59 protein-coding genes, 1 tRNA gene and 1 pseudogene (2 of these 61 running past the window's edge) are annotated in these 53,891 nt (G+C 63.6%); 35 read left to right on the forward strand and 26 right to left on the reverse strand.

Annotated elements, in window-relative coordinates; all coding sequences use genetic code 11:
• From greA to YUU_RS0127160, 3 genes are all read right to left on the reverse strand, one after another.
• Positions 1–211 carry the 5' portion of a transcription elongation factor GreA gene (greA, locus tag YUU_RS0127150; RefSeq protein WP_027525218.1) on the reverse strand. It extends 263 nt beyond the left edge of the window, so only the first 211 of its 474 coding nucleotides appear in the window; its start codon is at positions 209–211; its stop codon lies off the left edge, out of view.
• A gap of 208 nt (positions 212–419) precedes the next feature.
• Positions 420–3,884 (reverse strand): carbamoyl-phosphate synthase large subunit, encoded by a 3,465-nt coding sequence (carB, locus tag YUU_RS0127155; RefSeq protein ID WP_027525219.1) that lies wholly within the window; start codon positions 3,882–3,884, stop codon positions 420–422.
• Between the two features lie 251 nt (positions 3,885–4,135).
• A complete protein-coding gene (locus tag YUU_RS0127160) occupies positions 4,136–5,305 on the reverse strand; it encodes an MFS transporter (RefSeq protein ID WP_027525220.1) in 1,170 nt (389 codons plus the stop codon).
• A 114-nt stretch (positions 5,306–5,419) separates the two neighbouring features.
• Here YUU_RS0127160 and YUU_RS0127165 point away from each other — a divergent pair, with 114 nt between their 5' ends.
• Positions 5,420–5,791, forward strand: coding sequence for a helix-turn-helix transcriptional regulator (locus tag YUU_RS0127165; protein ID WP_027525221.1), 372 nt, complete (start codon positions 5,420–5,422; stop codon positions 5,789–5,791).
• A gap of 245 nt (positions 5,792–6,036) precedes the next feature.
• On the opposite strand, the gene YUU_RS0127170 is transcribed toward YUU_RS0127165, so the two are convergent.
• Positions 6,037–6,741 carry a class I SAM-dependent methyltransferase gene (locus tag YUU_RS0127170; protein ID WP_027525222.1) on the reverse strand — a complete coding sequence of 235 codons (705 nt, stop codon included), beginning with the start codon at positions 6,739–6,741 and terminating at the stop codon, positions 6,037–6,039.
• Between the two features lie 113 nt (positions 6,742–6,854).
• Here YUU_RS0127170 and YUU_RS0127175 point away from each other — a divergent pair, with 113 nt between their 5' ends.
• On the forward strand, positions 6,855–7,385 hold the full coding sequence (locus tag YUU_RS0127175) for a Dps family protein (RefSeq protein ID WP_027525223.1): 531 nt from the start codon (positions 6,855–6,857) through the stop codon (positions 7,383–7,385).
• 97 nt (positions 7,386–7,482) lie between these two features.
• Here the strand turns inward: YUU_RS0127175 and YUU_RS0127180 are convergent, their stop codons facing one another.
• The 4 genes from YUU_RS0127180 to YUU_RS0127195 form a co-directional block, all read right to left on the reverse strand.
• Positions 7,483–8,250: a sulfite exporter TauE/SafE family protein gene (locus YUU_RS0127180; RefSeq protein WP_035663479.1), complete on the reverse strand. Its 768-nt coding sequence runs from the start codon at positions 8,248–8,250 to the stop codon at positions 7,483–7,485.
• 89 nt (positions 8,251–8,339) lie between these two features.
• Positions 8,340–9,233, reverse strand: coding sequence for an MBL fold metallo-hydrolase (locus YUU_RS0127185; protein WP_035663467.1), 894 nt, complete (start codon positions 9,231–9,233; stop codon positions 8,340–8,342).
• An 11-nt stretch (positions 9,234–9,244) separates the two neighbouring features.
• Positions 9,245–9,697: a DUF6691 family protein gene (locus YUU_RS0127190; RefSeq protein WP_027525226.1), complete on the reverse strand. Its 453-nt coding sequence runs from the start codon at positions 9,695–9,697 to the stop codon at positions 9,245–9,247.
• 8 nt (positions 9,698–9,705) lie between these two features.
• On the reverse strand, positions 9,706–10,131 hold the full coding sequence (locus YUU_RS0127195) for a YeeE/YedE family protein (protein ID WP_027525227.1): 426 nt from the start codon (positions 10,129–10,131) through the stop codon (positions 9,706–9,708).
• A gap of 59 nt (positions 10,132–10,190) precedes the next feature.
• Here YUU_RS0127195 and YUU_RS0127200 point away from each other — a divergent pair, with 59 nt between their 5' ends.
• Positions 10,191–10,517: a helix-turn-helix transcriptional regulator gene (locus YUU_RS0127200; protein ID WP_027525228.1), complete on the forward strand. Its 327-nt coding sequence runs from the start codon at positions 10,191–10,193 to the stop codon at positions 10,515–10,517.
• A gap of 19 nt (positions 10,518–10,536) precedes the next feature.
• On the opposite strand, the gene YUU_RS0127205 is transcribed toward YUU_RS0127200, so the two are convergent.
• Positions 10,537–11,064, reverse strand: coding sequence for a cupin domain-containing protein (locus tag YUU_RS0127205; protein WP_027525229.1), 528 nt, complete (start codon positions 11,062–11,064; stop codon positions 10,537–10,539).
• Positions 11,065–11,282: 218 nt separating this feature from the next.
• Positions 11,283–12,473 carry a glutamine-hydrolyzing carbamoyl-phosphate synthase small subunit gene (gene carA, locus YUU_RS0127210; RefSeq protein WP_027525230.1) on the reverse strand — a complete coding sequence of 397 codons (1,191 nt, stop codon included), beginning with the start codon at positions 12,471–12,473 and terminating at the stop codon, positions 11,283–11,285.
• Between the two features lie 146 nt (positions 12,474–12,619).
• Between carA and YUU_RS0127215 the strand changes: the two genes are divergently transcribed.
• From YUU_RS0127215 to YUU_RS0127245, 7 genes are all read left to right on the forward strand, one after another.
• Positions 12,620–13,321, forward strand: a complete 702-nt coding sequence (locus tag YUU_RS0127215; RefSeq protein WP_027525231.1) for an alpha/beta fold hydrolase — start codon at positions 12,620–12,622, stop codon at positions 13,319–13,321.
• Between the two features lie 59 nt (positions 13,322–13,380).
• Positions 13,381–13,836 (forward strand): GatB/YqeY domain-containing protein, encoded by a 456-nt coding sequence (locus YUU_RS0127220; RefSeq protein WP_027525232.1) that lies wholly within the window; start codon positions 13,381–13,383, stop codon positions 13,834–13,836.
• Positions 13,837–14,057: 221 nt separating this feature from the next.
• A complete protein-coding gene (locus tag YUU_RS0127225; RefSeq protein WP_027525233.1) occupies positions 14,058–15,206 on the forward strand; it encodes an epoxide hydrolase family protein in 1,149 nt (382 codons plus the stop codon).
• 27 nt (positions 15,207–15,233) lie between these two features.
• Positions 15,234–15,701 carry a MarR family winged helix-turn-helix transcriptional regulator gene (locus YUU_RS0127230; protein ID WP_027525234.1) on the forward strand — a complete coding sequence of 156 codons (468 nt, stop codon included), beginning with the start codon at positions 15,234–15,236 and terminating at the stop codon, positions 15,699–15,701.
• 78 nt (positions 15,702–15,779) lie between these two features.
• A complete protein-coding gene (locus YUU_RS0127235) occupies positions 15,780–16,148 on the forward strand; it encodes a nuclear transport factor 2 family protein (RefSeq protein WP_027525235.1) in 369 nt (122 codons plus the stop codon).
• Positions 16,149–16,151: 3 nt separating this feature from the next.
• Positions 16,152–16,595, forward strand: coding sequence for a hypothetical protein (locus tag YUU_RS0127240; protein WP_027525236.1), 444 nt, complete (start codon positions 16,152–16,154; stop codon positions 16,593–16,595).
• 157 nt (positions 16,596–16,752) lie between these two features.
• On the forward strand, positions 16,753–17,529 hold the full coding sequence (locus YUU_RS0127245; protein ID WP_027525237.1) for a DUF2189 domain-containing protein: 777 nt from the start codon (positions 16,753–16,755) through the stop codon (positions 17,527–17,529).
• A gap of 110 nt (positions 17,530–17,639) precedes the next feature.
• Here YUU_RS0127245 and YUU_RS0127250 read toward each other — a convergent pair whose 3' ends face one another.
• The 3 genes from YUU_RS0127250 to YUU_RS0127260 all read right to left on the reverse strand — a co-directional run bounded on the left by YUU_RS0127250 (position 17,640) and on the right by YUU_RS0127260 (position 18,994).
• Entirely contained in the window at positions 17,640–18,152 is a 513-nt protein-coding gene (locus tag YUU_RS0127250) for an SRPBCC family protein (protein WP_027525238.1), read from the reverse strand.
• A gap of 70 nt (positions 18,153–18,222) precedes the next feature.
• Positions 18,223–18,687, reverse strand: coding sequence for an SRPBCC family protein (locus YUU_RS51840; protein WP_051389909.1), 465 nt, complete (start codon positions 18,685–18,687; stop codon positions 18,223–18,225).
• Entirely contained in the window at positions 18,680–18,994 is a 315-nt protein-coding gene (locus YUU_RS0127260) for a helix-turn-helix transcriptional regulator (protein ID WP_027525239.1), read from the reverse strand. Before YUU_RS0127260 ends, YUU_RS51840 begins: the two co-directional genes overlap by 8 nt.
• A 205-nt stretch (positions 18,995–19,199) precedes the next feature.
• Between YUU_RS0127260 and YUU_RS0127265 the strand changes: the two genes are divergently transcribed.
• The 4 genes from YUU_RS0127265 (at position 19,200) to YUU_RS0127280 (ending at position 23,093) form a co-directional block, all read left to right on the forward strand.
• On the forward strand, positions 19,200–20,645 hold the full coding sequence (locus tag YUU_RS0127265) for an LVIVD repeat-containing protein (protein WP_027525240.1): 1,446 nt from the start codon (positions 19,200–19,202) through the stop codon (positions 20,643–20,645).
• Between the two features lie 2 nt (positions 20,646–20,647).
• A complete protein-coding gene (locus YUU_RS0127270) occupies positions 20,648–21,190 on the forward strand; it encodes a hypothetical protein (RefSeq protein ID WP_027525241.1) in 543 nt (180 codons plus the stop codon).
• A 223-nt stretch (positions 21,191–21,413) separates the two neighbouring features.
• Entirely contained in the window at positions 21,414–22,034 is a 621-nt protein-coding gene (locus YUU_RS0127275; RefSeq protein WP_084801570.1) for a LysE family translocator, read from the forward strand.
• Positions 22,035–22,109: 75 nt separating this feature from the next.
• Complete coding sequence (locus YUU_RS0127280) at positions 22,110–23,093, forward strand: DUF3592 domain-containing protein (RefSeq protein WP_027525243.1); 984 nt, start codon at positions 22,110–22,112, stop codon at positions 23,091–23,093.
• On the opposite strand, the gene YUU_RS0127285 is transcribed toward YUU_RS0127280, so the two are convergent.
• Positions 23,090–23,899 carry an N-formylglutamate amidohydrolase gene (locus tag YUU_RS0127285; RefSeq protein ID WP_027525244.1) on the reverse strand — a complete coding sequence of 270 codons (810 nt, stop codon included), beginning with the start codon at positions 23,897–23,899 and terminating at the stop codon, positions 23,090–23,092. The genes YUU_RS0127280 and YUU_RS0127285 overlap by 4 nt on opposite strands.
• A 92-nt stretch (positions 23,900–23,991) precedes the next feature.
• Here YUU_RS0127285 and YUU_RS0127290 point away from each other — a divergent pair, with 92 nt between their 5' ends.
• Genes YUU_RS0127290 through YUU_RS0127300 form a run of 3 tightly spaced genes read left to right on the forward strand, consistent with a single transcriptional unit; the run spans position 23,992 to position 26,155 of the window.
• Entirely contained in the window at positions 23,992–24,903 is a 912-nt protein-coding gene (locus YUU_RS0127290) for a transglutaminase family protein (protein ID WP_027525245.1), read from the forward strand.
• Complete coding sequence (locus YUU_RS0127295) at positions 24,904–25,719, forward strand: transglutaminase family protein (RefSeq protein ID WP_027525246.1); 816 nt, start codon at positions 24,904–24,906, stop codon at positions 25,717–25,719. It abuts the gene before it with no gap.
• Between the two features lie 37 nt (positions 25,720–25,756).
• Positions 25,757–26,155 carry a gamma-glutamylcyclotransferase gene (locus YUU_RS0127300; RefSeq protein WP_027525247.1) on the forward strand — a complete coding sequence of 133 codons (399 nt, stop codon included), beginning with the start codon at positions 25,757–25,759 and terminating at the stop codon, positions 26,153–26,155.
• Here the strand turns inward: YUU_RS0127300 and YUU_RS0127305 are convergent.
• Positions 26,152–26,715 carry a chlorite dismutase family protein gene (locus YUU_RS0127305; RefSeq protein ID WP_027525248.1) on the reverse strand — a complete coding sequence of 188 codons (564 nt, stop codon included), beginning with the start codon at positions 26,713–26,715 and terminating at the stop codon, positions 26,152–26,154. The genes YUU_RS0127300 and YUU_RS0127305 overlap by 4 nt on opposite strands.
• 184 nt (positions 26,716–26,899) lie before the next feature.
• Here YUU_RS0127305 and dnaG point away from each other — a divergent pair, with 184 nt between their 5' ends.
• The 3 genes and pseudogenes from dnaG to YUU_RS61375 form a co-directional block, all read left to right on the forward strand.
• Positions 26,900–28,906: a DNA primase gene (dnaG, locus tag YUU_RS0127310; RefSeq protein ID WP_027525249.1), complete on the forward strand. Its 2,007-nt coding sequence runs from the start codon at positions 26,900–26,902 to the stop codon at positions 28,904–28,906.
• Between the two features lie 378 nt (positions 28,907–29,284).
• Positions 29,285–31,444, forward strand: a complete 2,160-nt coding sequence (gene rpoD, locus YUU_RS0127315) for an RNA polymerase sigma factor RpoD (protein WP_027525250.1) — start codon at positions 29,285–29,287, stop codon at positions 31,442–31,444.
• Between the two features lie 201 nt (positions 31,445–31,645).
• A pseudogene (locus YUU_RS61375) lies at positions 31,646–31,732 on the forward strand (thiol-disulfide oxidoreductase); the annotation flags it as partial.
• Between the two features lie 18 nt (positions 31,733–31,750).
• Here the strand turns inward: YUU_RS61375 and YUU_RS0127325 are convergent.
• The 3 genes from YUU_RS0127325 to YUU_RS0127335 form a co-directional block, all read right to left on the reverse strand.
• The gene (locus YUU_RS0127325) at positions 31,751–31,987 is read right to left on the reverse strand and encodes a hypothetical protein (RefSeq protein ID WP_027525251.1); all 237 of its coding nucleotides are present in this window, start codon (positions 31,985–31,987) and stop codon (positions 31,751–31,753) included.
• A 515-nt stretch (positions 31,988–32,502) separates the two neighbouring features.
• Positions 32,503–32,844: a hypothetical protein gene (locus YUU_RS0127330; protein ID WP_027525252.1), complete on the reverse strand. Its 342-nt coding sequence runs from the start codon at positions 32,842–32,844 to the stop codon at positions 32,503–32,505.
• 209 nt (positions 32,845–33,053) lie between these two features.
• Positions 33,054–33,581 (reverse strand): hypothetical protein, encoded by a 528-nt coding sequence (locus tag YUU_RS0127335; RefSeq protein ID WP_027525253.1) that lies wholly within the window; start codon positions 33,579–33,581, stop codon positions 33,054–33,056.
• Positions 33,582–33,839: 258 nt separating this feature from the next.
• Between YUU_RS0127335 and YUU_RS0127345 the strand changes: the two genes are divergently transcribed.
• Entirely contained in the window at positions 33,840–34,457 is a 618-nt protein-coding gene (locus tag YUU_RS0127345) for a DUF6498-containing protein (protein ID WP_027525254.1), read from the forward strand.
• 87 nt (positions 34,458–34,544) lie between these two features.
• Positions 34,545–35,351, forward strand: a complete 807-nt coding sequence (locus YUU_RS0127350) for a lytic murein transglycosylase (protein ID WP_027525255.1) — start codon at positions 34,545–34,547, stop codon at positions 35,349–35,351.
• 311 nt (positions 35,352–35,662) lie between these two features.
• Here YUU_RS0127350 and YUU_RS0127355 read toward each other — a convergent pair whose 3' ends face one another.
• Complete coding sequence (locus YUU_RS0127355) at positions 35,663–36,493, reverse strand: SDR family oxidoreductase (protein WP_027525256.1); 831 nt, start codon at positions 36,491–36,493, stop codon at positions 35,663–35,665.
• A gap of 128 nt (positions 36,494–36,621) precedes the next feature.
• Here YUU_RS0127355 and YUU_RS0127360 point away from each other — a divergent pair, with 128 nt between their 5' ends.
• The 4 genes from YUU_RS0127360 (at position 36,622) to YUU_RS51845 (ending at position 40,127) form a co-directional block, all read left to right on the forward strand.
• Positions 36,622–36,996: a response regulator gene (locus YUU_RS0127360; protein WP_027525257.1), complete on the forward strand. Its 375-nt coding sequence runs from the start codon at positions 36,622–36,624 to the stop codon at positions 36,994–36,996.
• A 53-nt stretch (positions 36,997–37,049) separates the two neighbouring features.
• Entirely contained in the window at positions 37,050–37,661 is a 612-nt protein-coding gene (locus YUU_RS0127365; RefSeq protein WP_027525258.1) for a LysE family translocator, read from the forward strand.
• Positions 37,662–38,243: 582 nt separating this feature from the next.
• Complete coding sequence (locus YUU_RS0127370) at positions 38,244–39,464, forward strand: GGDEF domain-containing protein (RefSeq protein WP_027525259.1); 1,221 nt, start codon at positions 38,244–38,246, stop codon at positions 39,462–39,464.
• Positions 39,465–39,503: 39 nt separating this feature from the next.
• Positions 39,504–40,127 carry a peptidoglycan recognition family protein gene (locus tag YUU_RS51845; protein WP_035663471.1) on the forward strand — a complete coding sequence of 208 codons (624 nt, stop codon included), beginning with the start codon at positions 39,504–39,506 and terminating at the stop codon, positions 40,125–40,127.
• 166 nt (positions 40,128–40,293) lie between these two features.
• Here YUU_RS51845 and YUU_RS0127380 read toward each other — a convergent pair whose 3' ends face one another.
• The gene (locus tag YUU_RS0127380; RefSeq protein WP_027525260.1) at positions 40,294–40,686 is read right to left on the reverse strand and encodes a hypothetical protein; all 393 of its coding nucleotides are present in this window, start codon (positions 40,684–40,686) and stop codon (positions 40,294–40,296) included.
• Between the two features lie 250 nt (positions 40,687–40,936).
• Between YUU_RS0127380 and YUU_RS0127385 the strand changes: the two genes are divergently transcribed.
• The gene (locus YUU_RS0127385) at positions 40,937–41,122 is read left to right on the forward strand and encodes a hypothetical protein (RefSeq protein WP_027525261.1); all 186 of its coding nucleotides are present in this window, start codon (positions 40,937–40,939) and stop codon (positions 41,120–41,122) included.
• A 12-nt stretch (positions 41,123–41,134) separates the two neighbouring features.
• Here the strand turns inward: YUU_RS0127385 and rpoH are convergent, their stop codons facing one another.
• Together rpoH and YUU_RS0127395 are read right to left on the reverse strand one after the other, a co-directional pair.
• Positions 41,135–42,034 carry an RNA polymerase sigma factor RpoH gene (gene rpoH / locus YUU_RS0127390; protein WP_027525262.1) on the reverse strand — a complete coding sequence of 300 codons (900 nt, stop codon included), beginning with the start codon at positions 42,032–42,034 and terminating at the stop codon, positions 41,135–41,137.
• A 220-nt stretch (positions 42,035–42,254) separates the two neighbouring features.
• On the reverse strand, positions 42,255–43,262 hold the full coding sequence (locus YUU_RS0127395; protein WP_027525263.1) for an RluA family pseudouridine synthase: 1,008 nt from the start codon (positions 43,260–43,262) through the stop codon (positions 42,255–42,257).
• On the opposite strand from YUU_RS0127395, the gene YUU_RS0127400 reads away from it, so the two are divergent.
• From YUU_RS0127400 to YUU_RS0127425, 5 genes are all read left to right on the forward strand, one after another.
• Positions 43,261–43,602 carry a hypothetical protein gene (locus YUU_RS0127400; protein ID WP_027525264.1) on the forward strand — a complete coding sequence of 114 codons (342 nt, stop codon included), beginning with the start codon at positions 43,261–43,263 and terminating at the stop codon, positions 43,600–43,602. The genes YUU_RS0127395 and YUU_RS0127400 overlap by 2 nt on opposite strands.
• A 112-nt stretch (positions 43,603–43,714) precedes the next feature.
• On the forward strand, positions 43,715–44,305 hold the full coding sequence (locus tag YUU_RS0127405; RefSeq protein WP_027525265.1) for a DUF2846 domain-containing protein: 591 nt from the start codon (positions 43,715–43,717) through the stop codon (positions 44,303–44,305).
• 148 nt (positions 44,306–44,453) lie between these two features.
• Positions 44,454–44,528: transfer RNA gene (locus YUU_RS0127410), tRNA-Glu, on the forward strand.
• 505 nt (positions 44,529–45,033) lie between these two features.
• A complete protein-coding gene (locus YUU_RS0127420; RefSeq protein WP_035663485.1) occupies positions 45,034–45,633 on the forward strand; it encodes a sigma-70 family RNA polymerase sigma factor in 600 nt (199 codons plus the stop codon).
• 100 nt (positions 45,634–45,733) lie between these two features.
• The gene (locus tag YUU_RS0127425) at positions 45,734–46,267 is read left to right on the forward strand and encodes a 2'-5' RNA ligase family protein (RefSeq protein ID WP_027525268.1); all 534 of its coding nucleotides are present in this window, start codon (positions 45,734–45,736) and stop codon (positions 46,265–46,267) included.
• Positions 46,268–46,358: 91 nt separating this feature from the next.
• Here YUU_RS0127425 and YUU_RS0127430 read toward each other — a convergent pair whose 3' ends face one another.
• Together YUU_RS0127430 and YUU_RS0127435 are read right to left on the reverse strand one after the other, a co-directional pair.
• Positions 46,359–47,378, reverse strand: coding sequence for a hypothetical protein (locus YUU_RS0127430; protein ID WP_245288104.1), 1,020 nt, complete (start codon positions 47,376–47,378; stop codon positions 46,359–46,361).
• Positions 47,379–47,731: 353 nt separating this feature from the next.
• Complete coding sequence (locus tag YUU_RS0127435; protein WP_027525270.1) at positions 47,732–48,151, reverse strand: GFA family protein; 420 nt, start codon at positions 48,149–48,151, stop codon at positions 47,732–47,734.
• Positions 48,152–48,588: 437 nt separating this feature from the next.
• Here YUU_RS0127435 and YUU_RS61380 point away from each other — a divergent pair, with 437 nt between their 5' ends.
• Genes YUU_RS61380 through YUU_RS0127450 form a run of 3 tightly spaced genes read left to right on the forward strand, consistent with a single transcriptional unit; the run spans position 48,589 to position 52,297 of the window.
• Complete coding sequence (locus tag YUU_RS61380) at positions 48,589–49,686, forward strand: hypothetical protein (protein ID WP_027525271.1); 1,098 nt, start codon at positions 48,589–48,591, stop codon at positions 49,684–49,686.
• On the forward strand, positions 49,635–51,578 hold the full coding sequence (locus YUU_RS0127445) for an SAM-dependent methyltransferase (RefSeq protein WP_027525272.1): 1,944 nt from the start codon (positions 49,635–49,637) through the stop codon (positions 51,576–51,578). The genes YUU_RS61380 and YUU_RS0127445 overlap by 52 nt, the downstream gene beginning before the upstream one ends.
• Positions 51,575–52,297 (forward strand): hypothetical protein, encoded by a 723-nt coding sequence (locus tag YUU_RS0127450; RefSeq protein ID WP_027525273.1) that lies wholly within the window; start codon positions 51,575–51,577, stop codon positions 52,295–52,297. Before YUU_RS0127445 ends, YUU_RS0127450 begins: the two co-directional genes overlap by 4 nt.
• 176 nt (positions 52,298–52,473) lie before the next feature.
• On the opposite strand, the gene YUU_RS0127455 is transcribed toward YUU_RS0127450, so the two are convergent.
• The gene (locus tag YUU_RS0127455) at positions 52,474–53,199 is read right to left on the reverse strand and encodes a hypothetical protein (protein WP_156944535.1); all 726 of its coding nucleotides are present in this window, start codon (positions 53,197–53,199) and stop codon (positions 52,474–52,476) included.
• 518 nt (positions 53,200–53,717) lie between these two features.
• Positions 53,718–53,891 carry the 3' end of an AEC family transporter gene (locus YUU_RS0127460; RefSeq protein WP_027525275.1) on the reverse strand. 771 nt of this gene lie beyond the right edge of the window, so the window shows 174 of its 945 coding nt (coding positions 772–945); the start codon falls outside the window, past its right edge; its stop codon occupies positions 53,718–53,720.

Genomic DNA, 53,891 nt, shown 5'->3' on the forward strand with positions numbered 1-53,891 from the left:
GCGCGAGCTTGTCCTCGAGCTCGGCGATGCGGCCCTCATTGTGGGACTGCTCTTCCTTCGCGGCATGATATTCCGCGTTCTCCGACAGGTCTCCGTGTGAGCGCGCCTCGGCGATATGCTCGATGATCCGCGGACGATCCACGGACTGGCGATGCTTCAATTCTTCTCCGAGCGCGGCAAATCCGGCCGAAGTCATCGGAACCTTTTCCATCTCTTCTCTCGTCCTTCGGCCGCGCGCCCCACAATAACGGAGGGCGCAGCAACCTTGATTCGTCGGTGATCCCGGGGCTGAACACGCGGCCACCGGAACGTTATGTGGGGCTGGCGCCGGAACAGAACAACCACATGGCCGGACAGTTCCTCCGGCCATTGTAGCTTCATTGCCAATCACTTAGCGCGGGCTTGGCCCCCGCTAACGATCAGGTTTCCGAAAAGTAGCTCTGCAGGGTACGAACCTCAAGGTCCCCGCCCAGATAAGCGCGGATGCCCTGCGCGGCCGCCACGGCCCCGGAAAGAGTGGTGTAATACGGCACTTTATGCAAGAGGGCCGCGCGCCGCAGCGAACGGCTGTCGGCGAGCGCCTGCGGACCTTCCGTGGTGTTGAAGACGAGCTGGATGTCGCCATTGGTGATGGCGTCGACGATGTGCGGCCGGCCCTCCAGCACCTTGTTCACCTTCTCGGTCGGAATGCCCTGGTCGGCCAGGAAGCGCTGGGTCCCCGACGTCGCCAGCACCCTGAAGCCGACGGACTGCAACAGCCGCACCGCGTCCGCGATGCGGTTCTTGTCGCTGTCGCGCACCGAGACGAACACCGTGCCCTTACGCGGCACGCGGGTGCCGCCGCCGAGCTGGCTCTTGGCGAACGCAACCTCAAAGGAGCGATCGATGCCCATGACCTCGCCCGTCGAGCGCATCTCCGGACCGAGCACCGTGTCGACGCCAGGGAAGCGGGCGAAGGGGAACACAGATTCCTTGACGCCGACATGCTTGAGCTGGGCCTTCTTCAGCCTGAAGTCGGCGAGCTTCTCGCCAGCCATGATGCGGGCGGCAATCTTGGCGACTGGCGTGCCGATTACCTTGGCGACGAATGGCACCGTGCGCGAGGCGCGCGGATTGACCTCGAGCACGTAGATCTCGCCGTCCTTGATGGCGTATTGCACGTTCATCAGGCCGACGACGTCGAGGCCGAGCGCGAGCTCGCGGGTCTGCCGCTCCAGCTCCTCGATCGTCTGGGCATCGAGCGAGTAGGGCGGGAGCGAGCAGGCGGAGTCGCCGGAGTGGATGCCGGCTTCCTCGATGTGCTCCATGATGCCGACGATGAAAACGTCCTTGCCGTCGCAGAGGCAGTCGACGTCGACCTCGGTGGCGTCAGAGAGATAGCGGTCGAACAGCAGCGGGTTCTTGCCGAGCACGGTGTTGATCTGCCCGGTCTTGTCGTTGGGGTAGCGCGCCTTGACGTCGGCGGGCACGAGCTCCGGCAGCGTGCCGAGCAGATAGTCGTTGAGCTGGTTCTCCTCGCGGATGATCTGCATCGCGCGGCCGCCGAGCACGTAGGACGGACGCACCACCAGCGGCAGCCCGAGATCGGCGGAGACGAGCCGCGCCTGCTCGACCGAATAGGCGATGCCGTTCTTCGGCTGCTTGAGGCGGAGCTTGTCGAGCACGCGCTTGAAGCGGTCGCGGTCTTCGGCGAGATCGATGGCGTCGGGCGAGGTGCCGAGAATCGGCACCTCGGCGGCCTCCAGCGCACGCGCGAGCTTCAGCGGGGTCTGGCCGCCGAACTGCACGATCACGCCATGCAGCGTGCCCTTGCTGCGCTCGGTCGCGATGATCTCGAGCACGTCCTCGGCCGTGAGCGGTTCGAAATAGAGCCGGTCGGCGGTGTCGTAGTCGGTAGACACCGTCTCCGGGTTGCAGTTGACCATGATGGATTCGTAGCCGGCGTCATGCAGCGCGAAACAGGCGTGACAGCAGCAATAGTCGAACTCGATGCCCTGGCCGATGCGGTTCGGGCCGCCGCCGAGGATGATGACCTTCTTCCGGTCCGACGGCTCGCTCTCGTCCGCAACTGCGCCCGCGAACGGCGCCTCATAGGTCGAGTACATATAGGCGGTGGGCGAGGCGAACTCGGCCGCGCAGGTATCGATGCGCTTGAACACCGGGCGGACGCCGAGTGCGTGGCGCTTTGCCGTCACATCGGCTTCCGTGCTCTCCGAGAGCACCGCGAGTCGCGCGTCCGAGAAGCCCATGGCTTTCAGCGTGCGCATGCCGAAGGCATTTTGCGGCAAGCCCTTTTTGCGGACCTTGTCCTCCATGTCGACGATGCAGCGCATCTCGGCAAGGAACCAGGGGTCGATCTTGCAGGAGTTGAAGATCTCGTCGTTGGACCAGCCGAGCCGCATCGCCTGCGCTACCTGGAGCAGCCGGTTCGGCGTCGGCGTGCCGAGCGCGGCGCGGATCGCGTTCTTGTCGTCGCCCTGGCCCAGACCCTCGATCTCGATCTCGTCGAGGCCAGTCAGCCCGGTCTCGAGTCCGCGCAACGCCTTTTGCAGGCTTTCCTGGAAGGTGCGGCCGATCGCCATGACCTCGCCGACCGACTTCATCGAGGTCGTCAGCGTGTGGGAGGCGCCGGGGAATTTCTCGAAGGCGAAACGCGGGATCTTGGTCACGACGTAGTCGATGGTCGGCTCGAACGAGGCCGGCGTCGCGCCGCCGGTGATGTCGTTGGCGATTTCGTCAAGCGTGTAGCCGATCGCAAGCTTGGCCGCGACCTTGGCGATCGGGAAGCCCGTCGCCTTCGACGCCAGTGCCGACGAGCGGGAAACACGTGGGTTCATCTCGATCACGACCATGCGGCCGTCGGCCGGGTTGACGCCGAACTGCACGTTGGAGCCGCCGGTCTCGACGCCGATCTCGCGCAGCACCGCCAGCGAGGCGTCCCGCATGATCTGGTATTCCTTGTCGGTCAGCGTCAGCGCCGGCGCCACCGTGATGGAGTCGCCGGTGTGCACGCCCATCGGGTCGAAATTCTCGATCGAGCAGACGATGATGCAATTGTCCTTCTTGTCGCGCACCACCTCCATCTCGAACTCTTTCCAGCCGAGGACCGATTCCTCGATCAGGACTTCGTTGGTCGGAGACGCATCGAGGCCGCGCTCGATGATGTCGAGGAACTCTTCCTTGTTGTAGGCGATGCCGCCGCCGGTGCCGCCCATGGTGAAGGAGGGACGGATGATCGCGGGCAGGCCGATCTCGGACAGCGCCATCATCGCCTGTCCCAGCGCATATTCCTGGTAGCGCTTGCGGCGGTCGCCTTCGCCGAGAGTCCATTGCCGATCAAGCTCTTCCAGAGCCGCGCCCGACAGCTTCTCGCGTTCGGCGTGGTATTTGTCGCGGAAGGACTTCTTCAGTTCGGACGCGTTGGCGAGCCGCGACTTCGGAGTCTGCAGCCCGATCTTCTCCATGGCGTTGCGGAAGAGCTGGCGATCCTCAGCCTTGTCGATGGCGTCAGCGGTCGCACCGATCATCTCGACGTCGAACTTTTCGAGCGTGCCCTGCCGGCGCAGTGACAGCGCGCAATTCAACGCGGTCTGGCCGCCCATGGTCGGCAGCAGCGCGAAGCCACCGGGAATGACGTGACGTTCCTTCTCGATGATCTTGGCGACGATCTCGGGCGTGATCGGCTCGATATAGGTCGCATCGGCCAATTCCGGGTCGGTCATGATGGTGGCCGGGTTGGAATTGACAAGGACGATGCGATAGCCCTCTTCCTTCAGCGTCTTCACCGCCTGTGTGCCCGAATAGTCGAACTCGCAGGCCTGGCCGATCACGATGGGACCGGCGCCGATGATGAGGATGGTGGTGATGTCTGTACGTTTGGGCATCAACTCTCGCCGGACTGGAATCTGGGCACAAAAAAAGGGCGCGCTTGCCGCGCGTCCCCTTGTGCCGAAGCGCGATCGGCAAAAGTGGCCACCGGTTTTGCGTCCGATCGCGCTTCTACACTCAAAGAAGCGCATGATCTTAACGCCAAACCGCCTACACTTTGGCGGATCATGCGCGCGCGGGGTCTTCCCTCGCGCGCGGGTGGGTCTTAGACCAGATTTCGGAGCGGCGAAACCCCGAAAAATGCCCATCAACCGGCAATTTGGGCCGGTTTTGGCCGTGCCTGCCAGCCACGGGCGAGATGCACCAGAAGCGAGGCCGCAACACTCGATCCGCCGATCCAGCCGAGGTCGTTGGGCGAGAGGGCTGCCAGCACCGCGCCGCCCAGTGCCCCGCCGATGGCGAAGCCGAGATACATCGCGGAGGCGTTGAGCGAGAGCGCGATCATCGAGGCCTGGGGCTCGATCCGGATGATGCTGGCGATTTGGGCCGGATAGAACGCCCAGCCCGAAATGCCCCAGAGGAAGATCGCACCCAGCACGGTGTAATGGGCCTGGCCGGGCATCAGCTTCAGGACCAGCGAATGCAGGATCAGCGCGCTCGCCATGCCGGCAAGGCCGAGGGCCGCGGTCGCCAGCGTCCCGAGCCGGTCCGCCAAAATGCCGCCGAGCAAGTTCCCGATCGCGGCGGCGCCGCCAAACACCAGCAGTGCAAGGCTGATCTGTGAAGCATCGAAGCCGAGGCCGCGCAGCGGGACCGCGAAATAGGTGAACACGGTGAAGCCGCCGAGCGCCCATAAAATCGTAATCAGAAGCGCGATCAGGACATTGCTGTGACGCGCCACCGCCAGCCGCTCGCTGAGCGAGGCTGTGTTGCGCGGCAGGCCGCGGGGCAGGCCGAGCAGAAGGCCCGCGAGCGCAACAGTGCCGATCAGGGCGACCATGGCGAAGGTCGCGCGCCAGCCGAGCAGGCTGCCGACGAGATTGCCGACGGGAACGCCAATAACGGTCGCGACCGTGAGGCCCGAGGTGACAAGCGCCACCGCACGGCCGCGCCGTTCCGGCGAAGCGACCGCCACGGACACCGCGAGCGCCGTCGGCATGCACAGCCCGGAGCCCAGCGCCATCAGCATACGCGAGGCCAGCAGCAGGGCGTAGTTGGACGCCTCCATCGCCGCGAGGTTTCCGGCGACGAAGGTGGACAGCGCCAGGGCCAGCACAGTGCGGCGGTCGGTATTGTTCAGCGTCACCGCCAGAATCGGCGAGCCCACGGCGTAGGTGAGGGCGTATGCAGTGACCAATTGGCCGGCGGCCGGGACAGAGATCGACAGGTCAGTGGCGATCGCGGGCAAAAGCCCTGCAATAACAAATCCTTCCGTGCCGATCGCGAAGGCCGCCAGGGCCAGCCAGAACACGCTCATTGGACAACATCCCTATGTTCAACGTTTATTGAACTATTGAATGCGAAGTTTGGAGGAGTCAATTGGTTCAAGAACTATTGAACATTGCGGCCGCTTCGCTATGATTCTCAGATCATGAGCCGCACACCTCTCCATCCCACCCGCGAGCAGATCGAATTGCCGATGGTCCTGGATTGCCTGAGCGATCCGATCCGATTGGCGATCGTGTACCAACTCGCCCAGCAGGAACGTGTCAGCAGCGAACTGTGCTGCGGCGACTTCAGCGGGCTCGCCGGCAAATCCAACCTCGCCTATCACTTCGCCAAGCTGCGCGAATGCGGCCTGATGCTGACGCGCGTGGCGGGCACCAACCGGTTCATGCGGCTGCGCCGCGAGGATCTGGACGCGCGTTTTCCGGGCCTGCTCGATGCCGTGATCAACTCGGCCGCCAAGGATGCCGATCGGCTTCAGCTCTGGCCCGAATGTGAAGTGGTTCAGGGGGAGTGAAGATTTGGGCGGCCAGTCCGTCTTCGCTTTCGCTTCGCTCCAGCTACGCCGGACACGCTTCGCCCCTGCGGGCCTTGCGTGGCTGCGCCACGCGTAGCCCCGCAGGGGCGAAGCGTGGAGACCCGGCCTGGATTTGAACCAGGATAAAGAGCGATGCACCGCCCTCGCGTTGACGCTTCCGCCACCGGGCCGACTGGATCATTACCGATCGCAGTCGGGCAGGCTACCTCCACTCCCCGTTAACCCTAACCGCGCGCAAAGGGCGGGCGCGCGATGAAGGTCATGCGCCAGCGGTTGTGGCCGATATTGGTGTGCGCGCGCTGCACCGAAAACCCCGCCGCCGCGAGCTTGGCGGTGATCTCCTCCTCGCTGTAGCGCTGGAGTCCGATGCGCGAGCGCAGGTGGCGGTAGTCGGACAGTGCGGTCGAGACCAGTCCGACCAGCGCATCCCTGAGAAAGCCGTGACGTGCGCCAAAACTGAGCAGGGCCAGCACGTCCCTGAACATCCCGACCTCGGGCTGGAGGATGTCGCCGAGCACGAGCTTGCCTGAAGGTTTCAGGAGCCGGCGGATCACAATGAGCGCGGAGTCCAGTTCCGCAGGCGTCATATATTGGACGACCGAGTTCATCACCGCGAGGTCGATGGACTGCTCGGCCATCTTCCGCACGTCTTCAAGTGAGCGGACGCGGATCTTGGTGTTCGGTGCGAAGCGCGCGATCAGCCGGCCGCGCACGCCCGGCGCGGGCTCCGCCAAGATCAGCTTGCCGCAGGCATTCGCCACCTCACCCGCCGACAGCGCCTCGCCGCAGGCATAGTCCAGTACCGTCGCGTCGGGCGAGGAGATGTAGCCGATGATGTCCCGCGCGATGATCTGGAAGTGCAAATCGCGATGCAGCTTGCTGACATAGATCGTGTGCGTGGAGTCGTAATAGTCGATCCAATCGTCCATGGTCTTCGAAGGTCCCGGCAAGTCGGTTCCGACCCAGGAACCGCGGCTGCTCGCCTGCGTTAGGGGTGCGACGGCACGCCGTCAATGTCCGCGTCCTAACAGGAAGGTCTCCCGTGAGCAAAAAGCCAGATAACCACAAGATCTCATCCGATCTCGACACCCCGACCGATTTGGCATCCGGCTCGGTCGACAAGGTTTCGGAAGCGCTCAACGTGCTGCTTGCCGATGCCTTTGCGCTGTACCTGAAGACCAAGAATTTCCACTGGCACGTCAGCGGCCGGCATTTTCGCGATTACCACCTGCTGCTGGACGAGCAGTCGGAAGCGATTTTCGCCACCACCGACCAGCTCGCCGAGCGCGTCCGTAAAATCGGCGGCGCCACGCTGAAGTCGATCGGCCAGATCGCCAGGCTCAAGACCATCAAGGACAATGACGAGGATTACGTCCCACCGCGCGAGATGCTGCACGAGCTGATGCAGGACAACAAGCACGTCGCAGCCGCCATGCGCAAAGCCCATGAGGTGTGCGACGAAGCCGGCGATGTCGCCAGTGCGAGCCTGCTCGAAGTCTTCATCGACGAGACCGAGCGCCGCACCTGGTTTCTGTTCGAGGCCAGCCGCCAGGAAGGCAGCAACGCGGCGTAAGGTACTCCGCCGCAACAAAGGTGCGTCCACGCCGTGCCCACCACCTTTCCGTGATCACGGTGGAAAATGGTGGGCACGCCTCGACAAGGCTCCAGGTCTATTGGCCGAGGGCCATCCAGCTTCGATAGAGCATGTAGATCGCGACGGCGAAGATCAGCGCGGCGAAGACGTTGTTGAGCGCGCCTCGCTTGCCGGCGAGGTGTTTGGCCAGCCGCGCGCCGAGCAGGCCGCCAACGGCACCCCCCGCAAGGAAAACGATCGCGAGCCTCCAGTCGACCAGGCCGGCGAAAGCGTAGTTGGCCGCGGTGGTGAGCCCAAAGGCCGTGACCGAGACGAGCGAGGAGGCGATGGCGTTGAGGATCGGCATCCCGGTCGCCAGCATCAGGGCGGGCACGATCAGGAAGCCGCCGCCGATTCCGAAGAAGCCCGACAGGGCGCCGGTCGCAAGACCGAGGCCCAGGAGCGCCGGGAAATTGTTGCGACCGAGCCTCACGGCAAAATCGCCGTCGCCTGCGCGTTTGCGCAGCATCAGCGCGCCGACGACGAGCATCAACAGCGCGAAGATCAGCAGCAGTTTCTGGCCGTCGAGCATTTTGCCGAGTGTCGAGCCGCCGAGCGCACCCACAATGCCCGCCACCGCAAAGACACTCGCGCATGGCCATTTCACATTGCCCGCTTTGGCATGGTTCGCCAGATTGATCCCCGCATTTGCCGCCACCGCGATCGCGCTCGTTCCGATCGCGAGATGGGGGTTAGCGACTCCGACGAGATAGACCATCAGCGGGACGGCCAAGATAGATCCGCCGCCACCGACAAGCCCAAGTGAGAAGCCGACGAGTGAGCCGGAGAGCGAACCGAGCGTCATTCGCGCTATCGAAAGCGCAACCATTATTCATTGCTCCAGGAGATCCCCGCGCATCAGTTCGGGAGGCACGCTGCCGCTATTCTTGCGGGCTACAGCACGTTGAGCGGCACCTTGAGGAAGCGCTTTCCGCTCGGATCCGGCGAGGGAAGCCGGCCGGCCTTCATGTTGACCTGCAGTGACGGGATGATGAGCCTCGGCATCTCCAGCGTCCGGTCGCGCGCCTCGCGCGCGGCCACGAACTCCTCCTCCGAGATGCCGTCGCGGACATGGATGTTGTGGGCACGCTGCTCGGCGACCGTGGTTTCCCAACGGATATCGCGGCCGTTCGGACCGTAATCATGACACATGAAGAGGCGGGTCTGATCTGGCAGCGACAGGATCCGCCGGATCGAGCGGTAAAGGCTGCGAGCGTCGCCGCCCGGAAAATCCGCGCGCGCCGAGCCGCCATCGGGCATGAACAGCGTGTCGCCGACGAAGGCTGCATCGCCAATGACATGCGTCACGCAGGCCGGCGTATGGCCGGGCGTGTGCAGGGCAATCGCCGTCATCGCGCCGATGCGGTAACTGTCGCCATCCCCGAACAGCCGGTCGAACTGACTGCCATCGCGCTGGAATTCGGTACCCTCGTTGAACACCTTGCCGAAGGTCTCCTGCACCACCGTGATGTTTTCACCGATGCCGATCTTGCCTCCGAGCTTGCCCTGGATGTAGGGCGCGGCCGAGAGGTGATCGGCATGAACGTGGGTCTCGATCAGCCACTCGAGCGTGAGGCCGTTCTGCAAGACGAAGTCTATGATCGCATCGGCAGAGTGATAGGAGATACGCCCGGCGGCGTAGTCGATGTCGATGACGGAATCGATGATGGCGCAGGCTTTGGAACCGGGATCCCGCACCACATAGCTGACCGTATTGGTCGCCGCATCAAAGAACGGGGTGATCACCGGCTTAACCGGAAGATCGACCGCGAGGGGAAGATCTGACATTGGGAACTCCGTTACTCGTAGGATGGCGTCGCTAGCGTCGGTTGCCGCTCCGCGAGCGCGCGGGCAGCGGCCACGCCGATCATCATCGCGATCACGAACAGGACCGAAGCCAACGTACCGTAGCCAAGCGCAACGAAAGCAGGGCCCGGACAGAAGCCTGCGAGACCCCAGCCGACGCCGAAAATCGCCGGCCCGACAATGACGCGCGGATCGAGATCGTTCCTGGCCGGCAGATGAAAGGTGTCGCCGAGCAGCGGCCGTTGCCGCTTCAGTACCAGGCGGAAGCCGATGAAAGCGGTGGCGACGGCACCCAGCATCACGAACATCAGGCTCGGGTCCCACGATCCCGCGCGAATGGCGGCGAGATCGAGGAAATTGAGGACCTTTGCGGGATTCGACATGCCGGAGATCAAGAGCCCGACTCCGAATATCAGGCCGATGGCAAATTGAATCAGGACGGACATGGCAGACCTCACGCGAGATGCCGGACGACGAAGGTCGTCACGAAGCCGGTGGTCATGAAGACGAGGGTGGCGACAATCGAGCGGGTCGACAGGCGCGATATGCCGCAGACGCCGTGCCCGGAGGTGCAGCCACTGCCCCACACCGAGCCGAAGCCAACCAGCAGGCCAGCCACGGCCAGCAGCACGCCGCCGGTCTCGATCGCTTGCGGTGGAAACTCGCCGGTGACGAGGCGCGCAAGCGCGGGCGCGGCGATAAGCCCGGCGATGAAGGCGAAGCGGCCCGCGGTCGCGTCATCGCCGAAGGGCGGCAGCAGGCGCGCGGCGATGCCGCTGACGCCGGCGATCCGGCCGCTGACGGCCATCAGCATCACCGCGGAAAGCCCGATCAGGACCCCGCCCGCAAGCGAGGCCAGCGGTGTGAACGTAGTCGGCATGGGGTGCTCCTCAGAAGATTTAGTTGATTATTATATTCGAATATTCTAAATTATCAAGCATGAAGAATCAGAGCAGACGCAAGGTTCCCGAAACCGCAGCCGTGGCCCTCGAAGAGAAGGCCGAGGAGGCCTCGCGCCTGCTGACCGCGATGGCGAACGCCAAGCGATTGATGGTGCTCTGCAACCTTCTCGACGGGGAGCGGTCGGTGGGCGATCTCGCCGACCTTGTCGGGCTGTCCTCGGCCGCGTTGTCGCAGCATCTCGGCAAGATGCGCGCGCTGGATCTGGTCACGACCCGGCGGGACGGACAGACGATTTATTACCGGCTCGCCAGCCCCGAGGTTCGCGAAGTGCTGCAGACGCTCTATCGGCTGTACTGCGCCTGAGCATGGTACTGAGACGGCGCTAGGGACGTCGCCACAGCCGCATCAGCGGCCCCTGCTTGCCCATCACCGGATCGCTAGGCGGCAGCTCGACCCTCGGAATCGTCTTCAGCGCCTTGGCGTGGTTCTCCGGCGTTGGGCGCGTGACTTCCATCTTCGATCCGGGCGGATAGGCACCGATCACGCAGAAATCGTCGCTTGCGCTGATGCATTGATGCCCGGTGCCAGCGGGGAGAATCGCGACGTCGCCGGCCTTGATGTCGAGCTGCTGGCCGTGATCGCCACCGAAGCGCACGCGGGCGTGGCCGCGCGCGACGCCGAGCACCTCATGCACGGTCGAATGATAATGGAGATAATCGTAGACGCCGTTGCGCCACGTGCCGCCCCAGCCGTTCTCCGCGAACAGGCCTTCGATGGTTTCTTCGGGACGCTTCGGATCGAGCTTGACCGTGCCCTGATAGACCAGGAACGGCAGGATGTTGTTCGGCACGAGGCCGTCGTCTTCGAAGACGATGGCGAGCGGCTCGGCCTTGTCGTGGACGACGGACATGGCAGGCTCCTGTGCGAAGGCTGGCAGGGATCAACAAGGCACGTCAGTCGACGTTCCCTGTCATTTCCGGGGCGACGCGCAGCGTCGCGCCCGGAATCCATCGTACCGCAGAGTTCGTTGCTCAATGGATTCCGGGCTCGCGCCTCGCGCGCCCGGGAATGACAAAAATGCCCGGGGCGAGCCCGGGCATGACGTCGTGGCAGCGATTGCGCAAAAGCTTACGCCCGCTTCCTCTCGCGCATCAGATCGGCAAAGCGCTGGAACAGATAGTGCGAGTCGCGCGGGCCGGGTGAAGCTTCGGGGTGATACTGCACCGAGAACACTGGCTTGCCGTCGAGCTGGATGCCGCAATTGGAGCCGTCGAACAGCGACACGTGCGTCTGCGTCGCGCCCTTCGGCAGTGTCCTCTCGTCCACGGCAAAGCCGTGGTTCATCGAGGTGATCTCGACCTTGCCCGTGGTCTCGTCCTTCACAGGGTGATTGGCGCCGTGATGGCCCTGATGCATCTTCTTCGTCTTCGCGCCGACGGCGAGGCCGAGCATCTGGTGGCCGAGGCAGATGCCGAACGTCGGTGTGCCCGACTTGATCACTTCCTTGATCACCGGCACGGCATATTTGCCGGTCGCGGCCGGATCGCCCGGGCCGTTCGACAGGAACACGCCATCCGGCTTCATCGCCAGGATGTCATCGGCCGATGTCGTCGCCGGCACCACCGTCACCTTGCAGCCGACGCCGGCGAGCAGGCGCAGGATGTTGCGCTTGATGCCGTAGTCGATGGCGACGACGTTGAACGCCGGATTATCCTGGCGGCTGAAACCTTTATTCCATTCCCAGGGCGTCTCGTCCCAGGTGAAGCGCTGGCCAGAGGTGACCATCGGCACGAGGTCCATGCCCTCGAGGCCGGGCCATTCGCGTGCTTCTTCCTTCAGGCCGTGCAGGTCGAACTCGCCGTTCTTCGCGTGAGCGATCACGGCGTTCGGCATGCCCTTGGTGCGGATCAGCGCGGTCAGCGCGCGTGTGTCGATGCCGGACAGACCAATGATGCCGCGCGCCTTCAGCCACTGGTCGAGATGGCGGGTGGCGCGGTAGTTCGAGGGATCGGTGATGGCGGTGCGCAGGATCACGCCGCGCGCGCCGGGCGTCGCGGCCATGTTCACCGTCTCGATGTCTTCCTCGTTGGTCCCGACATTGCCGATATGCGGGAAGGTGAAGGTGATGAGCTGCCCGGCATAGGACGGATCGGTCAGGATCTCCTCGTAGCCGGTCATCGCGGTGTTGAAGCAGACCTCGCCGACGGCGTGTCCTTCGGCGCCGAGGCCAAAGCCTTCGAGCACCGTGCCATCGGCAAGCACGAGGAGCGCGGTCGGTTTATGGTCCGGCCAGGCGGGATCGTTTTCGGATTGTGTCATGAGCGCGCTACATAGTCCGGCGCAGCGCTGCCGTCAAAGCGGAGAAGCGCGGATTCACATGCGTTTTTGCATATTTGACAGGCCTCTCCGGGCACTTAAGCTGGAATCGACAATTTCCGGCAAATTCGGGGGCTTGCGAGGCAATAATGAACCAGACCACCCCGCTTCTACTGGTTCCTGGATTGGCGTCCTCGCCCCGCATCTACGCCCCCGTCATTCCCGCGCTATGGCGGTTCGGCCCAGTGATGGTTGCCAACCATATCCGTGACGACAGTATGGCGGCGATCGCCCGGGGTATCCTCAGCCAGGCGCCGCCGCGCTTTGCGCTCGCCGGCCATTCCATGGGCGGCTACGTCGCCTTCGAGATCATGCGGCAGGCGCCGGAGCGGGTGGCAAAGCTCGCGCTGATCAATACGCAGGCGCGACCCGATACGCCGGAGGCGACCGCGCGCCGCCGTGCGCACATGGCGCGCGCCGAGCACGGCGAGCTTCGCGCCGTGCGCGAGGAGATGTTTCCGGAGCTGGTGCATCCATCGCGGCGTCATGATGTGAACCTGCTGCGGCTCGTGCATGCGCAGGATGAGGATGTCGGCGTCGAAGGCTATCTCCGGCAGCAGACCGCGATCATCGCGCGGGCGGATTCCCGTCCCACGCTGGCGACGATCAAATGCCCGACGCTGGTGCTGACGGGCGACGCCGACAACACCATCCCGAACGCGCTCTCGAAGGAGATGGCCGAGGGTATCGCCGGCGCCAGGCTCGTGATCCTCAGCGAGTGCGGGCACCTGCCTCAGCCGGAGCAGCCTGAGGCGACTGCCGCGGCGCTGTCGGAATGGCTGCGGAACTGAGTTGTGTACGGCCTGCGAACGGCCTAGATCAGGCTCAATACATCGAAAGGATCAGGACCATGATGCGCGACGACATCAACGCTGCGGTGAAAGAGGCCATGAAGGCCAAGGACGAGCGCAAGCTCGGCACGCTGCGCATGGTCAATTCGACCATCAAGAATGCCGACATCGAGGCGCGCGGCAACGGCAAGCCGCCGCTGAGCGATGCCGAGCTGCTCGGCGTGCTCCAGAAGATGATCAAGCAGCGCCAGGAGGCGGTCGAGCTCTACGAGAAGGGCGGCCGCGCCGAGCTCGCCGCGCAGGAGCGCGAGGAGATCGCCGTGATCTCGGCCTATCTGCCCAAGCAGATGTCCGACGACGATGTGAAGAAGGCGATTTCCGATGCGATTGCCGAGACCGGCGCCGCCGGCATGAAGGACATGGGCAAGGTGATTGCGGCGTTGAAGGCGAAGTACACCGGGCAGATGGATTTCGCGAAGGCCAGTGGTTTGGTGAAGGCAGCGTTGACGGGCTAGCCGTTCTTACCCTCTCCCCTTGCGGGAGAGGGTGGCTCGCCGCATAGCGGCGAGACGGGTGAGGGGTCTCTCTCCGAGAATGAAACTGTCGCAGTGAATGCGCGGATAGAGACCCCTCATCCGGCGCTTCGCGCCACCTTCTCCCGCAAGGGGAGAAGGTGCACCTTTGATGTGGCAGCCGTTCGGTCTAGTCTCCGGCTACACAAGTCGGAAGGCAACCGATGACCAGCGCGATCAAGCCGTTTCGCATCAACATCCCCGCTGACATCCTCGCCGACCTCAAATCGCGCCTTGCGCGCACGCGCTGGCCGGAGCCGGAGCTGGTCGACGACTGGAGCCAGGGTGCGCCGCTGACGTGGATCAAGGAGATCTGCGGCTACTGGGCCAACGAATATGACTGGCGGGCGCGCGAAGCAAAGCTCAATCGCTTCGATCAGTTCACCACCGAGATCGACGGGCTCGATATCCACTTCATCCATGCGCGCTCGAACGAGCCTGCTGCGCTGCCGCTGATCATCACTCATGGCTGGCCCGGCTCGATCGTCGAATTTCAGAAGGTGATCGCGCCGCTGGTTGATCCCGCTGCGTATGGTGGCAATGCCGCCGATGCCTTTCATGTCATCTGTCCCTCGCTGCCGGGCTTCGGCTTCTCGGCGAAACCCAAGACAACCGGCTGGGGCGTCGACCGCATCGCCGCGACCTGGGCCAAGCTGATGGATCGCCTCGGCTATAGCAGTTACGGCGCGCAGGGCGGCGATTGGGGCTCGGCGGTGACGACCTCGCTCGGCGCGCAGGACTTTGAGCATTGCGCCGGCATTCACATCACGCTTGCCTTCAATTCGGCGCCGAAGGTCGAGGGCGAGCCGACGGCTGAAGAGAAGCGGGCGCTCGCCGGGCTGAAGCACTATGTCGATCTCGACTCCGGCTACTCGAAGCAGCAATCGACCCGGCCGCAGACGCTCGGCTATGGCCTCACGGATTCGCCGAGCGGGCAGGCGGCCTGGATCCTGGAAAAGTTCTGGGCCTGGACCGATTGCAACGGCCATCCCGAAAACATCTTCACCCGGGACGAGCTGCTCGACAACGTCATGCTCTATTGGGCGACGCAGACGGCGACCTCCTCGGCGCGGCTCTATTGGGAAAGCTTCGGCAAGCGCCGCACGACGCCGGTCGTCAAGGTGCCGACCGGCGTTGCGGTGTTCCCCAAGGAGATCATCACGCCGGTGCGGCACTGGATGGAGCCCAATTTTTACAACATCACGCATTGGAGCGAGATGGAGAAGGGCGGCCACTTTGCCGCCTTCGAGCAGCCGGAGCTGTTCGTGCGCGATGTGCGAAAATTCTTCGCGACGGTGCGGGCGCGGGGATAAATTCTTTCAATTCGACGCAGTCAGATGATGCCAAAGACGTCTCATGCAGCGGGTCTTCACCGCGCCTCACTCGAGAAGCTGCACGATCTGGATGCGGCGCTGGAGCTCATGTATTACGGCTGGCGCGGAATGACGCTCCTGGCCGACGAGTATCTTGCGAAGCGGGGCTTGTCGCGTCCGCACCATCGTATTCTCTACGTGGTGGCCCGCCGGCCCGATATCGCGATCGGGTCGCTGATCGAGATACTCGGCATTTCCAAGCAGGCCCTGAACCGGCCGCTCAACCTGTTGCTGGAGCGCAAGCTCCTGACCTCGAAGCGCTCGCCCGAGCAGCATCGCTCCAAACTGTTGCGCCTGACGCAAGCGGGACATCGCATTGAGCAAAGGGCGTCGGACCATGAGCGCAAGGTCATGCGCGACGCGTTCGATCGCGTCGGGGCGCCTGGCGCTGCCGCATGGATGGCCGTCATGGAGACGATCGCCGACAACAACTGACGGCGTCACGTCAATATAGTTGACATGAGAAGCGAGCTTTGCCACTTTCCCGGCAACGAGCCGGGGGAGGGCTGCGCCATGAGTGCACAGAAGATGGATCGCGCTGCCGCCGAACGCTTCGTAGCGGCATGGTGCGCGAGCTGGCGCAGGGTCGATATCGACACGGTCGTCGCGCATTTCGCCGACGATGCGCAGATGCGTAGTCCCCTGGCGCTCACTCTGACCGGGTCTCCCACCGTCACCGGCACCGAGAACATCCGCACCTACTGGCGGAAAGCCTACGGCCACATCGAAAGCGCCGACCTGAAGATCCTGAATTGGAGCTGGGACGACACGATCGCGCGCCTGACGGTGTGGTGGCAACTGGGTGACACGCGCGCCAGCGAGTTCATGGACTTCGATGATGCCGGTCGTGTCGTGCGCAGCGAGGCCTTCTACGGGAAATAAGCCATGCGTCTTTCAGATTTCGTCCTGCTGCTCAACGCGCTCTGGTTCGGCGGTGCCTTCATCCAGTTCAGCATCGCCCAGCGCAATACGCTGAAGATATTGCTGCCGCGGGAAGAGCGCAGCAATCCGATCGCGCCGACCTTGGCCGCAAGCGTAGCGTTCCTGGGCGGGATGAATCTGCCGATCGGAATTCTTTCGCTCTATCTTCTGGCCGTTCGGCCACCTTTCTTCCAGCCGATCGAAGCGCAGTTGGTCTTGTTCCTGTTCTTCGCTGCCTGCCACTTCAGCCAGTTCGCCTATAATCTACCGGTCCTGATGCGCGGCGGGCGCGTCGGAGTGGCTTACTGGCCCGTGTTGAAGGGGCCGATGCTCCGGATCTTCGTCATCGACGCGGCCCTGTTTCTGGCCAATCTTGGTATGGCGCTCTTGCTCGCGTCGCATTCCTGACGAGGGAGGAGGGCGCGGCGCATTGCCCGAAAGGCAATTGCGGTATCTGCTGACCGCTCAACTCTCCCGTGCAAGCCCTGCGAGAGCGGACTATCATTGGCGCCAAGAGAACCGCTCGCGAGGAAGATCGCGCGAGGGGAATTCGCGGAGGAAGCCAATGTCCATTTCGGGCAAAGTCGATCCGGTCGTGCGCGCTGTGGCCGCGACCGACATCGCGGAGGCGCTGGCCGAAGGCCTGCGGGATTTCCAGGCGCTGCCGCTGTACGGGCTTTGCTTCGGCGTGCTCTATGCCGCCGGCGGCATCGCCATCATGCTCTGCCTCACCGCGTTCGGGCTGATCTATCTGGTCTATCCGCTCGCGGCGGGTTTTGCGCTGATCGGGCCTTTCGTCGCAATCGGCCTCTACGAAGTCAGTCGGCGCCGCGAAGCGGGCGAGCCCGTGTCCTTCGGCGCAATCTGGTCGACGATACGCTCGCGCAGCGAGATCGGCTGGATGGCGTTCGTCACGCTGTTCGTGTTCGTGGTCTGGATGTACCAGGTGCGATTGCTGATCGCGCTGCTGCTCGGCCTGCACGCGTCCTTCTCGAGCCTGCAGGAATTCATGACGGTGGTGCTCACCACCAATGAGGGCCTGTTGTTCCTCGCCATCGGCAATGCGGTCGGCGCCGCGCTGTCGCTGATCCTGTTCTCGCTGACCGTGGTGTCGTTTCCGTTGCTGCTCGACCGCGAGGTCGATTTCGTCACCGCGATGGTGACGAGCGTGCGCGCCGTCGTCACCAGCCCGTTGCCGATGATCGGCTGGGCCGCGGTCATCGTGATGCTGTTGGTCGTCTCGGCGCTGCCGTACTTTCTCGGGCTGATCGTGACGTTGCCGGTGCTCGGCCATGCGACCTGGCACCTGTATCGGCGCTTGGTGGTGCCGGTGCCGGCCTAAGCGCTGCCATTCCGCGGCGCGCGTCAGCGCGAACCCGGAATCTCGCGCCACAACTTCCGGATTCCGGGGTTGGCCCGCTTTGCGAGCGCCCGGGAATGACGTCGATCAGCCTACGGCGTCTTGATGCCCATCGCCTTCAACGCGTCCAGCATCCGTTGCGGCGGGCCCATCTTGACGACCAGCGGCTTGCCGGTCTCGAGCACGCTCTTGAGGCTGGACAGGATCGCAGACCAACCCTGGCGCCCGCCCGACAGGATGTCGTCGCTGAGCGGCCGGTCGTGGCCTTCGCTCATGGTGAGGCGGACCGCCTCGCCGGCTGGCTCGATCTCGTAGGTCACGAGCGTCGGCCCGAGTTTCTCGATCAGCTCGGGCCAGTTGACGTTGAAGGTGATCGAGAGCTTTCTCGGCGGATCATATTCGAGCACCTCGCCCGAGATATGCAGCGCGCCGTCCGGCGTGCGCACCCTGAACGCGCCGCCGAGCCGCGGCTCGACCTCGACCGCATTGCCGAAGAAATACATCCGGCTGAACTCGGCCGAGGTCAGCGCCTCCCACACCGTCTCGGGCGTGGAGGCGATGTAGATCGTGTAGACCGTCAGCGGCTTGAACTGATCGATGTTCATCACTCAAATCCTTCAAGGCCCGGCGTCCCCGGCGGGATCGCTAACGCATGGATGAATCCAGGCCGAGGCATCACGCGGCGTCCTTTTTTGAATAACCTGGCGGCACGATCTCGATGGTGCGGCCAGTCTCGAGCAGGCTCTTCAGGTTCGACAGCACCATCGGCCAGCCGCCGGAGATGTCGCGCAGGGTCTTGCCGTCCTCGCCCAGCTCGTCGTGCGTGACCGTCAGCTTGACGACCTTGCCGCGTGGTTCGAGATCGAAGGTGACGCGCGAGATCCCTTCGCCCGCGGCCTCGGGCTTGCGATTGTGCCAGCTATAGGCGAGCCGCCGTGTCGGATCGAAGGTGATGACCTCGCCCTCCACCGTCGGATTGCCGTTGTTGGTGAAGCGGTAGGGCGCGCCCTCCTTCCAGTCGGAGGCGATGCGATGACCGAACCAGTAGCGTTCGGTGAAATCGCCGTCGGTCAGTGCCTGCCACAGCGCCTCTGGCGAGGTCTCGATATAGGTTACGTAGACATAGCTCGGCTTACTCATCGCGCTTCTCCAGTTGACGTTTCAACTCGCTGAGCGCGGCGAGTTTCCCGCGCTCGAATTTTTTGATCCAGCGTTCGCCGATCTGATGGATCGGCACCGGGTTGAGGTAGTGCAGCTTCTCGCGGCCATGCTTGAAGGTAGTGACCAGGTTGGCCTCTTCGAGAATGGCAAGGTGCTTGGTGACGGCCTGGCGCGTCATCTCCAGGCCCTCGCAGAGCTCGTTCAGCGTTTGCCCGTTCCGGGCGTGAAGCCTGTCCAAGAGCGACCGTCTCGAGGCGTCGGCCAGCGCTTTGAAGACCTCATCCATGCAGGCGATAATAGGCAACCAAATAGTTGCATGTCAAGTGCCGTCATTCGGGGGCATCGCGCGGCGATGAACCCGCAAATCTCGAGATTCCGGATAACCTGCGCGGTTTCCGGAATGACTGCCTTGACCTCGAGATCATGTTTTCGGCACGGTCCCCGTGTTAGCGTCTTATCTCAGCCAACGGAGATTGGTTCCGGGAGGAAACATGTTTCGTCGTGTCCAACTTGCTGCCTGCCTCGTTCTTTTTGCTTGCAGCAGCGTCCATGCGCAGAGGCAGCAGGTGATCGGCGCGCCGCCCGAAGCCTCCAACATGAAGCTGGTCGGATATAACGACCTTCAGGCGCGCAGTGCCTATCAGCCGACCATTCATCATCAGGGCGATCGCTGGATCGCCTATATCGGCCATCACGGCGGCACCGAGGACGTTCCCAGTCCGGTCAATCCGCTGACGGGGCAAGCCGAGCCGAACGGCACCTCGATCGTCGATGTCACGGACCCCGCGCATCCCAAATATCTGCGCCACCTGCCGGGGCAGGAGGGTAAGTATGAATCCGGCGGCGCGCAGATGGTGCGGGTGTGCGACGGCAAGTCGTTGCCGAAGGGCGATGCCAACGCCGTCTATCTGCTCCGTACCTTCGGCAGCGAGGCGCATGAGATCTGGAACGTCGCCGATCCCGCCAATCCCGTGCTCATCACGCGCATTGGTGGCTTGAAGGACACGCACAAGAGCTGGTGGGAATGCGACACCGGCATTGCCTATCTCGTCTCGGGCGCGCCGGACTGGCGCACGCGCCGCATGACGCAGGTCTATGATCTCGGTGATCCCGCGCATCCGCAGAAGATCCGCGACTTCGGCTTGCCCGGCCAGGAGCCCGGCGCGACCGGCGCGGTGCCGACCGAATTGCACGGGCCGATTTCGACCGGGCCCACGGGCAACCGCATCTATTTCGGCTACGGCACCAACAAGGGCGGCATCTTGCAAATCGTCGATCGCGAGAAGCTGTTGAGTGGACCGAAGGAGCCGACGGCGGACAATCTGCGCTACCCCGAGATTTCGCGCCTGCCGATGTCGGCCTTCAATGGCGCGCATACGACGTTCCCGATGCTCGACATGCCTGTCGCCGAATTCGGCGAGGACAAGGACGGCAGAATGCGCGACATCGTGATGATCGTCGACGAGGCGATTTTGAACGAATGTGGTGAGGCGCGGCAGATGGTGTGGTTTGCCGACGTCACCACCGAGACGCGGCCTATGATGATCTCGAGCTACACGGTTCCGGAGGCGAGCGGGCAATTCTGCCAGCGCGGCGGTCGCTTCGGCTCGCATTCGTCCAATGAGAGCATGGCGCCGGTCTACTACAAGAAGATGGCCTTCATCGCCTTCTTCAATGCCGGCGTGCGTGCGCTCGATATCCGCGATCCCTATCACCCCAAGGAGGTCGGCTATTTCATCCCGGCGATCACTCAGGCAACCGACAAACGCTGCATCCCGGTCGAAGGCGGCGAGCGCTGCAAGGTCGCGATCCAGACCAACAATGTCGAGACCGATGACCGCGGCTATATCTATATCGTCGATCGCGCCAACACCGGCCTGCACATTCTGGAACTGACCGGACCCGCGCGCGCCGTCGCCGGCCTGCCGAAGAACTGACGATGCGGCGCGCCGCGACGATAGTGGCTGCGGCGATTGGGTTCGGCGCCTCCAGCGTCGGCGCGTATCAACTCGCGCTGGCGCCAGTGGAGACATCCGCTCATTGGCGCGAGATCGCCTGGCCGTTCCCGCGGGACGGCTGGCCCGCGGGCCGTGCGTTCCGCTGCGATGGGGCCTGCGCCGGCACTGAGCTCTACGTCCGCGCCAAGCTCGGCTTTTGCAATTGCGACCGCGGCGTTGCCGATGACGACGAGGTCGATCGCGTCGCCGACCTCGACCTGATCAGCCCGCGTTTTGTAGCGACAGCACCGGGCGAAGCGGTGCGTGTTGGCGAGTTGCATGGACGTGGCAGACACTACGGTCTCGACATGCTCGACGGCGCGCGCCATGCGGCGATTGGCATCGCGCTCTCGCGCCGTTGTGATCTCCTGGTTGCAGTTGCGCAGAATGCGGGCGAGGCGATGGCCGCTCGGAGCGCGGCGCTGGAGTTCCTGGAAACCCCGGAGATGAAACGATGGATGATCGCTGCGCTGGATGGAAGGTGAGGGAGGCACGATCGGGCCGCCCACACCGCCGTCATCGCCCGCGAAAGCGGGTGATCAAGTATTCCAGAGGCTTCTGTGGGCTACGGAGGGGCCGCGGCGTACTGGATACCCCGCTTTCGCCATGACGCCGGTATTCAGGGCCCGAGCGGTCCGCATCATCACGACTTCCGTTCCCGCCTGCGCCATGCATTAATAACCCGCAACTCCATCAGCGAGTCTCCCCATGATGTCCTTGCAAGCCTATCTCGCCTTCGTCGCCGCCTGCATTGCGCTGGCGCTGTTACCTGGTCCGATCGTCACGCTCGTCATCGCCAATGGCCTCAGGCATGGAACCCGCGCGGCGCTGACCAACGTCGCGGGCGCGCAAGCAGGCCTTGCGATCGTGATCGGCGTCGTCGCGATCGGGCTGACCTCGCTGATGGCGACCATGGGCTATTGGTTCGACTGGGTGCGCTTTGCCGGCGCCGCCTATCTGATCTGGCTCGGCATCAAGCTGATCTGGGCGCCGGTCGAGGGCGTCAAGGTCGACGAGCCGCCGGCGCCGCCGCGCGGCGGCTTCTTCCTGCAAGGCTTTCTGGTGCTGCTGTCGAACCCGAAGGTGCTGGTGTTCTTCGGCGCCTTCATCCCGCAGTTCATGGATATGAACCGCGACCACTTCCCGCAGGTCGCGCTGCTGGGCGCGACCTTCATGGTGACGGCCGCGATGACCGACGCGCTCTACGCCACGGCTGCCGGCCGCGCCCGAAAATTCTTCTCGGCGCGCCGCACGCGGATGATGTCGCGCGTCTCCGGCGGCTTCATGATCGGCGGTGGCATCTGGCTGGCGCTGACCCGCGCCAAATAGCCTCCCGGTCGGGTTGAACCTTTCGTCAGCGTGGCGCGTCCAACCGGGCATTGCCGCTGACGAAGGAATTTGACCGTGCCCAAGCTGCCCTGGCTCGTCTATGCGATGCTGCTTGCGCCGTTCGGACTGATCCTGATCGCCGCCGTCGTGAAGACCTGGCAGGCCCGCGAGGCGCGGAGCTGGCCGCAGACGTCTGGCAAGGTCGTGACCTCGGCCGCCGAGGTGCGCGAGGTCCAGGTTTCCGACGACGAGCGTGAGGACGGCTATCGGCTCGAGAGCCGCAACTTCGCCAACGTCGTTTACGAATATTCCGTCGGCGGCCGGAAGCTGCGCAACAACCGCATCTCGATCGGCGAGGACCTCGGCAACTTTCAGGTCGCCGAGAAGCTCGCGAAATATCCCGCCGGCAGCGTCGTCTCCGTCTACTACAATCCGCGCCATCCCGATCAGGCCGTGCTGGAGCGCGATCTGCCCGAGGGCCTGTGGGGCTGTCTCGGCATCGGCTCGGCCATCGTGCTTGCGATCGTGTTTGGCTCGGCCTTCGGCCTGAACCAGAGCTACGCCTATCTCGCGCATCACATCGGCCGGCCCGATCTTGCCGGTTTGGTCGTCGCCTTCGGTGCATTCGGCGCGGTGATCGCGCTGATGGCGCTGGCCGTGCAGCGGCAGGCCTCGGCGGCGCGGCACTGGCCAGTCGTGTCAGGCACGATCAAGCTGTCGGAGATGGAGAAATATCGCGAGGCGAGCGAGCCCGGCAGCGCGCCCGGCGTCGAGATGTTCGGCAGGCGCGTGTCCTATACCTACAGCTACCAGAACGTCAGCTACACCAACGAGTGCGCCCGCGTTGCCAGCGAGAAGCCGTCAAGCTCCAACAAGATGCTGCTGCGCCTGTTGTCGCGCTATCAGGACGGCGCCACCGTCGAGGTCCATGTCAATCCCGCCAATCCGGCCGAGGCGACCCTCGATCCGCGAGGTGGCGGCGGCATGGCCTTGGTGCTGTGGGGCATCGCCGCGATCTTCGCCGCACTTGCGCTGTTCGTCGCAACGCGCGGTGGCTAGCCGACCACCAACCTCTCCGCCCGCAACTCCGTTTCGATCTCGCCAAAAATTCTTGCCAGCCGTTCCGCCCATTGCCGCTGGCCGGATTGGTCCGTGATCAGATCCTGGCGGATCTCGATGCCGGTGTTCAGGAGGCCGCGGGCTTCGCCGTGGACGGGGATGGTGTAGTCGGTGAGGTCGCTCACCGCATAGGGCTCGTTGTCGCCGACGACGAGATCGCTTTCGCCGCGCAGATGCTTCAGCAGGAGGTGCGGCAGCACGGTATCGCGGTGATAGAGCGTGCCGATGTGCCAGGGCCGCGCGACGCCGGCATAGACCGGCGTGAAGCTGTGCAGCGCGACCAGCACGGTCGGGCGCCTGGCATGAACGCGCGCGTCGATCACCGCATTGATGCGGCCGTGATAGGGATCGAAAATCTCGCGGCGCCGCGCGTCGCGCTCGCTTGCGGAAATCCCCTCATTGCGCGGGATCACCGTGGCCTCCGAGATCACGGGGATCGAGCTCGCTACGCCCGGCGGGCGGTTGCAGTCGATCACGAGCCGCGAATAGCGCTGCGCGATCAGGTGCGCATCCAGCATCGCAGCCAGCCGCTCGGCGACGCCGGCAATCCCGATGTCCCAGGCGATGTGCCGCGTCAGCTCGCTTTCGGCGACGCCGAGATCGCCGAGCGCGTCCGGCAGCGCCCGCCCGTAATGATCGCACGTGAGCAGAAAGGGCGCGCCTCCCGCCGCATTCGTCTCATGCACCGGCGGAATGTCGCCTTTGCCGAGAAGCTGATTCGTCGTGCCGGCCGCCCCTAAGTCCATCCTGATTGCCTATGGAAAATGCACTCTGCTCTTAAAATTGAGCAGCCAACGCTATAGATTAGCCGATCCAAAATCACCATGATTGCCTGACGATGCCGCTGCTCACGATTCATCACAAGACCGAATATCGCTACAATCGCCCGGTGGCGTTTGGCGAGCATCGCATCATGCTGCGTCCGCGCGATAGCCATGATCTGCGCGTGCTCGACAGCCGGCTTCATATTTCGCCCCAGCCGATGTCGCTGCACTGGATCCACGACGTGTTCGGCAATTCGGTCGCGATCGCGAATTTCGACGAGCGCGCAGACCGGCTGACGTTCGACTGGCACGTCACTGTCGAGCACAATCCGGTTGAGGAATTCGCGCTGACGCCGGACGATCCGGCCTATTTCTATCCCTTCGTCTATGACGACGAGGAATTCCCCGACCTCGTCCAGTACATCACGCCGCAATATGCCGATGCCGACGGCGAGGTGTCGGAATGGGCGCGCAGCTTCCTCGACGAGGAGGCGCCGACGCCAACGTTCAAGATCCTGAGCGGTATAACGCACGGCATCCGCAAGGCTTTCAAATATCGTAAGCGTCACGAGCAGGGCACGCAGCATCCGCTCGACACGCTGCAAAGGGGGACCGGCACCTGCCGCGATTATGCGCTGTTCATGATCGAGGCACTGCGCCGGCTCGGCATCGCCGCGCGATTCGTCTCCGGCTACATCTTCGTGCCGGAGGATCTCGAGACGCGCCATGTTGGCGGCGGCTCGACGCACGCCTGGGTGCAGGTGTACCTGCCGAGCGCGGGCTGGATCGAGTTCGATCCGACCAACGGCATTGTCGGCACGCGCGACCTGATCCGCGTCGCGGTGGCCCGCGATCCGCGCCAGGCGATCCCGCTGCATGGCGTCTATCTCGGCTCGGCCGAGGCGTTCGAGGCCATGGAGGTGAACATCAAGGTGGTCTCGGACGACCAAGACAGCGACGAAGAGCTGGAGACAGAGGTATTGTAGATGGACATCAAGGTCGGCTTCGAGATCGCTTACGCTGCGCCACAGCCGACGCCGATGGTGATCATGCTCAACATCCACCCCTCGCGCCAGGCCGACATCATCGGCAAGGAGACGGTGATCGCCGAGCCGGACGTGCCGATCCGTTTCTATTATGACAGCTTTGGCAATGTCTGCGGCCGTCTGGTCGCGCCCGCGGGCGGCGTCACGCTGAAAGGCAGCGCGCTGGTGCGCGACACCGGCCTGCCGGATGAGGTGATGCCGACCGCGCAGCAATTGCCGATCGAGCAGCTGCCGAACGAGCTTCTGCTCTACCTGATGCCGAGCCGCTATTGCGAGACCGACAAGCTCACCGACATCGCCTGGTCGCTGTTCGGCAAGAGTGAACCTGGTTGGAAGCGCGTCTGCGCGATCACCGAGTTCGTGCATAAGCACGTCACCTTCGGCTATGAGCACGCCCATCACATGAAGTCGGCACACGACGTCTATGAAAGCCGTTCCGGCGTCTGCCGCGACTTTGCGCATCTCGCGGTCGCCTTCTGCCGCTGCATGGGCATTCCGGCGCGCTACTGCACCGGCTACATGGGCGACATCGGCATTCCGCCCGAACCGTTCCCGATGGATTTTTCCGGCTGGTTTCAGGTCTACCTCTCCGGCAAATGGCTCACCTTCGATGCCCGCCACAATGTCCCGCGCATCGGCCGCATCCTCATGGCCACGGGGCGCGATGCCGCCGACGTGGCGCTGTCGACGAGCTTTGGCCGGATGGAGTTGAAGAAGTTCGAGGTCGTCAGCGATGAAGTGGTGAAGGCGGCGTGAGCTGTTGTTCCGTACAATTGACGGCTATAGACACGCCATGACCACCGATCGTCTTTTCGTCTATGGCACATTGATGCGCGGCTTCGACCATCCGATGGCGCGGCTCTTGGCGGCGCATGCGGATTTCCTTGGAGAAGCGACCTGCCGTGGCCGGCTCGTTCTCGTGAAGCACTATCCGGGGCTGCTGCTGTCGGACACGGCGTCCGATCTCGTGCATGGCGAGCTGTTCCGCCTGCGCGCGCCTGACGAGCTCTTGCGCGAGCTCGACATGTATGAAGCCTGCGGCGAAGGTTTTCCCGAGCCCACTGAATATCTGCGCGCGCTGATCGACGTCACGCTTGCGGACGGCACCAGCGAGCAGGCTTGGACCTACGTCTACAACTGGCCGGTCACGGACCTGCCACGCATCGCGTCCGGTCGTTTCCTCGAAAACTAAGCAGCCAGCACCTCGCGCACCACGCGCACGTCGACCTCGCGCTCGACGTAGGACCACTCCTCGGTCGTGCGCAGCATCGCGACCAGCTCCTCAAACAGCGAGGCGTGCGCCGGCGCATATTCGAACCAGGTCAGGAAGTCGAAGGGCTCGCCGAGATCACGGCAGTGATAGAGCTGCCGCGCGATCGCCGGCAGGAAGCGCAGGCTGCTCGCGATATGGTGCGACTTGTCCTCGAAGATCTTGCGCCGCTCGTCGGCCGTGAGGTCCCACCAGGCCGCCGATTTGCGGATCGGGATCAACGCCGCGCAAGTCGCCTCGGGACGGCCGAGCCCGGCCTGCATGGCGACGAGCTGCTCTTTCTCGGCCCGCTCGGTGTAGCGCAAATGGCTGGCGACGCCGACCAGCCGCCACGCATTGCGCGACGGCACCAGCGGCAGCGCGACGGCCTCGCTGTCGTTCACCGACAGCGCCGGCATGAATGGCAGGGGATCGCCCTTGACAGGCGCAATCGATGTGACGCGCCAGCCCCCGCTCTGGCCACCGCGAAACGTCCTGAACATGGCGCTATGGAAGCGTGGAAGCCGGCGCGGTTCAAGAGCGCCGCCCTTCGGGCGCCCCGGAATGAGGGGGCCTGTGAATAGGTCGAATAACTCGGATAAGCCGGACAAACCTGACTTTCCGCCCCTTCGTCCCTATATCCCTAACCCTTCGCCCGACTCACATCGTTCGCGCTAAAATCACCGTATGCGCTTCACGCCCCAATTCCTCGACGAGCTGCGTGCCCGGCTTTCGGTCTCCGAAGTCGTGGGCAAGCGCGTGAAGTTGAAGAAGGCGGGGCGGGAGTGGAAGGGGCTCTCGCCGTTCCAGCAGGAGAAGACGCCCTCCTTCTACGTCAACGATCAGAAGGGTTTTTACCACGACTTCTCCTCCGGCAAGCACGGCGACATCATCGACTTCGTGATGGAGACCGACGGCCTGCCGTTTGCGGAGGCCGTGGAGCGGCTTGCGAACATGGCGGGCCTGCCGCTGCCGGCGGCAACTCCGGATGCAGCGCGTCACGAGCAGCGCCGCCGCACGCTGCATGACGTCATGGAGCTCGCCGCAAAGTTCTTTGCGGAGACGCTGGCCTCGCGGGTTGGCGCCAAGGCGCGCGGCTATCTCGCCGATCGCGCCATCTCGCCTGCAACGCAGTTGCAGTTCCGCCTCGGCTATGCGCCGCCGCCACCCGAGCGCTTCGCGCTGAAGGAGCATCTCGGCAAGCAGGGCGTCTCGGTCGAGGACATGATCGAGACCGGCCTGCTCGTCGCCGGCAACGACATTCCCGTGCCCTACGACCGCTTCCGCGACCGCGTGATGTTTCCGATCACGGACTTGCGGGGCCGCGTCATTGCCTTCGGCGGGCGGGCGCTCGAGAAGGACGTCCCGGCCAAATACCTGAACTCGCCGGAGACGCCGCTCTTCCACAAGGGCGACAATCTCTACAACCACCAGACCGCGCGGAAAGCTGCGCACGACGGTGCACCGCTGATCGTGGTCGAAGGCTATGTCGACGTCATCGCCATGGTCACCGCGGGCTTTGCCGGTGCGGTGGCGCCGCTCGGCACCGCGCTGACCGAAAGCCAGCTCGCACTGCTCTGGAAGATGGCGGACGAGCCGATCCTCTGCTTCGACGGCGACAAGGCCGGCCAGAAGGCCGCTTATCGTGCTGCGGACCTTGCCTTGCCGTTCCTCGCGCCCGGAAAGAGCCTGCGCTTCGCGCTGCTGCCGGAGGGGCAGGACCCTGACGATCTCGTGCGCTCCGGCGGCCGCGGCGCGGTCGAGGAGGTTATCGCGGCGGCGCGGCCGCTTGCGGACGTGATCTGGTCGCGCGAGCTCGAAGGCGGCAGCTTTGTCACGCCCGAGCGCCGCGCCGCGCTGGAGGCGCGCATCAACGAGCTCAGCAACGGCATCCGCGACGAGGTCGTACGGCGCTACTACCGCCAGGATCTCGCCGAGCGCCTCCAGCGCACCTTTGCGCCGGAAGGGGGCGGCCGCGGCGGCTTCGCCGGTCGCGGCAATTTCCGCGCGCGACCCGGCCGCTCCTTCCAGCCCCGCGGCGGGGGCAGCGCGAATCGATTCGCCGGCCAGGGGCGCCGCGGCGGCCCGATTCCCGCCTCGATCCCCTCCGGTCCCTATCAGGCGGCGAGCCCGCAGCTCGCGGCAAGCCCGATCATGCGGGGGCAGCGCAGCGCCATTTCCCGCCGGGAGGCGCTGATCCTGCAAAGCCTGATCAATCACCCCTGGCTCCTGCACGACCATCTGGAGGAGGTGGCGGCGCTGGAGATTGCCCACCCGGAGGCCCACAAGCTCCGCGCCGGTATTATCGCCGCCTTCGCCAACGACCATCATCACAGCCCGGACCCCTCCGCGCAGGCCGAGAAGATGCGCGCCGACCTCGATCGGAGCGGATTTTCTCAGCTACTTCAAAGGGTTGATCGCGCCATTACGACCCAGGCCGTGTTCGGGGCGCGCGAGGGCGCGGCGCCGGATGACGTTCTTGCCACCTGGAATCAGCTCGTCGCCTTGCATCGGCAGTGGCATTCACTACTTAGGGAGCTGAAAGACGCCGAGCTGGCCTTGGGGGAAGACCCCAGCGAGGCCAATTTGGCGTGGCTGCGTGACGTCAAGGCCAGGATGGCCGAGGTCGACGGTACCGAAGCCCTGATCGAGGGTTTTGGCGAGCTGTCGGGCCGGTTTCAGAAGAGCGTGTGAAACGAAGAATCATGCGGACGGTTGGGGCCGGAACCGCAAAAAGACTCGCCAAATCCAAGGTTTGGCGGCAGAAACAGGGTTAATCGAGGCTTAACTGTCTTGTAGCACTTTGGCCAACAGGCGGCCGCAGGCATAACAGACGCGTCAGGAATAAATCCGCGCATTCGCTGTTTGGCACTCTACCTGCATTCGCCGGCGACGAAGGTGCTCACGAAGCGTTAGGCAAATCCGGCGAGAGAAGTTTCGGGGTGGCGAAAGAGGTTTGCGCCGCCCTTTCCGTGTCGAGAGCTGACGAAGCGAGAGCGTCGAAACAGGTTCAAGTGAATTCAGGCAGGCGCCGTGCGAGCCGCCTGTATGAAGCGCGTTTAGGAGCAATGGATGGCCACCAAGGCAAAGACGCTGCAGACGAAGGACAAGGAAAAGGACGACAAGGCAGCGGACGCTCCGGAGAAGGATTCCCAGGACGCGCCCTCACCGTTGCTCGACCTGTCCGACGCCGCAGTGAAGAAGATGATCAAGCAGGCCAAGAAGCGCGGCTTCGTGACCTTTGATCAGCTCAACGAAGTGTTGCCGTCCGACCAGACCTCGCCGGAGCAGATCGAGGACATCATGTCCATGCTCTCGGACATGGGCATCAACGTCACCGAAGCCGATGACAGCGAAGGCGAGGACGACAAGGACGAGGGCGGCGAGGACGAGAACGACAACGAGCTCGTCGAAGTCACCCAGAAGGCCGTCACCGAGGTCAAGAAGAGCGAGCCGGGCGAGCGCACCGACGATCCCGTGCGCATGTATCTGCGCGAGATGGGCACGGTCGAGCTCTTGTCCCGCGAAGGTGAAATCGCGATCGCCAAGCGCATCGAGGCCGGCCGCGAGGCGATGATCGCGGGCCTCTGTGAAAGCCCGCTGACCTTCCAGGCCATCATCATCTGGCGCGATGAGCTCAACGAAGGCAAGATCTTCCTCCGTGACATCATCGATCTCGAAGCGACCTATGCCGGCCCGGATGCCAAGGGCGGCATGAACACCGCTATGATCGGGGGTCCCGCCGGCGAGGGCGGTGAAGCGCCGGCCGAGGGCGGCGAAGCTGCTGTGGCGACTGCCGCCGCGCCCGCGCATGTTGCCCCGCCCGCGGCGCCCCCGTCGCCGACCCCGTTCCGTCCCGCGCCCGGTGTCGGCAACGGCACCGAGGCCGAGAAGGATCCGGGGGAAGCCGCCGCCGAAGCCGACATGGACGAGGACGACGAGTTCGAGAACCAGATGTCGCTGGCGGCGATCGAGGCCGAGCTCAAGCCGAAGGTCGTCGAGATCTTCGACAAGATCGCCGACAACTACAAGAAGCTGCGCAAGCTGCAGGAGCAGGACATCCAGAACCAGCTCGAGAGCACGACGCACGGCCCGTCGCTCTCGCCGCACCAGGAGCGCAAGTACAGGAAGCTGAAGGACGAGATCATCGTCGAGGTGAAGTCGCTGCGCCTCAACCAGGCCCGCATCGATTCACTCGTCGAGCAGCTCTACGACATCAACAAGCGCCTCGTCTCGCACGAGGGGCGCCTCATGCGCCTAGCCGACAGCCATGGCGTCGCGCGCGACGACTTCCTGCGCAACTATACGGGCTCGGAGCTCGATCCGCGCTGGCTCAACCGAGTGTCGAAACTTTCGGCCAAGGGCTGGAAGAATTTCGTCCATCACGAGAAGGACCGCATCAAGGACCTCCGTCACGAGGTGCATCAGCTCGCAGCCCTCACCGGTCTCGAGATCGGCGAGTTCCGCAAGATCGTGCACTCCGTGCAGAAGGGCGAGCGCGAAGCACGCCAGGCCAAGAAGGAGATGGTGGAAGCCAACCTCCGCCTCGTGATCTCGATCGCGAAGAAGTACACCAACCGCGGCCTTCAGTTCCTCGACCTGATCCAGGAAGGCAACATCGGCCTGATGAAGGCGGTCGACAAGTTCGAGTACCGCCGCGGCTACAAGTTCTCGACCTACGCGACGTGGTGGATCCGGCAGGCGATCACCCGTTCGATCGCCGACCAGGCGCGCACCATCCGCATCCCCGTGCACATGATCGAGACGATCAACAAGATCGTGCGCACCTCGCGCCAGATGCTCAACGAGATCGGCCGCGAGCCGACCCCGGAAGAGCTCGCCGAGAAGCTCGGCATGCCGCTCGAGAAGGTGCGCAAGGTCCTCAAGATCGCCAAGGAGCCCTTGTCGCTCGAGACGCCGGTCGGTGATGAAGAAGATTCACACCTCGGCGATTTCATCGAGGACAAGAACGCGATCCTCCCGATCGACGCCGCGATCCAGTCGAACCTGCGCGAGACCACCACGCGCGTGCTCGCCTCGCTCACGCCGCGCGAAGAGCGCGTGCTGCGCATGCGCTTCGGCATCGGCATGAACACCGACCACACGCTGGAAGAAGTCGGCCAGCAGTTCTCGGTGACGCGCGAACGCATCCGCCAGATCGAAGCCAAGGCGCTGCGCAAGCTCAAGCATCCGTCAAGGAGCCGGAAGCTGCGGAGCTTCCTGGATAACTGATCGGAAGGCCATTTTTGGCATCCAAAACGGCGGGCGGGAGCCCGCCGTTTCTTGTTTAGGCCACTACTGCGAGCTTAGTCGGATTACATCTTCATCGCGCGGTTTTCGATTGCCGCTGCCCCATACATTGTCAATCCGTCCGGCCTTGGCGAGGTCGACACAAATGTCCTTCACGTTTGTTTCCCGCAATATGAAAGGTTGCGCGTGGCGCTGCCGTTCACGCGGTTCTTCTACGACCGCTTTGCCGATCTGCTGTTTGCCTGGAATAAGCGGAGCGGGCGCTGGTGAGCGCCTGCCTGTGTCGGCTTACTTCTTCTTCGCCCCGACCCGTTCGATCCGCTTGATCTCGAGCGCCGGGCGGCCGGACTTTTCGGCGATCTCGCGGTCCTGTTCCATGATGAAGCTGCGTGCGGGTTCGTCGCCGTCGAGGCCGCTGAGCAATTCGGCAGGCACGCGACGGTTGGAGCGTTGGGAATCGTCTTCGTAGACGACGTTGAAGAAGGCGAATTCGCCTTTGGGATTGGTTCCAGGTTTTTTGGCCATGGGCGGCTTGTCGTCGATCAGAACGTCATAGTCAAATGGCTTTGCGATTTGCCGGTGGTCAGCGCGGGGCCTTGGTGGCAAAGCTTGTGGCCGCGGGACCGGTTGCGCAATCGATCGACGAAATCCGTTTGCAGGATGGAAGCGTCCGGCGCTTCGCAAGGTCCGATGCGCCCTTTGGTGCCCCTCCCTCAATAAACGGCGGGCCGAAAAGCCCGCCGTTTATTTTTGGTCTTCAGCGTCGCCCGGGGCTGGCAGGGGCAACAACTTAAGATAGAATTCTATCGCTGGATCGGTCTGCTGGCAAGATAAAATTGTGACAGGGCGATGTCGCTGCGTGCGTGACACACATAAGTTAATCGCTGTCGCGTTTATGTTTGAGATTCGAACGATTTGCTTGGCTGGTCAAACTATACCGATCACGGCGCCGCGATCGGAACTCGCCGCGTTTGTACGCAGCAGCAGCGGTTTGCATCGGTTCCATCGCGCTTCAATGGCCATTCGACGATGCGTGCACACTAACGCGACTCGTCGATCAGCTTCTGCGGCGCCAGGTGCAGCTTTCCGCCGCCGCATCCGCCGTCATCCTCCTTGCGTCCCTGCGCCATGATCGCGCTGCCCATCGCGGCCGAGCCGAAAGTGACGAGGAACGAGCCGAGCAGGAGGAAGATCGCGACGACCGGCGAACTGTCGGCGAAGATGAGATCGCGCAGATGTGCAGGATTCAGCCAGAGCAGCCCGCCGACGAGCAGCGTCGCGGCACAGGCGCCGATCGCGAGGTTGATGGCGAGCAGGCGGAACAGGGGCACGCGCAGGAGCGCGAGGCGCTTTCGTTGAGGATGTTGCTGATCGTTGGGCATGACGTACGGCTTTGTCTGCACCGGTAGATCGAAGTTAGCACCGGCGGGCGAGTCTTCAACCCGGTAACGGGCAGAATTTTCCGCTCGTCATTCCGGGACGTGCGTCAGCGCGAGCCCCGAATCCATCGCGGCATCGACTCTGCTGTTCAATAGATTCCGGGCTCGGCCCTTTGGGCCGCCCCGGAATGACAAGGAGGAGACGCGCAGCGTCACGCCGCCGGCGGGACGCGCTTGGCGGCCTCGTTCTCCTGCGTCGTCTCCTGCCGCGTGAGCATGGTCTGCCAAAGCGTGGCGATGCTCGCTTGCGTTTGCGGCACGATGAAGCAGTGGCCTTCATTGTCGAAGCCGCAGAACCGCGCGGATGCATCGCTCTTCACCACCGTCAACGCCTCGTTGATCATCTCCAGGCACGTGATGACCTGGCCGACGTCCTCGAGCCGCGTGTGATGCAGAATGTCGATCAGGCGGAACGCCATTACGGTCGACGGACCGTAGGTGATGCCCGGACGACCGAATTCGAACAGCAGGTTGACTGCCGGGAAGACGCCGCGGATGTGGTCGAGGATGCCGGCGATGTTCTCCACGCTGCAAGCGACGAGATGGGCGGCCTGCGGCGGCGTGGCGTTTGGGGCTTGCGGCACCGGTCCCAGCGAAGCGCTCACCTGCTGCTCGATCCATTGCCGCACCGGCGCCGGCGCGTTGCGGATCTGGTCCGCGGTCAGTGTGATTCCGATCATGCAGCTCTCCTTTCACGCCAGTCTAGAAAAGCGCACGCGGAAAGATATTGATGCGGATCAACCGCACCACTTTGACGGTCGTGATGTTCCCGGGCACGTTCGCCCGCATGCTTCGCGCACGTGTTTCGCGGAAAAATGACTTGAGGGGCTTTTGCCGCGATCGAACCGTCCGCGATGCCGCGACGACTAATGGGCTGACCCGAACGGTCAATGCCCTGCACTTCACCGCGACTTCAGACGCTCCCGCCACCGCCCGCAATGCCCGTCCTTATAGCGCAGAACCTGCTGACTGCGGTCGCCAATGGGCTGCCGCTCTATGGCGTGCTCTATCGCGGCACGGATCCGTTCCAGGTTTTGATGCTCTACTGGATGGAAACTGCGGTCGCGGGCTTCTGGATGCTGATGACGTTGGCGCGCCTGCCGCAGGCGCTGCTCGGCGACATCACCGTCAACGGCCGCACGCGGCGTGCCACCAATTCCGACATGGTGAAGTTGTTTAGCGCCGTGCTGCTCGTGTTCATGGCCGGGCACCTCCTGTTCCTGTGGGTGATCTTTTCCGGCGACTGGTCGCAGCGTGTCTCCGGTCCGCTGAGCTTCGTGCAGGCCTTCGTCCTTCATTCCGGCGCCTGGGCGCCGCTGACGCTGATGTTCCTTGGCGGGCTCGTTGGATATGTCCGTATGCGGGCGAGGCCTCATGCGCCTGATGCAAGGACCGCGGACGCTTTCGGGTCCGTCGTCGGTGCCACGCTGGTCCGCATCGTGATGATGCAGGCCGGCATCATCTTCGGCGGGATGTTGGTGCGCAGCTATGGCAGCCGCGCACCCTTCCTCATCCTGATTGGATTGAAGACGTTGTTTGAGATGAGACGCCGCTAGCAGATGAGTGTCTCGCGCTTTGACGTGCCTGATTTTCCGGGGCATGATCGCCAGCGCTTTGCGTAAATCATCTCAGGAAAATTCGATATGCTGCGATTCGGTCTGGCCATCGCGTTCATTGTTCTCTTGGCCAGCGGCTCGGCGCGGGCCGCCCGCTGTGGCAGCGACTTTAATGCGTTCGTCGCCGGCATGGCTTCGGAGGCGCAGGCCGCTGGCGTTTCGGCGAGCGTGACCAGCGCGGCGTTCAGCGGCGTGACTCAGGACGGCGCGGTGCTCGCGTTCGACCGGCGCCAGCGCTACACCTTCAACAAGAGCTTCGAGCAGTATGTTTCGACCCGCGTCGGTCCCGGCCGCATCAATGGCGGGCGCGCGCTGCTCCAGCGCCATGCCGCGCTGCTCTCGCGCATCGAGCAGCAGTTCGGTGTGCCCAGGCAGATCCTGGTCGCGATCTGGGGACTGGAGAGTGATTTCGGCAAGGGCGACATGGGCAAGCTGCCGGTGATCCGGACGCTCGCAACCCTCGCGCATGATTGCCGACGCACCGAGCTGTTCCAAGGCGAACTGCTCGCCGCGCTCAAGATCGTGCAGCGCGGCGACCTGCCGCTGCGCGACCTGATCGGCGCCTATGCCGGTGAGATCGGGCAGACGCAGTTCCTGCCGTCGTCCTACATCAAGTACGGCGTCGATTTCGACGGCGACGGCCGCGTCGACCTCCGCCACAGCGCCGCCGACGTGCTCGCCTCGACCGCGAACCTCTTGCACACCAACGGCTTCAAGATGGGCCAGCCCTATGGCGAAGGCACCGCCAATTTCGAAGCCATGCGCGAATGGAACAGGGCGCTGATCTATCGCAAGACCATCGGCTATTTTGCCGATCGGCTGATGGGGCAGTGAGGAGAAATTCGTAGGGTGGGCAAAGGCGCAGCGCGCCGTGCCCACCTCTTTCGCGGACTCACACGGTGGGCACCCTCGCTTTGCTCACCTACGAACTGCGCTCGCAATGACGAGCTTGTGGCAAGCGCCGTCCCGTGCTTCCGGTGTCATCGCCCGCCTCGTGCGCAATTGCGCACGGGAGCGGGCGATCCAGTATTCCAGAGGCGGTGACGAAGGCGGAGAAGCCGCGGCGTACTGGATTCCCCGCTTTCGCGGGGAATGACGGTGGTGTGGTGAGGCCGCAGCCTTGCGCCCACCACGCGAGCCACACCTCACTTCCCCTGCGCCATCTTCTCCAGCCGTCGCTGCAACGGCTTCCAATACGTTGCCGGGCGGAAGCGCTGCAGGAGATCCATGAAGCGGGCGTCGTTGCCGATCAGGATGCGTGGCTCGTTGCGCTCGATGCCCCTGATGATGCGCTGGGCAGCGTCCTTCGGCGTTGTCCTCGCCGCGGCCTCGAAGCGCTCGATCGACTGCGCGCGGCGGGCATTGTCGGTGACGCCGACGCCGGCGCGCGAATTGCGTACGATGTTGGTGGCGATGCCGCCGGGATGCACCACCGACAGCTTCACCTGGCTTGCCGCGACGTCAAGCTCGTGGCGCAGGCTTTCAGAGAAGCCGCGCACCGCGAATTTCGCGGCCGCATAGGCGGTCTGTCCGGGCGGTGCGATGATGCCGAAGATCGAGGAAACGTTGACGATATGCGCCGCCTCCCGCGTCTTCAGATGCGGCAGGAAGGCGCGCGTGCCGTGCACCACGCCCCAGAAATTGATGTTGAACAGCCACTCCATCTGCGCCTGGTCGATCTCCTCGAACGAGCCCAGCAGCGCGACGCCGGCATTGTTGACGAGGATGTTGAGCTCGGGGTGTTCCGCGACCGCCTCGGTCGCGAACCGCGCAATCTCGCTTGGCTCTGCGACATCGACGCGATGCACGCTGACCTTGGTTTTGCCGCCGATCTCGGCGGCCAGCGCCTTCAGTCCGGCCTCGTCGCGATCGGCGAGCGCGAGATCGCAGCCGCGCTGGCAGAACTCGATCGCCAGCGCGCGGCCGATGCCGCTCGAGGCTCCCGTGATGGCGGCGGCGCCGCGGATCGCTGTCATGGTGGGCTCCATGGGTTCAAAGAAGGGAACACTACTTACAATATTTGGTCCGGAGCCGAACCAATTCGCGGTTCCCTTTTTAACCTACGATAGTTGAGGTCCATGACCAGCAATATCAGGAGCAGCCTATGGGACAGGCCCGGCCATTTCGTTCGGTGGCACTGATTGTCGAGGACGATGCCATGCAGCGCGAGATGCTCAGCCTTCTCTTGGAGGAGAGCGGCTATCACGTCATCCAGTGCGAGAGCGGTGACGATGCCCGGCATGTCCTCGACGTCGCGGGTGGCACGCTGTGCCTAATGATGACCGACGTGCAGCTCGCCGGGCACGTGAACGGGGTCGAACTGGCCCATATCGCCAAGGCGCGCAATCCGGGGCTGGACGTCGTCGTCACCTCCGGCCGGCCGTTGACGCAAGCCTTGCCCGACGGCGCAAAATTCTGGCCAAAACCCTGGGCGCCGCTGGACGTGCTGCGGGAGGCCGAGTTCGCACAGATGTCCTGACCGCCGTTCGGGCGTCGCTTTCTCGCCGTCAAATGCGATGATAAGGTCCGGTCATGACCTTGTCCTTCCTGCTGACATCCCTGATCGTAGTCGCTTCGCCAGGCACCGGCGTGCTGTATACGTTGGCGGCGGCGCTGACGCGCGGCTCGCGGGCGAGCGTTGCCGCAGCCTTCGGCTGCACGCTCGGCATCGTGCCGCATATGACGGCGGCGATGCTTGGGCTCGCCGCCGTGCTTCACACCAGCGCGCTCGCCTTTGCGGCGCTGAAATGGTGCGGGGTGGTGTATCTGCTCTACATGTCCTGGCAGGCGCTGCGCGAGACCGGGGCGCTGGCGGTGGAGGGGCGGATCAAGGAGCGTTCGAGCTGGCGGGTGATCGTCACGGGATTTTTGATCAACATCCTCAATCCAAAGCTCTCGATCTTCTTCCTCGCCTTCCTGCCGCAGTTCATTGCCGCTGATGAGGCCCATGTGCTGGCGCGGATGCTGGAATTGAGCGGCGTCTTCATGGCGATGACCTTTGCCGTGTTCGTGGTCTACGGCCTGTTCGCCGCCTCCGTCCGCGAGCGCGTCATTTCCCGTCCCCACGTCATGGCCTGGCTGCGCCGCAGCTTTGCCGCCGGCTTCGCCGCACTGGGCGCCAAGCTGGCGTTTGCGGAGCGGTAGCGCTCTCCTTCCGGCCAATAAAAAAGCGGGCCCTGCGCCCGCCGTTTCTTAGACCCGTCCCACTGACGCCCGGGCGGAGCGAGGCTCCACCCGGGCAAAGAACAAGAAGTAGCGTTACTTCTTCTTGGCCTTCTTGGCCTTCTTCGCCTTCTTCGCCTTCTTCGCTTTCTTAGCCATAGTATCCTCTCAAGGGTTAATGGTGGAACGCGACACGAGGGATGCTCGGCGGAGGGCCAGCCTCGCAACATCCTCGACACTAAACTCAGCAGATTCGCGGGCGCCTGCCCCGCGTTGTCACGCCGCTGTCATCGCGTTATCCACAGCTCAAACGCTTTTACGGGTGATTTCCGTCCGCGAATCCGCCTCGCCGGCGTCCTTCGGGACGCCCGCGCGGCATGGCTAACGATCCGGCAACGCACGCGCGGCGTTCATCAATCCAAAACCAAAGGCGCGCTTTCGCGGATCGCGGTGAGACTCCGTTAAGCGCGCCACGCGCATTGTCCCCCGCAACAAGACGGGGATGGCTATGGACGGACGGCTGCCAAACGGAGAGGGCGCGACGATGCACGTCGCGCGGTCGCCATGCTGAGCGTGTCGACACTCTGGATCGTCATCGTCCTCAACTTCTCGGCGCTGGGCCTGATCTGGGCTTACGTGGCCAACGCTTATCCCAAATTCGAGGCGGCGCGGTTCTGGACGGCGGCTGCGGTGCTGGCTGCGGTCGGCGCCGGCATCAGCATGCTGCGCGGCGTAATGGATCCACGCTTTCCGCTGATTGCCGGCGGCGGGCTGATGATCTTCTCGTCCTGGCTCGCCTGCATGGGCGTGACGCGGTTCTACAACAAGCCGATATCCTGGCCCACCGCGATCGCGGTCTCGCTGCTGACCACGGCAGGCCTCGCCTGGTTTCTGGTCGTGATCGACTACATGCCCGCGCGCGTCCTGATTTATTCGCTGGGTCAGTCGACACCGATCCTGATGGTGCTGCCGCTTCTCCTCGGCAAGCAGGATGGCCGGAAAAATCCAGGCGCGCGGCTCGCCGCGATCGTCGCCTTCATGCTGCTCGCCGCCCAGTTGATCCGTTCCGTCGCCGCGCTGATCGGACTTGGCGGCGCCATCACCGCAATCAATTTCAACGGATTGCAGGTCGCGCTGATCCTGGTGCTGGTGTTCCTGGCGATGGCCTGGAATTTCGGCTGCCTGTTGATGGCGATCGAGCGCCTGCGCAATGAGGTCGCCGATCTCGCGCTGCTCGACGACCTCACGGGCGTAGCCAACCGGCGGCACCTGTTGCAGCGCCTCACCGAGGAATGCGCCCGGTCAGAGCGGAGCGGCAAGCCGTTCTCGCTGCTGGTCATCGATCTCGACGGCTTCAAGGCCATCAACGACACCCATGGACATGCCGCGGGCGATGCCTGCCTGCAGCATTTCACCCTGATGGCGCAGACGCGCCTCAGACCCGGCGACATGCTCGCCCGCACCGGCGGCGACGAGTTCTGCATCGTGCTGCCGTCCTCGACCCAGACCGAGGGCGCGCTGATCGCCAGCCGTGTGCTGGAGGTTTGCCGCAGGGATGCCGAAACCTGCTCAGGAGGCGAGATTCCGATCGCTGTCTCGATCGGGATCGCCCAGTGGGAGCGCGGCATCGGTCAATTCCCCGACCGGCTGATGGCGAACGCCGACCATGCGCTCTATGCCGCCAAGAAAAGTGGCAAGAATGATTTCGCGATCTACGATGCTGCGCCGCCGATCCAGCCGGACCTGCCGCACGTGCAAACCGAAGTGGCACGCAAGTTCGCCTGACGTATGTTAAGGCGGAGGGGCAACGGACCATTCCACCTCATGCTTTCCCGCCTTCTTGCGGCGCTGCTCGCCGCGTTTGCACTCCTCGCTCCGGCCGCCGCAACCGATCCCGGCCTCGCCAGACTGGCGCGGGCGTCGGGCACGCCGACGATTCCCGGCCTGAACATGGTCTGGCTGGCGCCGTGGGGCGACGTCACTGCTGCCCATGCCTGGCACAACATCATCGTGCACCAGACCGAGGGGCCGGCGGGATCTGCCCGCATGGGGGCGCTGGCACAATCGAAAAACCCGACGCGGCGCGGCGTCACGGTATGGGTCGAGACCGACGGCACGGTCTATTGGGCGGTTGCTGAGAATCTCGTGCCGACCCACGGCGATGGCGCCAATCGCAACGACAATGCCTTCATCGACAACTCCGCGACTTACCATCAGGTCGTGCGCGACAACTCGATCGGCGTCGAGTTCGCCGGGAATTTTCCGGATGTGACGACGGGGCCGACCGAGGCGCAGATTGCGGCGTGGCGCATCCTCGTGGCCGTCCTGCGGGCGCGCTACGCCATCCCGCTCGACCACGTCTATGCGCACAACTGGATCGACTTCAAGGACGGACGCTACTGCGAAGGCTGCTCGCTCGCGACCCTGGCGAGGGAGTGGGGAGAGTAGAGGGGATTCGGATGTCTCCGCAAGGCGCGAGCCGAACGTCACGCTCGATGCCGGGGGCCGCCGGTTTGCGTCCGGCAACCGGGGGCCGAAACCGCCGGTGCCGGACTGCAAATCAAAAGCGACCGCTTTCGACTTTCTTCGTCATCCCCACCGGGCCTTCCCATGCTCAGGGAAATGCCTTGGGAAGGTCGGCGGAAGGCTTCGTGACGATCTGGTGCGCATCGCGCCAGATCACCTCGCGCTGGCGCGAGGTTGTAATCACGCGCACCGGCAGGCCACCCTCCTCAAGCAGCCAGGCGCAGTAGTGCGCGCGGCTGACAGCCTCGCGGGCTTGGGGATCGAACCAGCAAATGCCCCAGATCGAATCGCGCCGCTTGAAGTGCCGCGCGATGCGCCCAGGAATCGGCAGATGCTGTGCGAACCACGTGAACTGGTCTGAGAGCTCTTGCCGAATCCAATCGGGACAGTTGTTTCGATGGATATACCAGGACGCACGAAAGAAGCCGCTCTCCACGCGGCTGTGCGGGTGGATGAGCGGTGTAACGAACCGCAAATACATGACAACACGGCGTGACGCCGTGTTGCGTCACGCCCCTCGTAGCCGGATTGAATGAACGGAAGAACAGCCGCGAAGCGGCGTTCAGCTCATGACCGATCGCCGATCACCGATGGGCGGCGGCGGTCAAAACGTGTCGATCTGAATTTCATGCCGCCTCCCTTCCGAGCGTTGAACAAAAAGGGCGCGATATCGCGCCGGGGCGCAGCACATACACCAGCAAACGTCCTGCGACAAGCGTGATTGATTGGGAATGATTGACTGGGAAGCGTTGATCACGCTTTCGACGTCACCGTTCTCAATTGCGGTCGAGCCGCAGCCTGCGCCTTTGAGAACGCGCCAAGCCAACTGCGGTGGCAGTGCTCCAATCATTGACCAAAAAAAAGCCGGCGTTGCCGCCGGCTTTCTGTCTCTTCGATCCGCCAATTTCTGGCGCTGAAAAATCTCGCGCTTAGTGCGCGGCTTCTAGCGCTGCTTGTTCCTGCTTCGCGATCGTGCCCTTGACCGCGGCCTGCACCTTCTCGAAGGCGCGGACCTCGATCTGGCGGACGCGCTCGCGCGACACGCCGAACTCGGCTGCGAGGTCTTCCAGCGTCATCGGCTCGTCCGCAAGGCGCCGCGCCTCGAAGATGCGGCGTTCGCGCGGGTTGAGCACGCCCATGGCGCCGTTCAGGGCGTCACGGCGATGATCGTATTCCTCGTGCTCGGCCATCAAGGCTTCCTGGTTGGGCGAGGTATCGACCAGCCAGTCCTGCCACTCGCCGGCCTCGCCGTCGTCGCGGATCGGTGCGTTCAGCGACGCGTCGCCGCCGAGGCGGCGGTTCATGTCGATGACGTCCTGAGCCGTGACGCCGAGGCGGCTCGCGATCAGCTTCACCTGGTCGGGGTGCAGATCACCCTCGTCCAGCGCTGAGATCTTGCTCTTCGCCTTGCGCAGGTTGAAGAACAGCTTCTTCTGGTTCGCGGTGGTGCCCATCTTCACGAGCGACCAGGAACGCAGGATGTACTCTTGAATCGACGCCTTGATCCACCACATGGCGTAGGTGGCGAGACGGAAGCCCTTCTCGGGCTCGAATCGCTTCACCGCCTGCATCAGGCCGACATTGCCTTCCGAGACGACCTCGGAGATCGGCAGGCCGTAGCCGCGATAGCCCATGGCGATCTTGGCCACGAGACGGAGGTGGCTGGTGACGAGTTGATGCGCCGCGTCGCGATCGTCGTGCTCGCGCCAACGCTTGGCGAGCATGTACTCCTGCTGGGGCTCCAGCATGGGGAACTTGCGGATCTCGGCGAGGTAACGGGAAAGGCCGGATTCTCCATTCAGAACCGGCAACGTGGCTGCACGGGCCATACTTGCGCCCTCCAAAGGTTCAGGCCCCCGATAGCGGCGGGCCAGGCAGACGACCGCTGTGTTAAAGCCGGCCGGGCTGCGATGTTCCGCGTCCGATCATCTTCGAACGCAGGCGCAATATACCCCATGGGGGGTCATTTAGGGAAGGATTACTGACGTCACGTCCCCGTGTGGCTGCTATAACTTTTTGTAATGTAAAGCTTTTCTGAAGGGGCCTGCGTCATAGCGCCGCTTTCAGCCTGCCCTGGAGAAGAAGCAAATCCTCCGGCAGAGGCTGTTCCCAGTGCAGCAGTTCTCCGCTTCGCGGGTGCTCAATTACCAGTAGATAGGCATGCAAAGCCTGCCGGCCAAGGGCGGCCAGCGCCCCTTGCGATTCAGGCCCGAGCTGGTTCGCCTTGGTCTTGAAATGGGGGCCGTAGACGGCATCGCCCAGCAGGGGGTGGCCGATATGGGACAGGTGGACGCGGATCTGGTGGGTGCGGCCGGTCTCGAGCTCGCAGGCGAGCAGCGAGGCCACCGGCTTGCCGTCGCGCCCGGCAAAGCTCTCCATGATTTCCCAATGGGTCACCGCCGCGCGGCCGCTTTGCCGGACCGCCATCTTCTCCCGCGCGTGCGGGTGGCGGTCGATCGGCGCATCGACCGTGCCGCGCTGGCGGTTCGGCACGCCCCAGGCAAAGGCAAGATAGCCACGCCGCATCTCGCCGGTGCGGCCGTGGTCGGCGAATTGCGCCGACAGTGACTGGTGGGCGAGATCGTTTTTGGCGACCACCATCAGCCCGGTGGTGTCCTTGTCCAACCGGTGCACGATGCCGGGCCGGCGCACCCCGCCGATGCCGGACAGCGAGTTGCCGCAATGGGCGATCAGCGCGTTCACCAGCGTGCCCGTCTCGTGCCCGGCCGCCGGGTGCACGACCAGGCCGGCGGGCTTGTTGATGACGATGATGTCGTCATCCTCGAACACGATATCGAGCGCGATATCCTCAGCCCTGGGCTCGGCGGGGGCGGCTTCCGGCACGTCGATTGTGATCGTATCGCCCGGAGCGACGTGATAAGCGGGGTCGCGGATCGCCTCCGAACGAAACGTCACCGAGCCCGCCAGAATCAGGGTTTTCAGCCTTGATCGCGACAGGTCCGGCAGGCGGGCGGCCAGCACCCGATCGAGCCGGGCCGAACCCTCGTCGCCGGCGACGACAACCTCCAACCTTTGCGCTGACCCAGAGCCCTGCATGACGACCGAAACCGCTGTTCCCGAACCGACCCCCGAGCAAGCCGCGCTGTTCGCGCGGGTGCGGCGGATGATGCTGATCGCGGGGTTGACCACGGCGCTGGCGATATGCGCCGTGCTGATCGCGGTGGGCTACCGCCTTTTCAAGTCCGAGGGAAGGGCGGCCGAGGCCGTAAGTGACGTCACCGCCACCCTGCCGAAGGGCGCCAGGATCGTCTCGAGCGGGGTCGCCGGAGACCGACTCGTGATCACGCTCGACGTCGGCGGAGTGACCGAAATCCGCACCTACGACGCCCACACACTGAAGCCGGCTGGAAAGCTGAAATTTGCCAACGAGCCGTAGCGCGGACGACACGCGTTGTGACTGAAATCGTTGATCGTTCCTTGGTCAGTGTTGTCCTGTCCCGCAACTTCTGATTTAGCTTCAGTCCGGGGAATATGGGCTGGGACTGGGAATGGGTGGTATCAAGTCACGCGTCGTAGCAATTGCGCTCGTCATCGGGTGGGTCGGATGCACTGGTGCTGCGGCGCTTACAGCGCAGCCCAACCAGGCCGGACCTCAGACCAAACCGGCAGGATCTCCTGCGCAGTCCAAACAACCCACAGCTCAGGTCAAACCAAAGGAAGCTCGGCTCGCGCGGCTGTATTTCCTGCGGGAGAAGGGCATTTTCGGCGCGATAGGTGGGCTGGCTGCCTCGTCGGAGATCAAGATCGACGGCAAGCCCGTGGGCAAGATCGAGATGGGGTCGTATTTCGTTGTCGATCGTCCGCCGGGCGTCCACAAGATCGCCTCGCACACCACGATGGCCATGGCGGACTACGAGGTCGAAGTCCCGATCGAGGCCGGCCAGACCTATTACTTCGGGGTCGGGACGCAGCGGACCGGCCCCATCGGTCAGGACCTGCTCAACCAGGCTATCGCAGGCAGCAGCGGGCAGCAGATCCGATCGACGTCGCCATTGAAGTCCGCATTTGCCGGCGCGGGGCTGTTTCGGCTGGAGCCGGCCGCCGGCGCTGCCGCGATCGAGAAACTCAAGACGCCTTGAGTGTTCCCGGCGGTTTCGCTGGTGAGCAGCGCCCCGCCCGGCCATCACATGGTTAAGCTTGAGCCGCGGTCGCTTTGTATAACAGGCCTTTTCGCCCCTGATCGAGGCTTGCCGCCAGCGGAATTCGCGGCTATGTCCTGTCCCTCACGCTCCCTTCGTCTAGCGGTTAGGACGCGGCCCTCTCAAGGCTGAAACAGGGGTTCGATTCCCCTAGGGAGCGCCACCCAGTACTCATCTGCGAACGCGGAACGGCCCATTTCGGCTGGCCAAATGTGTGCACGGTGCCATGAGCCCGAGAGACCTGGTCCGTAGGTGAACGGGTCTGCGCTTTTTCCTGCCGTTTCCACTTTCACTTCCTGTCATTTCCGATTTCGCGACAATTCGTTACTCGATCTGTCCTTTCTGCTCGCCTTCCGCCAAACAGACATGAGACAGGCCGCGGTCGTGCTTGTCGGAATTGAGTGACGGATTGCAGATGATCCCGACAGGACGAGCGCGAAATCCAGCCCATTCTGTCTCCCGCATCATCCTGGGATCGCCACGTCCGCGGTCGACGACGCGCACGCATGCGCCTTCGCTGCTGCTAGCCTGATCCGACGATGCCAGTGATCGGCAACGTGGAGGCGGGGCATGGCCCGGATTTCGGTCGAGAACATCGGCAAGGCGTTCCGTCAGACGGAGTCTTGAAGGAAGTGTCGCTCGACATCGCCGACGGTGAATGCCTGACGTTGGTCGGCTCGAATCCTGCGAGACGGACCTTAAGCGAACCACGGGTGGCTTCGGACGAAGTCCTGATCGCGCGGATTGCGCAAGGCGACCGGCGCGCCATGCAGGTGCTGTACGGACGGCACCATGTCAGGGTATTCCGTTTCGGGCTTCGGCTCGTCCGCGACGAACAGGTTGCGGAAGATCTCATCAGCGAGGTCTTTCTCGACGTCTGGCGTCAGGCTGGCAAGTTTGAAAGCCGATCTGCTGTCTCAACCTGGCTGCTGGCGATTACGCGTTTCAAGGCGCTCTCGGCGCTGCGGCGCAGGAAGGACCTTACTTTGGAAGACGAGGCTGCCCACGCGATCGAGGACACGTCCGACGATCCGGAAGTGGCCGCGACGAAGAAGGATACCAGCGAAGCGTTGCGCAAGTGCCTGGGCGGGCTTTCGCCGAGGCACCGGGAGATTGTCGATCTCGTCTATTACCACGAGAAAGCCGTGGAAGAGGTGGCTGAAACCGTCGGGATTCCGGAGAACACCGTGAAAACGCGCTTGTTCTACGCGCGGAAAAAACTGGCCGAGTTGCTGAAGGCCGCCGGCGTTGAACGAGGTTGGCCATGAGGGGATTGCTTTTTTATTCTTGAATGGCGCGCCATTTTCTTGGGCATCGCGCCTTTTCCCCTTATCTTTCGATCGATTGTTCCGCCCGCGGGGTGAGGCTGTGGCACTGGCGATCAACATCCGGGCCGATAACAGTTCAGCTGACGAGATAGAACGCCTGTGGGACCAGGTCGGCGCGTTCGAGGTCGCCCCGTCAATGCGCGCACTCGCCTACCGGCCGCATTTTACTTTCGCGATTTACGACGAGCCTGCGGTCGATGAACACATCGCATGGGGGGCGATGCTCAAGGCCGTCGCCGGTCAAGCGCCGTTGCGTATCGAGTTCAGACGGATTCGCTGGTTCGAAGGCAGTCCACTCGTGCTCTGGGCAGAGCCAACGTCGAATGACGTCCTGATGCGGTTGCACGGTTCGATCAGCGCAGTCATTGATCCCGCACACTGCCATCCTCACTACCGACCGGGCGCGTGGACACCGCACTGCACGCTCGGCATGCGCGTCGCCGACAAATGTCGCGATGACGCCATTGAGTTTGCACGATCGTTCGACAGAGCAATCGAAGTGCTGTTCGATGTGGCGGACTGCGTCGCCTTTCCACCGGTGCGGATCATCTCCGAGCAGAGATTGCGATCGTGATTAGCGAGAGGTCGGAAGTGAAGCGATGCCCGTTTTGCCGTTTCTGCGCTGCGATTCAATCCTGTTCGTATTGCAGCACGCACGCGCTCGATCACAGCGCTTCGAGCGCGCTGCGGGAGGGGGCGACCGGCAGCCATTCTGGAATGCGACGCTTGGCGAGCCAATAGGGCCGCCAAAGCGACAGCCAGGTGTCGCGATCTAGCGGCACCGTACCCCATTTGCGTCGCGCCATGTCGATCTTCGACAAGTCATGCGTGTGCAGCCACTGGCGCGCGGCCCACCACAGATCGCGTGATACATCTCTGTTACCGGCACCCTTGAGCTCGACGATGTTGGGGAGCGGATCGCGATAGCGGCAGGCGACCCGCAACGTCGCGACGCGCTCGCCGTTTCGCCTCACGCTCCAGAGCCGTGAGCCATTGTGAGCGAGGTTGTAGCCGTAGGTGCGAAGGCAATTCTTCATGGCGACCGCCTCTTCGGTGATCGAGGCGGTCGAGTTCAACGGAACGAAATCGTACCCGGCCACATGACTCGCCTCGAGCCACATGTCGCTGATCGGCTGAGGACCAAGGCTCGCATGCAGCGCGATTTTCGTCCGCCATTCGTCGGCGGCCGCAAGCGCTGAACCAATGTGCATGTTCGGCGTCCACGGCCGATCGATGAGCTCGTGTCCGAAGGTTGCGGGCTGGACGGAAAACCACGACCAGAGACTGATGAGTCGCAAGCGTGCGGGCTTGATGCGCCGCGGCTCGCGGATGCATTCGCGCGCGATCCACACGGCCGCCGCCTCGTGCGCGCATTCGGCAACGTCAGTAACGGCCTGCAGCCACGTCGGCGCGAACCTCGGTGAGCGCGGGATGTGGTTCGCGATCTGCCGGCGAAACAGTTCACCGTCAGGCAGCAGCCTCACGATCGGACGCACGAACGCCTCCGGAGGCAGCTTGCGCAACCACATCGGCACGCCAGCCGCCGCGGCTACGTCCGTCAGCGCGGCGCCATCGATCACGCGCGCGAGCGCCTGCGCGGGATCTAGCCCGGCGCGCGGGACGGCCAGCGCAAACAGCAGCGCAGGAAAGCTCGCGCCGAGGTCCGCAATGCGCGGGTGGCACATGGCCAGAGCGCGCACCGCTCCCTGAAAGCGGGAATGATATCTCCGGAGTTGACGTTCGAGCATGTTCGAACGCCCGGCCCCCCGGCGTGGGACCAGGACAAGAGACGAGGTCATGGAAATGGTTTCCGCGAGCGCGGACGCAAGGCGTCCGCAGGCAGATTCGACGAGTTCAGCGTTTTGAGATCTCACCCGGGACTAAAATCCCGGAGCGCGCGCTAAATATCGCGCATCGAACCCGGGAAGCGTGCAATCGTCAGCATGGTCGCCTCCTGCAATGAAGTTGCGGTGCGTCCCTGTACCCCGTTCTCTGTCGACATGCAACTCCAGCGCGATCAGCGGAGGGCGCCAACGAACTACTCCTCCACCGCCAGCCCATCCCCATGCACATACCACTCCGCCCGTGACGCCCACTGCACATGCCGGTCCGGCGTCACACCAAGCGGCTCGTCGAATGCGCCGGCGTGGATGATCGCTTCGCGTCCGCTGCGGGTGAGGTGCGGCATGGGGCTGCCGCAGATCTTGCAGAAGGCGGTCGCAAAGCTCCGCGCCGTCGGCAGGTCGTAGCGCGCGACGGATGCTTCTCCGCGCAGCCATCGCAGTGCGGAGGCCTTGACGATCACCTCGCAGGAATGCGCTGACCCGGTCGCCTTCTGGCAGCGCGAGCAGTGGCAGTTCAGGAAGCGGTCGAACGGACCCTCGACCTCGAAGGCGACTTCACCGCAGAGGCAGCTTCCGCGGAATGCGGCAGCGGCTGCAGGAGACCCGCGGCACATGCGATATCGGTGAGCTTGCGCGCCAGGATCGGCTTGCAGGCCGGTCCGACGTCGGCGCGGGGCTCGTAAAGAACGGCTTCCCAATGCTCGGGAGTTATCGCGTCGGCCGGGCCAAGTGAGGGAGCTACAGGCGCGTTTCTACCGGCGGCCGCGGCGGCCAACTTTTCCAGCTGCTTTTGGGTAGGCATGCGCCAGCTTGCATGACGTTGTGTCATAAAGTAATTGGAACATATAGTGAACAAATATCGAGTCCGGGCAGATCGGCGTGAGCGTCCGCGGTTACTACCGCTGAGCGAGCGAACCCTGGGAGAGCCCGAGACGCGTTAAGCGCTTGATGCTGCTGAGCTTTTGGCTTGGCTGGATTCGGTAACTGAATCAGAAGGTTATCGTTGTTTTATGCTAGGGCGGCCGTTATCGTCGCAAAAAGGGGCGGATCGGTGGTTCGAAAGGCCAGGCAGACATCGGCGGGAGGGATCGCAAGTCGCTGCAACGCGCTCGCGCGCCTGCTCGGATACGGCGGCCGGACCACCTATGTCGACGCGCGATCGCTCGCCGATCGGACGTCGAACCATATCATCCGACAGGCGATCTCCGGAATCGGCGTCAGAGGCGTGTTCGCGCTCGACGATGGCTTCCATCCGTCCTCGCTCAAGCCCATCGTCTACCTCGCCGGCGCGGACGACGCTGCATCGTTGCGCGCTATACGCAGGGACGTCTGGAGCCAGGGCGCCGTGCCGTTCCTGCTCGTCGTCACGCCCGACAAGGTCGAGATTTGCAACGGCTTCCAACCTCCCGGCGCGTCGACGATCAGCGTCGACTTCTCGGACGACGCGTCCGCGCTGCCGGACTCGCTCGCGAGCTTCGCTGCCGATAGGATATCGGCCTCCATCACGTGGAGTGACTTCACGATCCACCGTGACTCGAGCGTCGACAACAATCTGGTCAACGCGATCGAGCTCCTGAACGAACACGCGCGCTCCGAATTCCCGGAGTTCAGGGACAACCGCGACCTTATCAACGCACTCATCGGCAAGTTCATTTACATCTACGTGCTCGTCGACCGCGGCATCCTGTCGATGGAGTGGCTATCGTCGCGTCTGCCGGCGCGCGCCCGCAAGGCGGGGCAAGCGTTCCTGCAGGCGGTCTTCTCCAGGGACGCGCAGACGGCCGACGACTGGTCGGCGCTGTCCGCCGTCGCGGTATTCGACGTCGTCGACGACGCCATCAACGGATCGGTATTCGCGTTGACCGCCGAGCAGCGCGCTCGAATCCCCGACGGTCTCTGCCATCTCATTCACCGCGTCGTGCGGCGCGGCGAAGTCCTGTACAAGGATGGCGCGCAACTCGGCTTCTTCGATGTCTCCTTCAGCGTCCTGCGCACGGAAACGATTTCCGCCATCTACGAGCGTTTCGTCAGCACGAGGACGCGGCGGGCAAGAAGGATGACGGCGTCTTCTACACGCCGCCGCATCTCGCCGATCACGTGCTCGACCGGCTCGAAGCGGCGAACCCGATCTCGGTGCGATCGCGACTGATCGATCCGGCGGCCGGTTCGGGAATCTTCCTGGTCGGCGCCTTCCGGCGTCTGATGGAAAGGAACGCGCCCGCTGGCGGCTGGCAACCGCGTCACATTGGACGCGCCAAGTCGCTCCTACTGGAGACTATCCACGGCATCGAGAAGCATCCTCAGGCGGCCAACGTCTGCCGGTTCAGCCTGTACCTGACGCTGCTCGACTACGTCGGTAGGGCGCCTATCGAGAAGCTCGTCCGCGCGGCCGGCGACGAGAAATTCTTGCCGGACCTGCGGAAGAACGTCGTTTCAGCCGATGCCTTCGCGTCGAAGATTCCCGCGGCGAAATATACGCACGTCGTCGGCAATCCCCCCTGGCCGATGAGCACCGGCCAGAAGGACAGGACGAACCAAGGCGGCGAGCGTCGCGAGGAGAGCGCCGACGTCCTCAGGTTCGCGGAAGAACTGCAGAAGGCCAGGCTTGCCTTCGGACACAACAGGCTGTCGGACCTGTTCACGTGGCTCGCAATCCGCAGGCTCGCCGCCAACGGCGCCGCCATCGCTTTCGTGCTACCGGCGAAGTCGGTGATCGGACGGAACGCCAGCAACTTCGCGCATTGCCTGGCGAGCAACGTCGCGATCGAATGGATCGGCAACCTGTCGCACCTGCGCCGCAAGCTATTCGAGGGCGTCGAGGCGCCGGCTTGCGTGGTCGTGGCGACCAACCGCACGCCGTCTTTCTCGGATCGCACGGCCGTCTATCGTCCGCTACTATCCTCGCTCCCGGGAGGCCGGCGGAACGAGATCTGGAGCCTTCTGGCCTCGAGCGTCGACGTACAGACCATCCGGTCCGTCGATCTCCAGCGTGGCCCGAGTGGATGGTTCGTCCATTCGATGCTGGGCGAGTTCGACCGGCGCATGCACGAGTCCCTCAAGACCTGGTCGACGGCGAAGAAGCGCACGTTGGGTGACTTCCTGGAGCGGTCGGGGCTTCTGATGAGCAAGGGCGGCAGTCCCGCCGAGACCGGGATCAAGCGCAAGGCGCACAACGGCAAGAGCGTTCAGCTCCACTTCTTGGAACGCGACGAACTCGCCGACGTCTCACCCGCCTTCAGGGGTTGGTTCTCCGGCAACGTGATCCTGATTCCACGCAGCTTCAACGAGGCTGCGTACTACAAGGGCCCCGTGGCCTATCCGTCCAGCTTCAACGCGATTATTCCCGCCGCGCAGGAGCAGAGCAGTCTACAGAGGCCGATCGAAGAGGAAGCAATGCCGTATCTGCCGGCGCGATCCGTCGACGGCTTCCTGCGCTACGTGAACTCGTCGGTGCTGCGCTACTTCGCGTCGCTATTCGGCGCGAGCTACCTGATGGACAAAGCGAGGTTCGAAAAGAACGATCTGCAGGCCCTGCCGTGTCCGTTTGTCGACATGAACGACGCCGATCTCCGCGCGCTGGAATCATCGACGTCGGTCGACGACTCCATTCTGGACGCGATGAAGGCGGGGGCGGACTTCCGCGCCGCCTTCCGCGAGTTCGACGATTTCCGCCAGCACTTCGCCAACGCGCAGGTGCCGCCCGACAGCCAGCGTCCGGTCTCGGAAACCGCGCGCGAGACCTACGTGGCGCGCCTGGTTGCCGAACTGCAGGCCTCGTTCGGACCGAGACGCGAAGTGCACGTGCGGGTCGACAACCACGACCGCAGGACATTCGTGAGCGTCGGGTTCGGGCGGAAGCCGCCGTCCGGCGCCGACAAGGTCGACGTATCGGGACAGTTTCTTGGCACCTCGATCGTCACCTACGATTCCGAGAGCGACACCTCGCTCATCGTTAAAAGCCCGACGCGCCATTCCTGGACCATCGATCAGGCGGTCGCGGACGCGATGGCGGTGAGCCGCGAGATCCGGAGCGCGCGATGACATCGAGGCGCGTCGACGAGACTCGGAAGGAGGAGTGGCTCGCCTTTCTCGGAAATGCGATCGAGGGTCTGAGGCTCGCGGCGATCAAGGTGCGGGAGGAGAAGGAGCGATTCGAGACCTATTCCGACTGGTTCAGGCCGACGTCGAATGACATTCCGCGCGAGAACTCGGTCAGCCAGGCGCTCAAGCAGGTGTTCGACGAGATGCGGGCCGAGCAGCAGATCTCCTCGTCCGGAGTGCAGGCGGTCGATCTCCGTCACATCAAGATCGAGTGCGAAAGACCCCGGCCCCTCGATGTCGGCATCAGCGACTCGGCCAACCCGACCGATCTGTCGCTCGTCCTCATGAAGGACAACGAACTGGATCTGCGCATCGAAGCGAAGACGGTCCTGAACGACGCCGAAGTCAAAGCCGAGTATCTCGGCAAAAGAGGTCTGCGCCGCTTCGACGACAATTCCAACCCCTACACCGTGCAGCCCTATGGCGGCATGATCGCCTACGTTGTTGATTCCGATGCGGCCACCTGGACGACCGCACTCGGAGCCGCGGTAGAGAAGGCGGTTGGCGCGAAGCGCTACGGCAAGCTCAAGATCCGCAACGAAGACCATCACGTTTCGCGGCATCGGGTGGATTACAAAGGCCGGGGCAGGACGGTCCGCCAGGACGTCGAGGTCCTGCACCTCGCGATCGAGATCGACGCCAAGCCCCCAAGGCGATGATGACCCGAACGCGGTCGCCGCTGCGCTGCTTCCGCCATGCCTCTCAAGTTTGCTATTGTGGCGTTGCAGTAGTCGCTGCAGCAGTGCTGCACAGAAACTGCTGCGCTAGCGGCACCTGTGTTTGTCGATGAATTAGGCAGAGACGCCACTTAGCTTTACTGAGCTTCTGGGCAAGATCAATCGATGTCGAGGACTCTATAGAGTTCTTCCCTGACGTTCGTCCTTTGGTCGATCCAAAGAATCCGTTTAAAGTCTAAATCAATCTCAAGTTCAATATTTCTCTTTTTCGGTTTGCTGTCGTCCTCTAGAAAGATTCTGTTTCCAAGAATCCTGCTGAATTTGAACTGGAAAACACTCCTCGCGCCGCCCTGAAATGATTCTTCGTCCCAATTCTCTCTATCCACTTTTATGAGGCGGCCAGCGATAGCGTCCTTGTGAGCATATGTAACAACCGAAGGTTCTCCGCTTTCACCAAACAATCGTTTAAACAGCCTCGAAGTAATGTTGTCGATTTGGCCGCGGCGGTCAGCAAGCTCCTTGCGAGCGGCGTTTAATCGTTGATTCCAGTGCACGTTTGCCGTCGTAGTGAGAACAGCCACTATGTTGCTGACTATGCTCATGAGCATCGACGGGTCGGTCCACGCGCCCGGCGGCCATCTTGCGGCGACTATTAGTGCGGTTGCACATCCAGCTAGCACGGTGACGCTGCTCAGAGCCGCAAACGCCAGCGAAAACCAAGACCAACGTCTCACTTCAGCGAGAGGCTCGTCGAGTGACTTAAGCAAAGCGTTCTTGAAATCATTGAAAATCTGGCGCTGCCAATCCTGAGGGGTCCCACCGGGCCCGCCGCCACTCGTAGCAGAGCTTTGTTCTGTGCCGTTTGGCGATGATGAATCCGTCATAACCACCTCCTATCGTATATCCGCCTAGGAGTAGTGCACGGTAATGGTACACCCTGAGCTTGCGGCTCGACAATGTCCGACTTGGGTCAAACCGGCTGACCCTAGCCGAAGTCGAGCGCCGACGCAGGTACTGCTTCAGCACGCGGTACTTGGTCAGTGGACTAAGGCTTTCCGCGCGGCCATCGCAGTGCGGAGGCCTTCACGATCACCTCGCAGGAGTAGGTCAGTTTAAAGCGACGGTGCGGCAAGGCGCCGATGCGTTTCCGCCACTCTCGCAGCAACGGCGCGAGAGGTGTTTGCGGCCCAAGGGTGGGAGAGCGTCCGTCGATCAAGTCGGTCGTGCGATGATGGCATATTGCAGGTGATTTGCCCGACGTGTCAAGTTAATTTCGTAAAATCAGCAATCTGCACTTCGGGCACTGTCGGCTACTTTGCATGGGGTTGTTTTCGACATTTTGTTATGTCCTCCCGGAAGGTGATAGGGAGGCCCGACGAAAGACACCAGCACCGCGTTCCCTCTACTCCGCTTTGGCCGCGAGGCCCTGCAGCGCGTAGAGCCACCCCAACAGGGTCACAACCGACAGCAGCGTCGTGATCGAGACCGTGGATGCGACCAGCGAATGCTCGACCTTGTAGGCGCCGGCCAGGATGTACGCCGTCTTCGCCGTCGGCACGGCGGCGCAGATGACGGC

This window comes from Bradyrhizobium sp. Ec3.3 (assembly GCF_000472925.1).
Lineage (GTDB): Bacteria > Pseudomonadota > Alphaproteobacteria > Rhizobiales > Xanthobacteraceae > Bradyrhizobium.

Bases quoted from the DNA above. Each gene is read 5' to 3' on its own strand.
- carB (WP_027525219.1), bottom strand. From the start codon at position 3,884: ATGCCCAAACGTACAGACATCACCACCATCCTCATCATCGGCGCCGGT.
- YUU_RS0127160 (WP_027525220.1), bottom strand. From the start codon at position 5,305: ATGAGCGTGTTCTGGCTGGCCCTGGCGGCCTTCGCGATCGGCACGGAA.
- YUU_RS0127165 (WP_027525221.1), top strand. From the start codon at position 5,420: ATGAGCCGCACACCTCTCCATCCCACCCGCGAGCAGATCGAATTGCCG.
- YUU_RS0127170 (WP_027525222.1), bottom strand. From the start codon at position 6,741: ATGGACGATTGGATCGACTATTACGACTCCACGCACACGATCTATGTC.
- YUU_RS0127180 (WP_035663479.1), bottom strand. From the start codon at position 8,250: ATGACGCTCGGTTCGCTCTCCGGCTCACTCGTCGGCTTCTCACTTGGG.
- YUU_RS0127185 (WP_035663467.1), bottom strand. From the start codon at position 9,233: ATGTCAGATCTTCCCCTCGCGGTCGATCTTCCGGTTAAGCCGGTGATC.
- YUU_RS0127190 (WP_027525226.1), bottom strand. From the start codon at position 9,697: ATGTCCGTCCTGATTCAATTTGCCATCGGCCTGATATTCGGAGTCGGG.
- YUU_RS0127195 (WP_027525227.1), bottom strand. From the start codon at position 10,131: ATGCCGACTACGTTCACACCGCTGGCCTCGCTTGCGGGCGGGGTCCTG.
- YUU_RS0127200 (WP_027525228.1), top strand. From the start codon at position 10,191: ATGAAGAATCAGAGCAGACGCAAGGTTCCCGAAACCGCAGCCGTGGCC.
- YUU_RS0127205 (WP_027525229.1), bottom strand. From the start codon at position 11,064: ATGTCCGTCGTCCACGACAAGGCCGAGCCGCTCGCCATCGTCTTCGAA.
- carA (WP_027525230.1), bottom strand. From the start codon at position 12,473: ATGACACAATCCGAAAACGATCCCGCCTGGCCGGACCATAAACCGACC.
- YUU_RS0127215 (WP_027525231.1), top strand. From the start codon at position 12,620: ATGAACCAGACCACCCCGCTTCTACTGGTTCCTGGATTGGCGTCCTCG.
- YUU_RS0127220 (WP_027525232.1), top strand. From the start codon at position 13,381: ATGATGCGCGACGACATCAACGCTGCGGTGAAAGAGGCCATGAAGGCC.
- YUU_RS0127225 (WP_027525233.1), top strand. From the start codon at position 14,058: ATGACCAGCGCGATCAAGCCGTTTCGCATCAACATCCCCGCTGACATC.
- YUU_RS0127230 (WP_027525234.1), top strand. From the start codon at position 15,234: ATGCCAAAGACGTCTCATGCAGCGGGTCTTCACCGCGCCTCACTCGAG.
- YUU_RS0127235 (WP_027525235.1), top strand. From the start codon at position 15,780: ATGAGTGCACAGAAGATGGATCGCGCTGCCGCCGAACGCTTCGTAGCG.
- YUU_RS0127240 (WP_027525236.1), top strand. From the start codon at position 16,152: ATGCGTCTTTCAGATTTCGTCCTGCTGCTCAACGCGCTCTGGTTCGGC.
- YUU_RS0127245 (WP_027525237.1), top strand. From the start codon at position 16,753: ATGTCCATTTCGGGCAAAGTCGATCCGGTCGTGCGCGCTGTGGCCGCG.
- YUU_RS0127250 (WP_027525238.1), bottom strand. From the start codon at position 18,152: ATGAACATCGATCAGTTCAAGCCGCTGACGGTCTACACGATCTACATC.
- YUU_RS51840 (WP_051389909.1), bottom strand. From the start codon at position 18,687: ATGAGTAAGCCGAGCTATGTCTACGTAACCTATATCGAGACCTCGCCA.
- YUU_RS0127260 (WP_027525239.1), bottom strand. From the start codon at position 18,994: ATGGATGAGGTCTTCAAAGCGCTGGCCGACGCCTCGAGACGGTCGCTC.
- YUU_RS0127265 (WP_027525240.1), top strand. From the start codon at position 19,200: ATGTTTCGTCGTGTCCAACTTGCTGCCTGCCTCGTTCTTTTTGCTTGC.
- YUU_RS0127270 (WP_027525241.1), top strand. From the start codon at position 20,648: ATGCGGCGCGCCGCGACGATAGTGGCTGCGGCGATTGGGTTCGGCGCC.
- YUU_RS0127275 (WP_084801570.1), top strand. From the start codon at position 21,414: ATGATGTCCTTGCAAGCCTATCTCGCCTTCGTCGCCGCCTGCATTGCG.
- YUU_RS0127285 (WP_027525244.1), bottom strand. From the start codon at position 23,899: ATGGACTTAGGGGCGGCCGGCACGACGAATCAGCTTCTCGGCAAAGGC.
- YUU_RS0127290 (WP_027525245.1), top strand. From the start codon at position 23,992: ATGCCGCTGCTCACGATTCATCACAAGACCGAATATCGCTACAATCGC.
- YUU_RS0127295 (WP_027525246.1), top strand. From the start codon at position 24,904: ATGGACATCAAGGTCGGCTTCGAGATCGCTTACGCTGCGCCACAGCCG.
- YUU_RS0127300 (WP_027525247.1), top strand. From the start codon at position 25,757: ATGACCACCGATCGTCTTTTCGTCTATGGCACATTGATGCGCGGCTTC.
- YUU_RS0127305 (WP_027525248.1), bottom strand. From the start codon at position 26,715: ATGTTCAGGACGTTTCGCGGTGGCCAGAGCGGGGGCTGGCGCGTCACA.
- dnaG (WP_027525249.1), top strand. From the start codon at position 26,900: ATGCGCTTCACGCCCCAATTCCTCGACGAGCTGCGTGCCCGGCTTTCG.
- rpoD (WP_027525250.1), top strand. From the start codon at position 29,285: ATGGCCACCAAGGCAAAGACGCTGCAGACGAAGGACAAGGAAAAGGAC.
- YUU_RS0127325 (WP_027525251.1), bottom strand. From the start codon at position 31,987: ATGGCCAAAAAACCTGGAACCAATCCCAAAGGCGAATTCGCCTTCTTC.
- YUU_RS0127330 (WP_027525252.1), bottom strand. From the start codon at position 32,844: ATGCCCAACGATCAGCAACATCCTCAACGAAAGCGCCTCGCGCTCCTG.
- YUU_RS0127335 (WP_027525253.1), bottom strand. From the start codon at position 33,581: ATGATCGGAATCACACTGACCGCGGACCAGATCCGCAACGCGCCGGCG.
- YUU_RS0127345 (WP_027525254.1), top strand. From the start codon at position 33,840: ATGCCCGTCCTTATAGCGCAGAACCTGCTGACTGCGGTCGCCAATGGG.
- YUU_RS0127350 (WP_027525255.1), top strand. From the start codon at position 34,545: ATGCTGCGATTCGGTCTGGCCATCGCGTTCATTGTTCTCTTGGCCAGC.
- YUU_RS0127355 (WP_027525256.1), bottom strand. From the start codon at position 36,493: ATGACAGCGATCCGCGGCGCCGCCGCCATCACGGGAGCCTCGAGCGGC.
- YUU_RS0127360 (WP_027525257.1), top strand. From the start codon at position 36,622: ATGGGACAGGCCCGGCCATTTCGTTCGGTGGCACTGATTGTCGAGGAC.
- YUU_RS0127365 (WP_027525258.1), top strand. From the start codon at position 37,050: ATGACCTTGTCCTTCCTGCTGACATCCCTGATCGTAGTCGCTTCGCCA.
- YUU_RS0127370 (WP_027525259.1), top strand. From the start codon at position 38,244: ATGCTGAGCGTGTCGACACTCTGGATCGTCATCGTCCTCAACTTCTCG.
- YUU_RS51845 (WP_035663471.1), top strand. From the start codon at position 39,504: ATGCTTTCCCGCCTTCTTGCGGCGCTGCTCGCCGCGTTTGCACTCCTC.
- YUU_RS0127380 (WP_027525260.1), bottom strand. From the start codon at position 40,686: ATGTATTTGCGGTTCGTTACACCGCTCATCCACCCGCACAGCCGCGTG.
- YUU_RS0127385 (WP_027525261.1), top strand. From the start codon at position 40,937: ATGATTGACTGGGAAGCGTTGATCACGCTTTCGACGTCACCGTTCTCA.
- rpoH (WP_027525262.1), bottom strand. From the start codon at position 42,034: ATGGCCCGTGCAGCCACGTTGCCGGTTCTGAATGGAGAATCCGGCCTT.
- YUU_RS0127400 (WP_027525264.1), top strand. From the start codon at position 43,261: ATGACGACCGAAACCGCTGTTCCCGAACCGACCCCCGAGCAAGCCGCG.
- YUU_RS0127395 (WP_027525263.1), bottom strand. From the start codon at position 43,262: ATGCAGGGCTCTGGGTCAGCGCAAAGGTTGGAGGTTGTCGTCGCCGGC.
- YUU_RS0127405 (WP_027525265.1), top strand. From the start codon at position 43,715: ATGGGTGGTATCAAGTCACGCGTCGTAGCAATTGCGCTCGTCATCGGG.
- YUU_RS0127430 (WP_245288104.1), bottom strand. From the start codon at position 47,378: ATGTGCCACCCGCGCATTGCGGACCTCGGCGCGAGCTTTCCTGCGCTG.
- YUU_RS0127435 (WP_027525270.1), bottom strand. From the start codon at position 48,151: ATGTGCCGCGGGTCTCCTGCAGCCGCTGCCGCATTCCGCGGAAGCTGC.
- YUU_RS0127450 (WP_027525273.1), top strand. From the start codon at position 51,575: ATGACATCGAGGCGCGTCGACGAGACTCGGAAGGAGGAGTGGCTCGCC.
- YUU_RS0127455 (WP_156944535.1), bottom strand. From the start codon at position 53,199: ATGACGGATTCATCATCGCCAAACGGCACAGAACAAAGCTCTGCTACG.